The sequence below is a fragment of the Pseudomonas sp. NFACC41-3 genome (genome assembly GCF_900109505.1).
In the GTDB taxonomy this organism is placed as follows: domain Bacteria; phylum Pseudomonadota; class Gammaproteobacteria; order Pseudomonadales; family Pseudomonadaceae; genus Aquipseudomonas; species Aquipseudomonas chlororaphis.
In genome coordinates this window covers 55,854-110,295 of the sequence record NZ_FOAE01000003.1, presented here as the reverse complement: position 1 = coordinate 110,295, position 54,442 = coordinate 55,854, and the positions used below count along the sequence as shown (strand labels likewise).

The 54,442-nt window shown below is 63.8% G+C and carries 58 protein-coding genes (2 of these 58 only partly in view); 32 read left to right on the top strand and 26 right to left on the bottom strand.

What is annotated here, in order from left to right; translation table 11 throughout:
- Window positions 1-681, top strand: the end of a protein-coding gene (locus tag BMY68_RS14735; protein ID WP_009041471.1) for a CHASE2 domain-containing protein. It extends 1,635 nt beyond the left edge of the window; the window shows 681 of its 2,316 coding nt (coding positions 1,636-2,316); its start codon lies beyond the left edge, outside the window; its stop codon occupies window positions 679-681.
- A 170-nt stretch (window positions 682-851) separates the two neighbouring features.
- Here BMY68_RS14735 and BMY68_RS14730 read toward each other — a convergent pair whose 3' ends face one another.
- The 4 genes from BMY68_RS14730 to glyQ all read right to left on the bottom strand — a co-directional run bounded on the left by BMY68_RS14730 (window position 852) and on the right by glyQ (window position 5,251).
- The gene (locus BMY68_RS14730) at window positions 852-1,622 is read right to left on the bottom strand and encodes a lysophospholipid acyltransferase family protein (protein ID WP_009041472.1); all 771 of its coding nucleotides are present in this window, start codon (window positions 1,620-1,622) and stop codon (window positions 852-854) included.
- An 83-nt stretch (window positions 1,623-1,705) separates the two neighbouring features.
- Window positions 1,706-2,239, bottom strand: a complete 534-nt coding sequence (gene gmhB, locus BMY68_RS14725; protein ID WP_009041473.1) for a D-glycero-beta-D-manno-heptose 1,7-bisphosphate 7-phosphatase — start codon at window positions 2,237-2,239, stop codon at window positions 1,706-1,708.
- Window positions 2,240-2,246: 7 nt separating this feature from the next.
- Window positions 2,247-4,301 carry a glycine--tRNA ligase subunit beta gene (glyS, locus tag BMY68_RS14720; protein WP_062824137.1) on the bottom strand — a complete coding sequence of 685 codons (2,055 nt, stop codon included), beginning with the start codon at window positions 4,299-4,301 and terminating at the stop codon, window positions 2,247-2,249.
- Window positions 4,298-5,251: a glycine--tRNA ligase subunit alpha gene (gene glyQ / locus BMY68_RS14715; RefSeq protein ID WP_003177094.1), complete on the bottom strand. Its 954-nt coding sequence runs from the start codon at window positions 5,249-5,251 to the stop codon at window positions 4,298-4,300. Before glyQ ends, glyS begins: the two co-directional genes overlap by 4 nt.
- Window positions 5,252-5,332: 81 nt before the next feature.
- Here glyQ and tag point away from each other — a divergent pair, with 81 nt between their 5' ends.
- From tag to BMY68_RS14700, 3 genes are all read left to right on the top strand, one after another.
- Window positions 5,333-5,893 (top strand): DNA-3-methyladenine glycosylase I, encoded by a 561-nt coding sequence (gene tag, locus BMY68_RS14710; RefSeq protein ID WP_085532626.1) that lies wholly within the window; start codon window positions 5,333-5,335, stop codon window positions 5,891-5,893.
- A gap of 191 nt (window positions 5,894-6,084) precedes the next feature.
- Window positions 6,085-6,972 (top strand): lysophospholipid acyltransferase, encoded by an 888-nt coding sequence (locus BMY68_RS14705; protein WP_009041476.1) that lies wholly within the window; start codon window positions 6,085-6,087, stop codon window positions 6,970-6,972.
- A gap of 70 nt (window positions 6,973-7,042) precedes the next feature.
- Window positions 7,043-7,282, top strand: coding sequence for a pilus protein PilZ (locus BMY68_RS14700; protein WP_009041477.1), 240 nt, complete (start codon window positions 7,043-7,045; stop codon window positions 7,280-7,282).
- A 165-nt stretch (window positions 7,283-7,447) separates the two neighbouring features.
- On the opposite strand, the gene BMY68_RS14695 is transcribed toward BMY68_RS14700, so the two are convergent.
- The 5 genes from BMY68_RS14695 to def form a co-directional block, all read right to left on the bottom strand.
- A complete protein-coding gene (locus BMY68_RS14695) occupies window positions 7,448-7,771 on the bottom strand; it encodes a tetratricopeptide repeat protein (protein ID WP_009041478.1) in 324 nt (107 codons plus the stop codon).
- 139 nt (window positions 7,772-7,910) lie between these two features.
- The gene (gene trkA / locus BMY68_RS14690; RefSeq protein ID WP_009041479.1) at window positions 7,911-9,284 is read right to left on the bottom strand and encodes a Trk system potassium transporter TrkA; all 1,374 of its coding nucleotides are present in this window, start codon (window positions 9,282-9,284) and stop codon (window positions 7,911-7,913) included.
- 24 nt (window positions 9,285-9,308) lie between these two features.
- Complete coding sequence (gene rsmB, locus BMY68_RS14685; protein ID WP_085532624.1) at window positions 9,309-10,634, bottom strand: 16S rRNA (cytosine(967)-C(5))-methyltransferase RsmB; 1,326 nt, start codon at window positions 10,632-10,634, stop codon at window positions 9,309-9,311.
- Window positions 10,631-11,590: a methionyl-tRNA formyltransferase gene (gene fmt / locus BMY68_RS14680; RefSeq protein ID WP_085532622.1), complete on the bottom strand. Its 960-nt coding sequence runs from the start codon at window positions 11,588-11,590 to the stop codon at window positions 10,631-10,633. Before fmt ends, rsmB begins: the two co-directional genes overlap by 4 nt.
- Before the next feature lie 69 nt (window positions 11,591-11,659).
- Window positions 11,660-12,166, bottom strand: a complete 507-nt coding sequence (gene def, locus BMY68_RS14675; protein ID WP_009041482.1) for a peptide deformylase — start codon at window positions 12,164-12,166, stop codon at window positions 11,660-11,662.
- 152 nt (window positions 12,167-12,318) lie between these two features.
- Here def and BMY68_RS14670 point away from each other — a divergent pair, with 152 nt between their 5' ends.
- The 3 genes from BMY68_RS14670 to BMY68_RS14660 all read left to right on the top strand — a co-directional run bounded on the left by BMY68_RS14670 (window position 12,319) and on the right by BMY68_RS14660 (window position 15,290).
- Entirely contained in the window at window positions 12,319-13,344 is a 1,026-nt protein-coding gene (locus BMY68_RS14670) for a LysM peptidoglycan-binding domain-containing protein (protein WP_009041483.1), read from the top strand.
- An 81-nt stretch (window positions 13,345-13,425) separates the two neighbouring features.
- Window positions 13,426-14,535 carry a DNA-processing protein DprA gene (gene dprA, locus BMY68_RS14665; RefSeq protein ID WP_085532620.1) on the top strand — a complete coding sequence of 370 codons (1,110 nt, stop codon included), beginning with the start codon at window positions 13,426-13,428 and terminating at the stop codon, window positions 14,533-14,535.
- A 197-nt stretch (window positions 14,536-14,732) separates the two neighbouring features.
- Complete coding sequence (locus BMY68_RS14660) at window positions 14,733-15,290, top strand: L-threonylcarbamoyladenylate synthase type 1 TsaC (protein WP_007926207.1); 558 nt, start codon at window positions 14,733-14,735, stop codon at window positions 15,288-15,290.
- Between the two features lie 52 nt (window positions 15,291-15,342).
- Here BMY68_RS14660 and BMY68_RS14655 read toward each other — a convergent pair whose 3' ends face one another.
- Window positions 15,343-16,320, bottom strand: a complete 978-nt coding sequence (locus tag BMY68_RS14655) for an NADPH:quinone reductase (RefSeq protein ID WP_085532618.1) — start codon at window positions 16,318-16,320, stop codon at window positions 15,343-15,345.
- Between the two features lie 168 nt (window positions 16,321-16,488).
- Between BMY68_RS14655 and hemF the strand changes: the two genes are divergently transcribed.
- Both hemF and aroE read left to right on the top strand, forming a co-directional pair.
- Window positions 16,489-17,406 carry an oxygen-dependent coproporphyrinogen oxidase gene (gene hemF, locus BMY68_RS14650; protein ID WP_009041486.1) on the top strand — a complete coding sequence of 306 codons (918 nt, stop codon included), beginning with the start codon at window positions 16,489-16,491 and terminating at the stop codon, window positions 17,404-17,406.
- Window positions 17,407-17,521: 115 nt separating this feature from the next.
- A complete protein-coding gene (aroE, locus tag BMY68_RS14645) occupies window positions 17,522-18,343 on the top strand; it encodes a shikimate dehydrogenase (RefSeq protein WP_085532616.1) in 822 nt (273 codons plus the stop codon).
- A 132-nt stretch (window positions 18,344-18,475) separates the two neighbouring features.
- Here the strand turns inward: aroE and BMY68_RS14640 are convergent, their stop codons facing one another.
- From BMY68_RS14640 to betC, 3 genes are all read right to left on the bottom strand, one after another.
- Entirely contained in the window at window positions 18,476-20,044 is a 1,569-nt protein-coding gene (locus BMY68_RS14640; protein ID WP_085532614.1) for a SulP family inorganic anion transporter, read from the bottom strand.
- A 187-nt stretch (window positions 20,045-20,231) separates the two neighbouring features.
- Window positions 20,232-21,164 carry a choline ABC transporter substrate-binding protein gene (gene choX / locus BMY68_RS14635; RefSeq protein WP_085532612.1) on the bottom strand — a complete coding sequence of 311 codons (933 nt, stop codon included), beginning with the start codon at window positions 21,162-21,164 and terminating at the stop codon, window positions 20,232-20,234.
- 15 nt (window positions 21,165-21,179) lie between these two features.
- Window positions 21,180-22,694 carry a choline-sulfatase gene (gene betC / locus BMY68_RS14630; protein WP_085532610.1) on the bottom strand — a complete coding sequence of 505 codons (1,515 nt, stop codon included), beginning with the start codon at window positions 22,692-22,694 and terminating at the stop codon, window positions 21,180-21,182.
- A gap of 114 nt (window positions 22,695-22,808) precedes the next feature.
- Here betC and BMY68_RS14625 point away from each other — a divergent pair, with 114 nt between their 5' ends.
- On the top strand, window positions 22,809-23,759 hold the full coding sequence (locus BMY68_RS14625; RefSeq protein WP_085532608.1) for a choline sulfate utilization transcriptional regulator: 951 nt from the start codon (window positions 22,809-22,811) through the stop codon (window positions 23,757-23,759).
- Between the two features lie 95 nt (window positions 23,760-23,854).
- On the opposite strand, the gene BMY68_RS14620 is transcribed toward BMY68_RS14625, so the two are convergent.
- On the bottom strand, window positions 23,855-24,505 hold the full coding sequence (locus BMY68_RS14620) for an NAD(P)-dependent oxidoreductase (RefSeq protein ID WP_085532606.1): 651 nt from the start codon (window positions 24,503-24,505) through the stop codon (window positions 23,855-23,857).
- An 80-nt stretch (window positions 24,506-24,585) separates the two neighbouring features.
- Between BMY68_RS14620 and BMY68_RS14615 the strand changes: the two genes are divergently transcribed.
- Complete coding sequence (locus tag BMY68_RS14615) at window positions 24,586-24,912, top strand: DOPA 4,5-dioxygenase family protein (protein WP_085532604.1); 327 nt, start codon at window positions 24,586-24,588, stop codon at window positions 24,910-24,912.
- Window positions 24,913-25,009: 97 nt separating this feature from the next.
- Here BMY68_RS14615 and BMY68_RS14610 read toward each other — a convergent pair whose 3' ends face one another.
- The 3 genes from BMY68_RS14610 to trpB all read right to left on the bottom strand — a co-directional run bounded on the left by BMY68_RS14610 (window position 25,010) and on the right by trpB (window position 27,645).
- Complete coding sequence (locus tag BMY68_RS14610) at window positions 25,010-25,477, bottom strand: anti-virulence regulator CigR family protein (RefSeq protein WP_085532602.1); 468 nt, start codon at window positions 25,475-25,477, stop codon at window positions 25,010-25,012.
- Between the two features lie 114 nt (window positions 25,478-25,591).
- On the bottom strand, window positions 25,592-26,410 hold the full coding sequence (trpA, locus tag BMY68_RS14605) for a tryptophan synthase subunit alpha (RefSeq protein WP_085532600.1): 819 nt from the start codon (window positions 26,408-26,410) through the stop codon (window positions 25,592-25,594).
- A complete protein-coding gene (gene trpB, locus BMY68_RS14600; protein ID WP_009041495.1) occupies window positions 26,410-27,645 on the bottom strand; it encodes a tryptophan synthase subunit beta in 1,236 nt (411 codons plus the stop codon). Before trpB ends, trpA begins: the two co-directional genes overlap by 1 nt.
- A gap of 127 nt (window positions 27,646-27,772) precedes the next feature.
- Here trpB and BMY68_RS14595 point away from each other — a divergent pair, with 127 nt between their 5' ends.
- Window positions 27,773-28,666 carry a LysR family transcriptional regulator gene (locus BMY68_RS14595; protein ID WP_085532598.1) on the top strand — a complete coding sequence of 298 codons (894 nt, stop codon included), beginning with the start codon at window positions 27,773-27,775 and terminating at the stop codon, window positions 28,664-28,666.
- Here BMY68_RS14595 and BMY68_RS14590 read toward each other — a convergent pair.
- Window positions 28,663-28,989 (bottom strand): ElaB/YgaM/YqjD family protein, encoded by a 327-nt coding sequence (locus tag BMY68_RS14590; protein WP_007926179.1) that lies wholly within the window; start codon window positions 28,987-28,989, stop codon window positions 28,663-28,665. The genes BMY68_RS14595 and BMY68_RS14590 overlap by 4 nt on opposite strands.
- 156 nt (window positions 28,990-29,145) lie before the next feature.
- Here BMY68_RS14590 and BMY68_RS14585 point away from each other — a divergent pair, with 156 nt between their 5' ends.
- Both BMY68_RS14585 and BMY68_RS14580 read left to right on the top strand, forming a co-directional pair.
- Window positions 29,146-29,361, top strand: a complete 216-nt coding sequence (locus BMY68_RS14585; RefSeq protein ID WP_009041497.1) for a dodecin — start codon at window positions 29,146-29,148, stop codon at window positions 29,359-29,361.
- 129 nt (window positions 29,362-29,490) lie between these two features.
- Window positions 29,491-29,715 (top strand): DUF1161 domain-containing protein, encoded by a 225-nt coding sequence (locus BMY68_RS14580; RefSeq protein WP_085532596.1) that lies wholly within the window; start codon window positions 29,491-29,493, stop codon window positions 29,713-29,715.
- A gap of 163 nt (window positions 29,716-29,878) precedes the next feature.
- Here BMY68_RS14580 and BMY68_RS14575 read toward each other — a convergent pair whose 3' ends face one another.
- Window positions 29,879-30,880 (bottom strand): LLM class flavin-dependent oxidoreductase, encoded by a 1,002-nt coding sequence (locus BMY68_RS14575; RefSeq protein WP_009041499.1) that lies wholly within the window; start codon window positions 30,878-30,880, stop codon window positions 29,879-29,881.
- Between the two features lie 242 nt (window positions 30,881-31,122).
- On the opposite strand from BMY68_RS14575, the gene BMY68_RS14570 reads away from it, so the two are divergent.
- Together BMY68_RS14570 and BMY68_RS14565 are read left to right on the top strand one after the other, a co-directional pair.
- Window positions 31,123-31,554, top strand: coding sequence for an OsmC family protein (locus tag BMY68_RS14570; protein WP_009041500.1), 432 nt, complete (start codon window positions 31,123-31,125; stop codon window positions 31,552-31,554).
- Window positions 31,555-31,764: 210 nt separating this feature from the next.
- Window positions 31,765-32,004 carry a DUF1161 domain-containing protein gene (locus BMY68_RS14565; protein WP_009041501.1) on the top strand — a complete coding sequence of 80 codons (240 nt, stop codon included), beginning with the start codon at window positions 31,765-31,767 and terminating at the stop codon, window positions 32,002-32,004.
- Window positions 32,005-32,008: 4 nt separating this feature from the next.
- On the opposite strand, the gene BMY68_RS14560 is transcribed toward BMY68_RS14565, so the two are convergent.
- Entirely contained in the window at window positions 32,009-32,428 is a 420-nt protein-coding gene (locus tag BMY68_RS14560; protein WP_085532594.1) for a PA0061/PA0062 family lipoprotein, read from the bottom strand.
- Window positions 32,429-32,470: 42 nt separating this feature from the next.
- Window positions 32,471-32,884, bottom strand: a complete 414-nt coding sequence (locus BMY68_RS14555; protein WP_007926170.1) for a PA0061/PA0062 family lipoprotein — start codon at window positions 32,882-32,884, stop codon at window positions 32,471-32,473.
- A gap of 59 nt (window positions 32,885-32,943) precedes the next feature.
- Between BMY68_RS14555 and BMY68_RS14550 the strand changes: the two genes are divergently transcribed.
- Window positions 32,944-34,023 carry an aminopeptidase gene (locus BMY68_RS14550; RefSeq protein ID WP_085532592.1) on the top strand — a complete coding sequence of 360 codons (1,080 nt, stop codon included), beginning with the start codon at window positions 32,944-32,946 and terminating at the stop codon, window positions 34,021-34,023.
- 57 nt (window positions 34,024-34,080) lie between these two features.
- On the opposite strand, the gene BMY68_RS14545 is transcribed toward BMY68_RS14550, so the two are convergent.
- Both BMY68_RS14545 and BMY68_RS14540 read right to left on the bottom strand, forming a co-directional pair.
- Window positions 34,081-34,731: an HAD family hydrolase gene (locus tag BMY68_RS14545; protein ID WP_009041505.1), complete on the bottom strand. Its 651-nt coding sequence runs from the start codon at window positions 34,729-34,731 to the stop codon at window positions 34,081-34,083.
- 27 nt (window positions 34,732-34,758) lie between these two features.
- Window positions 34,759-35,304, bottom strand: a complete 546-nt coding sequence (locus BMY68_RS14540; RefSeq protein WP_025806838.1) for a gamma carbonic anhydrase family protein — start codon at window positions 35,302-35,304, stop codon at window positions 34,759-34,761.
- A gap of 102 nt (window positions 35,305-35,406) precedes the next feature.
- On the opposite strand from BMY68_RS14540, the gene prlC reads away from it, so the two are divergent.
- Both prlC and BMY68_RS14530 read left to right on the top strand, forming a co-directional pair.
- On the top strand, window positions 35,407-37,458 hold the full coding sequence (gene prlC, locus BMY68_RS14535) for an oligopeptidase A (RefSeq protein ID WP_085533168.1): 2,052 nt from the start codon (window positions 35,407-35,409) through the stop codon (window positions 37,456-37,458).
- Entirely contained in the window at window positions 37,455-37,742 is a 288-nt protein-coding gene (locus tag BMY68_RS14530) for a YheV family putative zinc ribbon protein (protein ID WP_007926162.1), read from the top strand. Before prlC ends, BMY68_RS14530 begins: the two co-directional genes overlap by 4 nt.
- 105 nt (window positions 37,743-37,847) lie before the next feature.
- Here BMY68_RS14530 and BMY68_RS14525 read toward each other — a convergent pair whose 3' ends face one another.
- Entirely contained in the window at window positions 37,848-38,504 is a 657-nt protein-coding gene (locus tag BMY68_RS14525) for a phosphatase domain-containing protein (RefSeq protein ID WP_085532590.1), read from the bottom strand.
- 296 nt (window positions 38,505-38,800) lie between these two features.
- On the opposite strand from BMY68_RS14525, the gene BMY68_RS14520 reads away from it, so the two are divergent.
- From BMY68_RS14520 to BMY68_RS14495, 6 genes are all read left to right on the top strand, one after another.
- Complete coding sequence (locus BMY68_RS14520; protein WP_009041509.1) at window positions 38,801-39,544, top strand: gluconate 2-dehydrogenase subunit 3 family protein; 744 nt, start codon at window positions 38,801-38,803, stop codon at window positions 39,542-39,544.
- A gap of 2 nt (window positions 39,545-39,546) precedes the next feature.
- Window positions 39,547-41,331, top strand: coding sequence for a GMC family oxidoreductase (locus tag BMY68_RS14515; RefSeq protein ID WP_085532588.1), 1,785 nt, complete (start codon window positions 39,547-39,549; stop codon window positions 41,329-41,331).
- 12 nt (window positions 41,332-41,343) lie between these two features.
- Window positions 41,344-42,669, top strand: coding sequence for a cytochrome c (locus tag BMY68_RS14510; protein ID WP_009041510.1), 1,326 nt, complete (start codon window positions 41,344-41,346; stop codon window positions 42,667-42,669).
- 185 nt (window positions 42,670-42,854) lie between these two features.
- On the top strand, window positions 42,855-43,913 hold the full coding sequence (locus BMY68_RS14505) for a PA0069 family radical SAM protein (protein WP_085532586.1): 1,059 nt from the start codon (window positions 42,855-42,857) through the stop codon (window positions 43,911-43,913).
- A gap of 244 nt (window positions 43,914-44,157) precedes the next feature.
- The gene (locus tag BMY68_RS14500; protein ID WP_007924326.1) at window positions 44,158-44,892 is read left to right on the top strand and encodes a carbonic anhydrase; all 735 of its coding nucleotides are present in this window, start codon (window positions 44,158-44,160) and stop codon (window positions 44,890-44,892) included.
- 90 nt (window positions 44,893-44,982) lie between these two features.
- Window positions 44,983-46,551 carry a SulP family inorganic anion transporter gene (locus BMY68_RS14495; protein WP_009041512.1) on the top strand — a complete coding sequence of 523 codons (1,569 nt, stop codon included), beginning with the start codon at window positions 44,983-44,985 and terminating at the stop codon, window positions 46,549-46,551.
- A gap of 132 nt (window positions 46,552-46,683) precedes the next feature.
- Here the strand turns inward: BMY68_RS14495 and BMY68_RS14490 are convergent, their stop codons facing one another.
- Window positions 46,684-47,334, bottom strand: a complete 651-nt coding sequence (locus BMY68_RS14490) for a hypothetical protein (RefSeq protein ID WP_007924324.1) — start codon at window positions 47,332-47,334, stop codon at window positions 46,684-46,686.
- Window positions 47,335-47,706: 372 nt separating this feature from the next.
- Between BMY68_RS14490 and coxB the strand changes: the two genes are divergently transcribed.
- From coxB to BMY68_RS14470, 4 genes are all read left to right on the top strand, one after another.
- Window positions 47,707-48,834, top strand: coding sequence for a cytochrome c oxidase subunit II (gene coxB, locus BMY68_RS14485; protein WP_009041513.1), 1,128 nt, complete (start codon window positions 47,707-47,709; stop codon window positions 48,832-48,834).
- Window positions 48,835-48,916: 82 nt separating this feature from the next.
- Window positions 48,917-50,518 carry a cytochrome c oxidase subunit I gene (ctaD, locus tag BMY68_RS14480; RefSeq protein ID WP_009041514.1) on the top strand — a complete coding sequence of 534 codons (1,602 nt, stop codon included), beginning with the start codon at window positions 48,917-48,919 and terminating at the stop codon, window positions 50,516-50,518.
- A gap of 49 nt (window positions 50,519-50,567) precedes the next feature.
- On the top strand, window positions 50,568-51,122 hold the full coding sequence (locus BMY68_RS14475; RefSeq protein WP_007924321.1) for a cytochrome c oxidase assembly protein: 555 nt from the start codon (window positions 50,568-50,570) through the stop codon (window positions 51,120-51,122).
- A gap of 27 nt (window positions 51,123-51,149) precedes the next feature.
- Window positions 51,150-52,037 carry a cytochrome c oxidase subunit 3 gene (locus BMY68_RS14470; protein ID WP_085532584.1) on the top strand — a complete coding sequence of 296 codons (888 nt, stop codon included), beginning with the start codon at window positions 51,150-51,152 and terminating at the stop codon, window positions 52,035-52,037.
- 8 nt (window positions 52,038-52,045) lie between these two features.
- On the opposite strand, the gene BMY68_RS14465 is transcribed toward BMY68_RS14470, so the two are convergent.
- Complete coding sequence (locus tag BMY68_RS14465) at window positions 52,046-52,249, bottom strand: twin transmembrane helix small protein (RefSeq protein WP_007924318.1); 204 nt, start codon at window positions 52,247-52,249, stop codon at window positions 52,046-52,048.
- 69 nt (window positions 52,250-52,318) lie between these two features.
- On the opposite strand from BMY68_RS14465, the gene BMY68_RS14460 reads away from it, so the two are divergent.
- The 3 genes in view from BMY68_RS14460 to BMY68_RS14450 are tightly spaced (at most 10 nt apart) and all read left to right on the top strand, a layout consistent with a single transcriptional unit that may run on beyond the window.
- Window positions 52,319-53,059, top strand: coding sequence for an SURF1 family protein (locus tag BMY68_RS14460; RefSeq protein WP_085532582.1), 741 nt, complete (start codon window positions 52,319-52,321; stop codon window positions 53,057-53,059).
- Complete coding sequence (locus BMY68_RS14455) at window positions 53,025-53,618, top strand: hypothetical protein (RefSeq protein WP_085532580.1); 594 nt, start codon at window positions 53,025-53,027, stop codon at window positions 53,616-53,618. The genes BMY68_RS14460 and BMY68_RS14455 overlap by 35 nt, the downstream gene beginning before the upstream one ends.
- 10 nt (window positions 53,619-53,628) lie before the next feature.
- Window positions 53,629-54,442, top strand: the 5' portion of a protein-coding gene (locus tag BMY68_RS14450; RefSeq protein ID WP_085532578.1) for a COX15/CtaA family protein. 266 nt of this gene lie beyond the right edge of the window; only the first 814 of its 1,080 coding nucleotides appear in the window; the start codon lies at window positions 53,629-53,631; its stop codon lies off the right edge, out of view.

Below are 54,442 nucleotides of genomic sequence, written 5' to 3'. Positions count from 1 at the left end.
GAACGGGACGCCGAACAGCAGCGAGCCACCCTGTTGCGCTTCCTGTCCCATGACCTGCGCGCGCCTCATTCGGCGATCCTGGCCTTGCTCGATGTACAGCGGCACCAGGGCTCGGGCGACACGCGGATCTACAGTCAGATCGAACTCCAGGTGCGTCGCGCCCTGGGGCTCACCGAAGCCTTTGTGCAACTGGCGAAGGCCGAGTCCGAGGCCTATCAGTTCCAGCCGAGCATGTTCGCCATGCTGGTGCTGGATGCGTTCGACCAGGCCATGACCATCGCCCAGCTGAAAAACATCCAGCTGGTGCATGACCTCGACGACGATGCCGAAGGCATGGTGCTGGCCGATCAGTCCCTGCTGACCAGGGCCTTGTTCAACCTGCTGGAAAACGCCATCAAGTACAGCCCGTCGGGCTCGACTGTCCGGGTGCAAATCGCGTGTACGGAGGGTTGGCTGACCTGCGATATCACCGACCAGGGCAAAGGCATTGCGGCCGATGAACTGCCGCAGTTGTTCGTGCAGTACCAGCGCTTCGCCTCGGCCCAGGGCAGCGAAGGCCTGGGGCTGGGGTTGTCGATGGTCAAGGCGGTGGTCGACCGGCATGAAGGGCGGATTGTCTGCCGTAGCGTGGTCGGCGAGGGGACGACCTTCAGCCTGCAATTACCTCTGCTCACGGACTGAATATCGATAGGCGAAAAAAAACCGGCTCCAGGCCGGTTTTTTCGTATCCAGAAAACTTATGCACGTTTTCCGGTGTTTTATGGGTTTAGGAAATATGTATATAAATCATCTATTTACGGATTTTATATAGCGATTTCCAATAAAACGGTACACAGGTTATCCACAGAAACTCAGATGGCCATTTTGTCCGGAGCCGCGGCTACCGGAGGCAGCGAACCCATGTCCCGCTGCGCCTGCTCATTCCAGGCCGCGACCCGGTCGTTGAGCTCGGCGATGGCCCGTGGTCCGGAGCCTTCGGCGTACATCGGTGCACCGATCACCACGGTGATGGTGCCGGGGTGCCTGACCCAGCCGGTCTTCGGCCAGTATTTGCCGGCGTTGTGCGCTACCGGCAGCACCGGCAAGTCGGCATTGACCGCCAGGGCGCTGCCGCTGCGGGAGAACTTGCCCATCTGGCCGTAAGGCACCCGGGTGCCTTCCGGGAAGATCAGTACCCAGACATTGTCCTTGAGCAGCTCGTCGCCCTTGCTGGCGACCTGCTTGAGCGCGGCCTTGGGATTGTCGCGGTCGATGGCGATCGGACGCAGCATGGCCATGGCCCAGCCGAAGAACGGCACATACAGCAGCTCCCGCTTGAGCACCTGGCTCAGCGGTTCGAAATAGGCCGAGAGAAAGAACGTCTCCCAGGTGCTCTGGTGGTTCGAGACGATCACGCAAGGGCGCTCGGGGATGTTTTCCGCACCCTTCACTTCCACGTTGATCTTGAGAAACACCTTGGTCAGCCACAATGCGCAGCGGCACCAATAGACGTTGATAAAGCGATAGCGCGCCTTGAACGGCAGGAAGGGCGCGATAAAAAAGCTCAGGGAGCACCACAGCAACGAACTGGTGCCCAGCAGCAGGTAAAAGAAGAAGGTTCTGATTGCCTGCAGGATCGACATAGCGGCGTTTACCGTTGCGGGCATTGCCCGCCTCTAAAAAAGCGCACTCCCGAACAATCCTTGGTCAGGATCTCAGAAGGACTCTAATTGTGGATAAGTTCAGCGGCAACTGCCGCCAGGTCGTCAAAAATCAAGGTGCCTACCGGTAGGGTTTTCCCCAGGGTCTTTTCGCCCTTCCCGGTCTTTACCAAAACTGGCTGAGAGTCGACGGCTTTTGCGGCTTCCAGGTCACCGAGACTGTCGCCCACAAACCATAGACCAGCCAGATCCACTGCGTAGTGCCGGGCAATGGTCTGCAACATGCCGGGCTTGGGTTTGCGGCAGGCGCAACCTTCGTCCGGGCCATGGGGGCAGTACACGATGAGGCCGAGTTCGCCGCCCTGCTCGGCCACCAGAGCGCGCAGGCGCTCGTGCATGGCGTCGAGGGTGGCGACATCGTAGTAACCGCGAGCGATGCCCGACTGGTTGGTAGCGACCGCTACCGTCCAGCCGGCCTTGCTCAACTGCGCGATGGCTTCGACCGAGCCGGGGAGCGGAATCCACTCCTCCACCGATTTGATGTAAGCGTCGGAGTCGTAATTGATCACTCCGTCCCGATCGAGAATCAGCAGTTTCACGTACGCCTTACCCCAGCAACGAGATGTCGGCGACACCGAGGAACAGACCTCGCAGACGTGCCAGCAGCGCGTAGCGGTTGGCCCGCACGTTGGCGTCTTCGGCGTTGACCATCACCTTCTCGAAGAAGGCGTCGACCGGCTCGCGCAGGGCGGCCAGGCGGGCCAGGGTCTCGCTGTACTGGCGCGCCGCGGCCATTGGCTGCACGGCCTGGTCCGCTTGCTGGATCGCCGAGTACAGGGAGAACTCGTTGGCGTTGTCGAAGTACTTGGCTTCCACGGTGGTCGGCACGCTGCCTTCGACCTTGCTCAGCAGGTTCGAGACGCGCTTGTTCACCGCGGCCAATGCGGCGGCTTCCGGCAGTTTGCGGAAGGCCTGCACGGCCTGCACGCGCTGGTCGAAGTCCAGGGCCGAACCCGGCTTCAGGGCACGGACCGACAGGTAGGTGGCGACATCCACGCCTTCGTCTTCGTAACGCGCACGCAGACGGTCGAAGATGAACTCCAGGACCTGATCGGCCAGGCCGGCGCTCTTGACCTTGCTGCCGAACGCGCTGACGGCGAACGCCACGGCTTCGGTCAGGTCCAGGTCGAGCTTCTTGTCGATCAGGATGCGCAGCACGCCCAGAGCGGCACGACGCAGCGCGTACGGGTCCTTGCTGCCGGTTGGCAGCATGCCGATGCCGAAGATGCCGACCAGGGTGTCGAGCTTGTCGGCGATGGCCACGGCGGCACCGGTGACGGTGCTTGGCAGTTCGGCGCCGGCGCCACGCGGCATGTATTGCTCGTTCAGCGCCAGGGCGACGTCTTCCGGCTCGCCGTCATTGAGGGCGTAGTAGTAACCGGCGATGCCTTGCATTTCCGGGAACTCGCCGACCATTTCGGTGGCCAGGTCGCACTTCGACAGCAGGCCCGCGCGCGCGGCACGCTGGGCGTCGCCGCCGATGCGCGGGGCGATGAACGCGGCCAGTTTCGAGACGCGCTCGGCCTTGTCGTAGACGCTGCCCAGCTTCTCCTGGAACACCACGTTCTGCAGGCGCTGGTTGAAGTCTTCGAGCTTCTGTTTCTTGTCCTGCTTGAAGAAGAACTCGGCGTCGGTCAGGCGTGGGCGAACGACTTTCTCGTTGCCCTCGATGATCTGGCGCGGGTCCTTGCTTTCGATGTTGGCCACGGTGATGAAACGCGGCAGCAGCTTGCCGTCGACGTCCAGCAGGCAGAAGTATTTCTGGTTGTCCTGCATGGTGGTGATCAGGGCTTCCTGCGGCACTTCGAGGAAACGCTCCTCGAACGAGCACACCAGCGGCACCGGCCATTCCACCAGGGCGGTCACTTCGTCCAGCAGATCAGCTGGAACGATGGCGGTGCCTTCCTGCAGGCGCGCCAGTTCTTCGGTGCGCTTGCTGATCAGCTCGCGACGCTCGTTGGCGTCGGCCAGCACGTAGGCGGCGCGCAGGTCGTCCAGATAGTTGGCCGGCGAGGTGATGCGCACGCTTTGCGGGTGATGGAAGCGGTGACCACGGGAGTCGCGACCGGCTTTCTGAGCGAGGATGGTGCAGTCGATGACCTGGTCACCCAGCAGCATTACCAGCCATTGGGTCGGACGCACGAACTCTTCCTTGCGCGCAGCCCAACGCATGCGTTTCGGAATCGGCAGGTCGTTCAGCGAGTCTTCGACGATGGTCGGCAGCAGGCTGGCGGTCGGCTTGCCCTTGATGCTTTGGCTGTAGCGCAGCTTCGGCCCGCTCTGGTCGATTTCGCTCAGCTCCACGCCACATTTCTTGGCGAAGCCCAGGGCGGCCTGGGTCGGGTTGCCTTCGGCGTCGAAGGCGGCCTGGCGCGGTGGGCCGTCGAGGTTGATGCTGCGATCCGGCTGCTGGGTGGCCAGGCCGCTGATCAGCACCGCCAGGCGGCGCGGCGCGGCGTAGACGTGCTTGGTCTCGAAGTTCAGGCCGGCGGCCTGCAGGCCTTTTTCGATACCGCCCAGGAAGGCTTCGGCCAGGGTGTTCAGGGCTTTGGGTGGCAGTTCTTCAGTGCCCAGTTCAACCAGAAAATCTTGCGCACTCATTGTGCCGCCTCCAACTTAGCCAACACTTCATCACGCAGGTCCGGGGTTGCCATCGGGAAGCCCAGCTTGGCGCGGGCCAGCAGGTAGGCTTGCGCAACGGAACGCGCCAGGGTGCGCACACGCAGGATGTACTGCTGGCGTGCGGTCACGGAGATCGCGCGACGGGCATCCAGCAGGTTGAAGGTGTGCGAGGCCTTGAGGACCATTTCATAGCTCGGCAACGGCAGCGGCTGATCCAGCTCGATCAGGCGCTTGGCTTCGCTTTCATAGAAATCGAACAGTTCGAACAGCTTCTCGACGTTGGCGTGTTCGAAGTTGTAGGTCGACTGCTCCACTTCGTTCTGGTGGAACACGTCGCCGTAGGTCACCTTGCCGAACGGACCGTCGGCCCAGACCAGGTCGTAGACCGAATCCACGCCCTGCAGGTACATGGCCAGGCGTTCCAGGCCGTAGGTGATCTCGCCGGTCACCGGGTAGCACTCGATGCCACCGGCTTGCTGGAAGTAGGTGAACTGGGTCACTTCCATGCCGTTGAGCCAGACTTCCCAGCCCAGGCCCCAGGCGCCGAGGGTCGGCGATTCCCAGTTGTCTTCGACGAAACGGATGTCGTGCACCAGCGGGTCGAGGCCGACGTGCTTGAGCGAGCCCAGGTACAGCTCCTGGAAGTTTTCCGGGTTCGGCTTCAAGACCACCTGGAACTGGTAGTAGTGCTGCAGACGGTTCGGGTTTTCGCCGTAGCGGCCGTCAGTCGGGCGACGACTGGGCTGCACATAAGCGGCGTTCCAGGTTTCCGGGCCGATGGCGCGCAGGAACGTGGCGGTATGGAAAGTGCCGGCGCCTACTTCCATATCGTAGGGCTGAAGTACCACACAACCTTGCTCGGCCCAGTATTGCTGGAGGGCGAGGATCAAGTCTTGGAAGGTACGCACGGCTGGCGTAGGCTGGCTCACGAAATTCACCTGTTACTTGGGCTGCGATTTAAAGAGCGGGAGTATACCCGATTCAGTTGTGCGCACGCCCACTGGAGCCTTATGCCACGCTGCTTTTGGTGCAACGAAGATCCCCTGTACATGGCGTACCACGATCAGGAGTGGGGCGTGCCGCTACGCGACGCGCAGCGTTTGTTCGAGTTGTTATTGCTCGAAGGGTTCCAGGCCGGCCTGTCCTGGATCACCGTCCTGAAGAAGCGCGAGCGTTATCGCCAGGTGCTGTTCGGCTTCGATGTGCAGCGCGTGGCGCAGATGAGCGATGCACAAATCGATGAGTTGATGCTCGATCCCGGGATCATCCGCAACCGTCTCAAACTCTCTGCCGCCCGGCGCAACGCCCAGGCCTGGATGGAGCTGGAAGACCCGGTGGAATTCCTCTGGTCGTTCGTCGGCGGGGTGCCCAGGGTCAATCATTTCAAGGATCGCAGCGAGGTCCCGGCGGTGACTCCAGAGGCCGAGGCGATGAGCCGCGGCTTGAAAAAGGCCGGCTTCACCTTTGTCGGGCCGACCATTTGTTATGCGCTGATGCAGGCTTCGGGCATGGTCATGGATCACACCCGCGACTGCGATCGCTACGCCATCCTCGCTCCACAGGCTGTGTGAAAACTGCTGCGTTCGGCAATACGGCGTTAAAAACAGGCTCGGAATGCTCATTTAGGGCCCCTAAACTCCGCTTCCTCGCCTGTTTTTGCCTTGTCTTGCCTTCACTCGCGACGTTTTCACACAGCCTGTGATGGCCGGTTAGAATAACCGGCTTGCGACAAGGTTCATGACCCGGATATCAGGAGTCACCTGTGGATAAGTTTAAAGGCGCCCTGCTGGTAGGCGCTCTGCGATTGTTTGCCCTGCTGCCCTGGCGCGCGGTGCAGGCGGTCGGTTCGGCCATCGGCTGGATCATGTGGAAGACCCCCAACCGTTCCCGCGATGTGGTGCGGATCAACCTGGCCAAGTGCTTTCCGCAGATGGACGCCGCCGAGCGCGAGCGTTTAGTGGGACAGAGCCTGAAAGACATCGGCAAGTCCCTGACTGAAAGCGCCTGCGCCTGGATCTGGCCGGCCGAGCGCTCGATCGCCCTGGTGCGTGAAGTCGAGGGCCTCGAGGTGCTGCAAGAAGCGCTGGCGTCGGGCAAGGGCGTGGTCGGCATCACCAGCCACCTGGGCAACTGGGAAGTGCTCAACCACTTCTATTGCAGCCAGTGCAAACCGATCATTTTCTACCGCCCGCCGAAGCTCAAGGCGGTGGACGAACTGCTGCGCAAGCAGCGGGTCCAGCTGGGCAACCGGGTGGCGGCCTCGACCAAGGAAGGCATCCTCAGCGTCATCAAGGAAGTGCGCAAAGGGGGGGCGGTGGGCATTCCCGCCGACCCGGAACCGGCCGAATCCGCCGGGATCTTCGTGCCCTTCTTCGCCACCCAGGCGCTGACCAGCAAGTTCGTGCCGAACATGCTCGCCGGCGGCAAGGCGGTCGGGGTGTTCCTGCATGCGCTGCGCCTGCCCGACGGTTCGGGCTACAAGGTGATCCTCGAAGCCGCGCCGGACGCGATGTACAGCACCGACACCGAAACCTCCTGCGCGGCGATGAGCCAGGTGGTCGAGCGCTATGTGCGGGCTTATCCGAGCCAGTACATGTGGAGCATGAAGCGTTTCAAGAAACGTCCGCCTGGCGAAGAACGCTGGTACTGACCGCCTGGCACGATCTGTGGATAACCTTTCGCCCAAGGTTATCCACAAAGGCTGAAGCAGAGCACAGCATATGCCCGATTCGCGCAAATCCCTGAGGATCAAGATCCAACACGAAAGTTTCGGCGAGTGCCTGGGCCAGACGCGCAACCTGTCCGCCAGCGGGGTGTACGTCAAGCACCCGGCATTGGCGGCGCTGCCCAAGGGCGCGGTGGTCTACGGCCAGGTGCAAGGCCTGCCGATGAACGCGCCGCGGGTGAAGATGGAGGTGGTGCTGGTGGACGCCGAGGGTATCGGCCTGCGTTACCTGTGAAGCATTCGGACATCGCCTCTGTAGCCGCTGCCGAGCTTGCGAGGCTGCGATCGGCCGCGAAGCGGTCGCAAGACCAGGCGCTGCGATTCGTCTGACAATCCCGGTGTTCAGGTTTAGCGAGGACTACGTCCTCGTACGCAGCCTCGCAAGCTCGGCAGCGGCTACCTACAGTCCGCCTTTGCCCTGGCGCTCGAGCTTCTTGAGGAACACCGTCATTTCCTTTTCTGCCTGCTTGTCGCCATGCCCGCGGGCTGCTTCCAGGCCCTGCTCCCAGGCCTGGCGCGCCGCCGGATAGTCCTCCAGGCCTTGATAGGCCTTGCCCAGCAGCTTCCACGCCGCCGAATACTTGGGGTCGAAACCGACGCAGCGTTGCAGGTGTTCGGCGGCCTTGGCGTATTCGTGCAGATCCAGATAACCCTTGCCCAGGCCGAAGCGCAGCAGCGAGTTATCCATGCCCTTGGCGAGCATTTTTTCCAGGGATTCGAGCATGGGGAGGGTTCCTTCGACGGTTATGTGGCGTATTCGAGACAGCTATCGCGAGCAAGCTCGCTCCTACAGGGATGTACGTCTCTCATTGTAGGAGCGAGCTTGCTCGCGATTGGCCGGTCCTGACAGCGCAGGTCCCGGATCAGAAAAAGCTCAAGCCCACGTGGAACAGCTTCTCCACATCGCGGATATGTTTTTTATCCACAAGGAACAGAATCACGTGGTCGCCGGCCTCGATCACCGTGTCGTCGTGGGCGATCAGCACTTCCTCGTCGCGGATGATCGCGCCGATGGTGGTGCCTGGCGGCAGCGCAATGTCCTCGATGGCGCGGCCGATCACCTTGCTCGATTTGGCATCGCCATGGGCGATCGCCTCGATGGCTTCCGCCGCGCCACGGCGCAGCGAGTGCACGCTGACGATATCGCCACGGCGCACGTGGGCCAGCAGGGTTCCAATGGTGGCCAGCTGCGGGCTGATGGCGATATCGATATCGCCGCCCTGGATCAGGTCGACATAGGCCGGGTTGTTGATGATGGTCATCACCTTCTTCGCCCCCAGGCGCTTGGCCAGGAGCGAGGACATGATGTTGGCCTCGTCGTCGTTGGTCAGGGCCAGGAAGATATCGGCGTCGGCGATGTTCTCTTCCATCAGCAGGTCGCGGTCCGAGGCGCTGCCTTGCAGGACCACGGTGCTGTCGAGGTTGTCCGAGAGGTAGCGGCAACGCGCCGGGTTCATCTCGATGATCTTCACCTGGTAACGGCTTTCGATGGCTTCGGCCAGGCGTTCGCCGATCTGCCCGCCGCCGGCGATGACGATGCGTTTGTAGGATTCGTCGAGGCGGCGCATCTCGCTCATCACCGCGCGGATGTTGGCCTTGGCGGCGATGAAGAACACTTCGTCGTCGGCCTCGATCACCGTATCGCCCTGGGGCAGGATCGGCCGGTCACGGCGGAAGATCGCCGCCACGCGGGTGTCGACGTTGGGCATGTGCTCGCGCAGCTGGCGCAGTTGCTGCCCCACCAGCGGCCCGCCGTAATAGGCCCGGACCGCCACCAATTGGGCCTTGCCTTCGGCGAAGTCGATCACCTGCAGGGCGCCGGGGTGTTCGATCAGGCGCTTGATGTAATTGGTCACCACCTGTTCCGGGCTGATCAGCACGTCGACCGGAATCGCCTCGTTGTCGAACAGGCCGGCGCGGGTCAGGTAGGCCGCTTCGCGGACCCGGGCGATCTTGGTCGGGGTGTGGAACAGGGTATGGGCGACCTGGCAGGCGACCATGTTGGTTTCGTCGCTGTTGGTCACCGCGACCAGCATGTCGGCATCGTCGGCGCCGGCCTGGCGCAGCACCGTGGGGAACGAACCGCGGCCCTGTACAGTGCGGATGTCCAGGCGGTCGCCGAGATCGCGCAGGCGATCGCCGTCGGTGTCGACCACCGTGATGTCGTTGGCTTCGCTGGCCAGATGTTCCGCCAGGGAACCGCCCACCTGCCCTGCTCCGAGGATGATGATCTTCATCCAGTCACTCCCTTCGAACCTTTCTTAACCGCGCGCGGCGGCAATCTTGATCAGCTTGGCGTAGTAGAACCCGTCGTGGCCGCCCTCTTGCGCCAGCAGCTGGCGACCGTGGGGTTGCTTCAGGCCGGCCGGAGGCTGACCCAGTTGCCCGGCGATGTCCAGTTCGCGAGCACCCGGGGTACGGGCCAGGAACGCCTCGATGACCTCGGTGTTTTCGGTCGGCAAGGTCGAGCAGGTGGCGTACAGCAGGATGCCGCCGACTTCCAGGGTCGACCACATGGCATCCAGTAGTTCGCCTTGCAGGCTGGCTAGGGCGGCGATGTCGTCGGCCTGACGGGTGAGCTTGATATCCGGGTGGCGGCGGATCACCCCGGTGGCCGAGCACGGCGCATCCAGCAGGATGCGCTGGAACGGCTTGCCGTCCCACCATTTGGCGGTGTCGCGGCCGTCGGCGGCGATCAGCTCGGCGTTCACCCCCAGGCGGTCGAGGTTCTCCTGGACGCGCACCAGGCGCTTGGCTTCCAGGTCCACCGCGACCACGCCGGCCAGCGCGGGCTCGACTTCGAGGATGTGGCAGGTCTTGCCGCCGGGCGCGCAGCAGGCGTCCAGTACCCGCTGTCCCGGCGCCAGTTCCAGCAGCTCGGCGGCCAGTTGTGCGGCCTCGTCCTGCACGCTGATCCAGCCTTCGGCGAAGCCCGGCAGGCTGCGCACGTCGGCGGCTTCATCGAGGACGATGCCGTCCTGGCTGTAGACGCAAGGCTTGGCGGCAACGCCGGCCTCGCTCAGCAGCTGGAGGTAGGCCGCGCGGGAATGATGGCGACGGTTGACCCGCAGGATCATCGGCGGATGGGCGTTGTTGGCGGCGCAGATGGCTTCCCACTGCTCGGGCCAGAACGCCTTGAGAGATTTTTGCAGCCAGCGCGGATGGGCGGTACGCACCACCGGGTCGCGTTCCAGCTCGGCGAACAGCGCTTCGCTCTCGCGTTGGGCGCGGCGCAGCACCGCGTTGATCAGCGCTTTGGCCCAGGGCTTTTTCAGCTTGTCGGCGCAGCCCACGGTTTCGCCGATGGCGGCGTGCGCCGGGACGCGGGTATAGAGCAACTGATAGAGGCCCACCAGCAGCAGCGCCTCGACGTCGGCATCGGCCGCCTTGAACGGCTTCTGCAACAGCTTGGCGGCCAGCGCCGCCAGCCGTGGCTGCCAGCGCGCGGTGCCGAAAGCCAGGTCCTGGGTGAAGCCGCGATCGCGCGCTTCGACCTTGTCCAGCAGGGTTGGCAGCGAGCTGTTGAGCGAGGCTTTGCCGTTGAGGACCGAAGTCAGGGCCTTGGCGGCGGCCAGACGCGGGTTCATTGGGCGTCCGCCGTTTGTCCGAGCACGGTGCCGGTGGCGAATTTCTCGCGACGGCTGTTGAACAGGTCGCTGAAGTTCAGCGCCTTGCCGCCGGGCAATTGCAGGCGGGTCAGGCACAGCGCCTGCTCACCGCAGGCGACGAGCAGGCCGTCCTTGCTGGCGCCGAGGATGGTGCCCGGTGCGCCCTTGCCTTCGGCGAGGCTGGCGGCCAGCACCTTCAGCGCTTCGCCGTTCAGCGTGCTGTGGCAGATCGGCCAGGGGTTGAAGGCTCGCACCAGGCGCTCCAGCTCCAGCGCCGGGCGGCTCCAGTCGATCCGCGCTTCGTCCTTGTTCAATTTATGGGCGTAGGTGGCCAGGCTGTCGTCCTGCACTTCGCCTTGCAGGGTTGCGGCGGCGAGGCCGGCGATGGCTTGCACCACGGCGGGCGGGCCCATTTCGGCGAGACGGTCATGCAGGCTGCCGCCGGTGTCGGTGGCGCTGATCGGGGTGCTGACCTTGAGCAGCATCGGCCCGGTGTCCAGGCCGGCTTCCATGCGCATCACGGTCACGCCGCTCTCGGCGTCGCCGGCTTCCACGGCGCGCTGGATCGGCGCCGCCCCGCGCCAGCGTGGCAGCAGCGAGGCGTGGCTGTTGATGCAGCCCAGGCGCGGAATATCCAGCACCGTCTGCGGCAGGATCAGGCCGTAGGCGACCACCACCATCAGGTCCGGCGCGAGGGCCGCCAGTTCGGCCTGGGCCTGCGGGTCGCGCAGGGTCGGCGGTTGCAGCACGGGGATGTCGTGCTCCAGCGCCAGCTGCTTGACCGGGCTCGGCATCAGCTTTTGCCCGCGCCCGGCCGGGCGGTCCGGCTGGGTGTAGACCGCGACGATCTCGTAAGGGCTGTCGAGCAGGGCCTTGAGGTGTTCGGCGGCAAATTCCGGGGTGCCGGCAAAGACGATGCGCAGTGGCTCAGTCATGGGAGTTCTCGGTAATAAACACGCGGAAAAGAAAAAGGCTTGCCGCTGCAAGCCTTTGGAAGAAGGGAATCAAGCTTGCTGACGATGCTGCTTTTCCAGCTTCTTCTTGATCCGGTCGCGTTTGAGCGTGGACAGGTAATCGACGAACAATTTGCCGTTGAGGTGGTCGCATTCGTGCTGGATGCACACCGCGAGCAGGCCTTCGGCGATCAGTTCGTAAGGTTGGCCGTCACGGTCCAGGGCCTTGATTTTCACGCGTTGCGGACGATCGACATTCTCGTAGAAGCCCGGTACCGACAGGCAGCCTTCCTGGTACTGGCCCATTTCGTCGGTGAGCGCTTCGAACTCGGGGTTGATGAACACCCGCGGCTCGCTGCGGTCTTCGGACAGGTCCATGACCACGATGCGCTTGTGCACGTTGACCTGGGTAGCGGCCAGGCCGATGCCGGGCGCCTCATACATTGTTTCAAACATGTCGTCGACCAACTGACGCACTTCGTCGTCCACTACGGCCACTGGTTTGGCGATAGTGCGCAGGCGCGAGTCGGGGAATTCGAGGATGTTTAAAATGGCCATAAGCGTAATTGCTACACGTGTGAAGTAAGTTCGGAGTCGGAGGCCTTGCGGGTTCTGGAAGGGCAACCGTTGTAAAACGTGCTCGGTCAGGAGCAGGGAGCGCACAGGCGCTGGCGTTTCACGCGAATACACATAATAAAGGGATTCACCGCATGAGGAAATCACTACTCGCCTTGCTGCTCGTGGGCTGGGCCGGTTTCGGCCAGGCGCAGGTGCCGCTCCGGGAGGGTTATCCACAGCGCTACACCGTAGTGGCGGGCGATACCTTGTGGAGCATCGCCAGCCGCTTCCTGCGCGATCCCTGGCAATGGCCGGCGCTCTGGCAGGCCAATTCCAGCCTCGCCGACCCCGACCTGATCTACCCCGGCGACTCCCTGGCGCTGGTCCGGGTCGATGGCGAACCACGCCTGACCCTGGAGCGCGGCGCTTCCCGGGGCACCGTCAAGCTCTCGCCCCAGGTGCGCCGCACGCCACTGGTCGAGGCGATCCCGAGCATTCCACTGCAGGCCATCGACAGCTTTCTGCTGAGCAACCGCATCCTCGACCGGGCCGACGCCTTCGACAGCGCCCCCTACATAGTCGCCGGCGATGCCGAACGGGTACTCAGCGGCACTGGCGACCGGATCTTCGCGCGCGGCCGCTTCGACCCGGAGCAATCGGCCTACGGCATCTTCCGCCAGGGCAAGACCTACACCGACCCGCAGAGCGGCGAACTGCTGGGAATCAATGCCGACGAAATCGGCGGCGGCGAGGTGGTCGCGGTCGAGGGCGATATCGCCACCCTGCAACTGCAGCGCACCACCCAGGAAGTGCGCCTGGGCGACCGCCTGTTCGGCGGCGAGCCGCGGGTCATCAACTCGACCTTTGTCCCCAGTGCGCCGAGCCGGGCGGTCGAGGGCCTGATCATCGACGTGCCACGGGGTGTCACCCAGATCGGTGCGCTGGATGTGGTGACGTTGAACAAGGGACGGCGCGATGGCCTGGCTGAAGGCAACGTGCTGGCGGTAATGAAAACCGGCGAAACCGTGCGCGACCGGGTAGCCGGTGGACAAGTGAAGATGCCGGATGAGCGGGCCGGTCTGCTGATGGTTTTCCGCACCTACGACAAGCTCAGTTACGGCCTGGTGCTCAACGCTTCCCGTTCCCTGGCGATCATGGACAAAGTCCGTAACCCGTAAAAACCCTCAACAAGTTACCAACAGAGTTATCCACAGCTTATTCCTGCTGCGACCGGGCTTATAACGATCAAGGATGATCCCATGTCACTGTCTGCCCAGGCTCCGGTTTCCCCCGCGGAACTGGAAGCCCGTCTACGTTTGCACCGCTTGCCGGACCTCGGCCCGAAGCGTTTTCAGCTGCTGCTCGAAGCCTTCGGTTCGGCCTCCAAGGCCATCAGCGCACCGGCCAGCGCCTGGCGCGCGCTGGGCCTGCCGGCGAGCGCGGCCGAGGCCCGGCGCAACGCCGAAGTGCGTGATGGCGCCAGCCATGCATTGGCCTGGCTGGAGCGTCCGGGCCAGCATTTACTGATGTGGGACCAGCCGGACTACCCGCCGCTGTTGAATGAAATCGCCGATGCGCCACCGCTGCTGTTTGTCGCCGGCGACCCACGCATCCTGGAAAAACCGCAGTTGGCGGTGGTCGGCAGTCGTCGCGCTTCGCGGCCCGGGATGGACACCGCCGCGGCCTTTTCCCGCAGCCTGGCCGCGGCCGGTTTTGTCATCACCAGCGGCTTGGCGCTGGGGATCGATGGCGCGGCGCACCAGGCTGCGCTGGAGGTCGGCGGACAGACTGTCGGCGTGCTGGGCACCGGCCTGGAAAAACTTTATCCACAGCGCAACCGGCGCCTGGCCGACGCCATGATCGCCCAGGGCAGCGCGCTGGTTTCCGAGTTCCCGCTGGAGACCGGGCCCCACGCCAGCCACTTTCCCCGGCGCAACCGGATCATCAGCGGCCTGTCCCTTGGCGTGCTGGTGGTGGAGGCCAGCGTCGCCAGTGGTTCGCTGATCACCGCCCGGCTCGCCGCCGAGCAAGGCCGCGAGGTGTATGCGATACCCGGGTCGATCCATCACCCCGGGGCCCGGGGCTGTCATCAGCTGATTCGCGATGGCGCGGTGCTGGTGGAAACCATCGAACATATCCTCGAAGCCCTGCGTGGCTGGCAACGGCTGCCGTTATCCACGGCCCCGCCAACAGCTGCGCCCGCTCACCCGTTGCTGGCGCTGTTGCATGCCGCGCCGCAGACCGGCGAGGGCCTGGTGCAGGCCAGTGGCTGGAGCCTGCCCAGGGTGCTGGCGGCGCTCACCGAACTGGAGCTGGAGGGCCATGCGACGTGCGAAGGCGGTTGCTGGTTTGCCCGGGCAAAAGGCTAAGGCTCTGTACGAAAAGTGGCTGCGCTCGGCCATGCTGCGTTAAAAACAGGCTCGGAATGCTCATTTAGGCCCCTAAACTCCGCTTCCTCGCCTGTTTTTGCCTTGCCTGGCCTTCGCTCGCCGACTTTTCGTACAGACCCTAGGCTTTATAGGCAGGATCGGTAAACTGCGCACAGCCTTAATCCGGAGAGTCAGCAATGGTCAGCAGTTGGCGTGTGCAACAAGCCGCACGAGAAATTCGCGCAGGGGCGGTGATTGCCTATCCAACCGAAGCAGTCTGGGGGTTGGGTTGCGACCCGTGGAACGAAGAGGCGGTGGACCGGTTGCTGGCCATCAAGTCGCGCTCCGTGGACAAGGGCCTGATCCTGATCGCCGACAACATCCGCCAGTTCGATTTTCTCTTCGAGGATTTTCCCCAGGAATGGCTCGATCGCATGGCCAGCACTTGGCCGGGCCCGAACACCTGGCTGGTACCCCATCAGAATCTGTTGCCGGAATGGGTCACCGGGGTCCACGACACCGTGGCCCTGCGAGTCAGCGATCATCCACTGGTGCGTGAGTTGTGCGCCTTGGTGGGGCCGCTGATTTCCACCTCGGCCAACCCTCAGGGACGCCCTGCGGCCCGCACGCGGATTCGCGTCGAGCAGTATTTCCGCGGGCAGTTGGACATGGTCCTGGGCGGCAGCCTGGGCGGGCGCAAGAACCCGAGCCTGATCCGCGACCTGGTGACTGGCAAGATCGTGCGTCCGGCCTGACACCGCGTCGTCGTTTATCGCGGGCAAGCCGGATCGCCGCCCGCGATGCATTTCAAGGCAACAGAATGGTCGAACCCGTGGTGCGCCGCGCCGCCAGTTCGGTCTGCGCCTTCGCCGCTTCCGCCAGCGGGTAACGCTGGCCGATCTCGATCTTCAGCTTGCCGCTGGCGATCATGGCGAACAGATCGTCGGCCATGGCCTGCAGGTTCTCGGCGTTGTTGGCGTAGGTGCCCAGGGTCGGACGGGTGACGTACAGCGAGCCCTTGGCCGCCAGGATGCCCAGGTTGACCCCCTCCACCGCGCCCGAGGCGTTGCCGAAGCTGACCATCAGGCCCCGCGCTTGCAGGCAGTCCAGCGAGGTCAGCCAGGTGTCCTTGCCCACGCCGTCGTAGACCACCGGGCATTTCTTGCCGTCGGTCAGCTCCAGCACGCGCTTGGCCACGTCTTCATGGCTGTAGTCGATGGTTTCCCAGGCACCAAGGGATTTCGCCAGCGCGGCTTTTTGCGGCGAGCTGACGGTGCCGATCAGCTTCACCCCCAGGGCCTTGGCCCACTGGCAGGCGAGCAGCCCGACCCCGCCGGCGGCGGCGTGGAACAGCACGATCTCGCCGCCCTTGAGCTCGTAGGTCTGGCGCAGCAGGTACTGCACGGTCAGGCCCTTGAGCATCACCCCGGCCGCCTGTTCGAAGCTGATGCTGTCCGGCAGGTGCACCAAATTGTCCGCGGGCAGCACATGCACTTCGCTGTAGGCGCCCAGCGGGCCGCTGCCATAGGCCACGCGATCGCCGACCTTGAAGCGGGTCACGGCGCTGCCCACCGCCTCGACCACCCCGGCCCCTTCGGCGCCCAGGCCCGATGGCAAGGCCGGTGGCGCGTAGAGGCCGCTGCGGTAGTAGGTGTCGATGAAGTTCAGGCCGATGGCCTTGTTGCTCACGCGGACCTGTTGCGGGCCCGGTTCGGCGGGTTGGTAATCCACATACTCGAGCACTTCCGGGCCGCCATGGGCACGGAACTGGATACGTTTGGCCATCTGCACTCTCTCCTCGGTCGTGTCGCGAAAGTGCCTTATCGGACTCCTATGCTTGACCGCCGTCAACTGCGACCGGCCCCCGCGCAGTGTTATGCTACGCGCCCATTTGCGCAGGCCCCCCGCTGTATCCCTGGCGCCGCGTAGCTTTGCCCGATTCAAGGTGATGCCATGACTACCCGCACCGAGGCCGTAAAAGCCTACCTGCTCGACCTGCAAGACCGTATTTGCGCCGCCCTGGAAGCCGAAGACGGCGGTACGCGCTTCGTCGAAGACGCCTGGACCCGGCCGGCCGGCGGTGGCGGGCGCACCCGGGTGATTGCCGACGGTACGGTGATCGAGAAAGGCGGCGTCAACTTCTCCCACGTGTTCGGCAGCGGCTTGCCGCCGTCCGCCAGCGCCCACCGGCCGGAACTGGCCGGCCGTGGTTTCGAGGCGCTGGGCGTGTCGCTGGTGATCCACCCGCACAACCCGCATGTGCCGACTTCCCACGCCAACGTACGGTTCTTCATCGCCGAAAAGGCAGGCGAAGAGCCGGTCTGGTGGTTCGGTGGCGGTTTCGACCTCACCCCCTACTACGCCAACGAGGAAGACTGCGTGCACTGGCACCGCGTCGCACAAAAGGCCTGCGCGCCCTTCGGCCCGGACGTCTACCCGCGCTACAAGGCCTGGTGCGACAGCTACTTCCATATCAAGCATCGCAATGAACCGCGCGGCATCGGTGGCCTGTTCTTCGACGACCTCAACGAGTGGGACTTCGACACCAGCTTCGCCTTCATGCGCGCCATCGGCGACGCCTACCTCGAGGCCTACCTGCCGATCGTCCAGCGCCGCAAGGCCCTGGGCTATACCGAGAAGCAGCGCGAGTTCCAGGAATACCGTCGCGGCCGTTATGTCGAGTTCAACCTGGTCTACGATCGAGGCACCCTGTTCGGCCTGCAATCGGGCGGGCGCACCGAGTCGATCCTCATGTCCCTGCCGCCGCAGGTGCGCTGGGGCTACGACTGGAAAGCCGAGCCGGGCAGCGAAGAAGCGCGCCTGACCGAATATTTCCTGCAGGACCGCGACTGGCTGGCGGGCTCTGCGTAAAGCGTTGCAGCCGGCCGGCCGGCGCTGGACGATAATGCGATTGAACAGAACAGCGCAGCGTCCCTGTCGCCAGCAAGCTGGTTCCTTACAGGGATGTGCATGAGGGTTTTATTGGATGGATCAGTATGTCGTTTTTGGTAACCCGATCGGCCACAGCAAGTCGCCACTGATTCATCGGCTGTTCGCCGAGCAGACGGCGCAGCGGCTGGTCTACACCACTCTGCTGGCGCCCCTCGACGATTTCGCCGGTTGTGCCCGCGGATTCTTCGTGGATGGGCGTGGCGCCAATGTCACGGTGCCGTTCAAGGAGGAGGCCTACCGCCTGGCCGACAGCCTGACCGCCCGCGCCCAGCGCGCCGGCGCGGTGAACACCTTGAGCAAACTCGCCGATGGCAGCCTGCTGGGCGACAACACCGACGGCGCCGGCCTGGTGCGCGACCTGACGGTCAACGCCGGCTTCAGCCTCAAGGGCAAGCGCATTCTGCTGCTGGGCGCCGGCGGCGCGGTGCGTGGCGCGCTGGAGCCGCTGCTGGCGGAGCAGCCGGCGTCGCTGATCATCGCCAACCGCACAGTGGAAAAGGCCGAGCTGCTGGCGGAGCTGTTCAGCGACCTGGGGCCGGTGTCGGCCAGTGGTTTCGACTGGCTGCGCGAGCCGGTGGACCTGATCATCAACGCCACCTCGGCCAGCCTCACCGGCGACGTGCCGCCGATCGCCGCCAGCCTGATCGAGCCGGGCCAGACGTTGTGCTACGACATGATGTATGGCAAGGAGCCGACCGCCTTCTGTCGCTGGGCCAGCCAGTATGGCGCGGCGATTTCCATGGATGGCCTGGGCATGCTCGCCGAACAGGCAGCGGAAGCCTTCTTCCTGTGGCGCGGTGTGCGTCCGGACACCGCGCCGGTGCTGGCGGAGCTGCGGCGCCAGCTGGCGCTCTGACACTGCTTCCTTCTTTCTATTGTAGGAGCGAGCTTGCTCGCGATAGCCGCGAAGCGGTGGTGTGACAGCCACAGCGCATCATTGTTGAGGTTCATCGCGAGCAAGCTCACTTCTACATAATCTTCGCCCGGCTCAATCCTCAAACCGGATCGGGCATTGCTCCGCGCCTTCGAGCTTTCTCAACTCTTCGATCACCGAGGCCCGCGCGCGACGCAGGGTCAGGCTGCGGTTCTGCCGCAGCAGGCGGCGGGCTTCCTGGTGCAGCATGGCCACCCCGGAATAGTCGATGAAGTTGATCTGCCGGGCGTCGATCACCAGGCGCGGCGCATGGCAGCGCTGCATGCGCACTTGCAGGTAATGGCTGGCGCCGAAAAAGATCGAGCCACCGACCCGCAGGATGTCCTCGTCGCCTTCGCGCCCATGCTGCACGCGCGGTTGCGAGGTGCGCTTGAGGTAGAAGAACAGCGACGCCAGGACCCCGGCATAGATCGCCGTCTGCAATTCCAGGAGCAAGGTGGCGACACAGGTCAGGCCCATCACCACGAACTCGGCGCGGCTGACCCGGAACAGCGCGCGAATGCCGCGGTGGTCCACCAGGCCCCAGCAGAGCAGCAGGATGCTCCCGGCCATGGCCGGGATCGGGATATGCGCGATCAGCGCCGCGCCGGCCACGGCGAACAGGGCCACCCACAACGCCGAGAACACTCCGGCCAGCGGCGAACAGGCACCGGCCTCGTAGCTCAGGCCGGAGCGGGTAAAAGAGCCGGACGACAGATAGCCGGAGAAAAACGCGCCAACGATATTCGACAGGCCCTGGGCGCGGACTTCCTGGTTGGCATCGAGCAACTGTTCGGAGCGTGCCGACAGCGAGCGGGCGATCGACAGGCTGGTCACCAACCCCAGCATGCCCACCGCCACGGCGCTGGGCAGCAGGCGCAGGATCATGTCCAGGTCCAGCGGCAGCGGGCTGAACGGCGGCAGCCGGCCGGTAAAGGCGCTGACCAGTTTTACCTGGCCGAACAGCGCCGGCCACAGCCACACCACCAGAGCGCTGAGGATCAGGCTGATCAGCAGCGAGGGCCAGCGCGGCACCAGCAACTTCAGGGCCAGGCCGACGACCAGCGTGCCCAGGCCGAGGATCAGCGAGGGGTTATCCACGGCATCGAGATGGGAGAACAGCGAGGTCAGGCTGTTCAGCGCGGTGGCTTCGCTCGGCAAGTCCAGGCCCAGCAGGTTGGGCAGCTGCCCCAGGGCGATCACCACCGCGGCGCCGAGGGTGAAGCCGAGCACCACCGAATGGGACACGAAGTTCACCAGCGCGCCGAAGCGCAACAGCCCCAGCAGCCACTGGAACAGGCCGGCGAGCAGGGTCAGCAGCAGGATCAGGGTGATGTAGTCCTGGGACGCCGGCACCGCCAGGGGGCTGACGCTGGCGTAGAGGACGATGGAAATCGCCGCGGTCGGGCCACAGATCAGGTGCCAGGAAGAACCCCAGAGGCAGGCGATCAGCACCGGGACGACGGCGGCATACAGGCCGTATTCCGGTGGCAGGCCGGCGATCAGGGCATAGGCGATCGATTGCGGCAGGGCGAGGATGGCGCCGCTCAGGCCCACCAGCAGGTCGCGCCCGACGCTGGCGCGGGTCTGCCGGGGCAGCCAGCTCAGGAAGGGCAAGAGTGAATGGCGATTGGGCCAGGCCATGGGTCCTCGCGGTCGGGATGGGGCGAAAGGCGTCAGGGTGGAGTGTCAGGTCGGAGCGTGCAAGGCCCGTCAGTGACGGTTGTAGTCGCTGCCGCAGGCTGCGATAGGTCCGGCAGGACCTCAACGGGCTCGAAAACCCTGCGCCCCTTCGGGTCTATCGCGGCCAGCGGCAGCGGCTACAGGTGGATTACAGCTTGGCCTGCACCGCCGGCAGCGCCTCCTTGCCGTCGAGGGTCTTCACCCCGTCCAGCCACTTGCCCAGCACTGCCGGGTTGGCCTTGATCCAGGCCTTGGCTGCGTCAAAGTTGCTGACCTTCTTGTTGGCCACCTCGGCCATGATGCTGTTCTCCATTTCCTGGGTGAAGCTCAGGTTGCCCAGCAGCTTGCCGACATTCGGGCAGGCCTGTGCATACCCCTTGCGGGTCAGGGTGTAGACGCTGCCGGTGTCGCCGAAGTACTTCTCGCCGCCCTTGAGGTAGCGCATGTTCAGCTGCACGTTCATCGGGTGCGGGGTCCAGCCGAGGAAGGTGACGAACTTCTGCCGTTTCACCGCCCGCGAGACTTCGGCGAGCATCGCCTGTTCGCTGGACTCGATCAGCTTCCACTGGCCGAGGTTGAAGTCGTTCTTCTTGATGATCTCCTGCAACGACAAGTTGGCCGGGGCCCCGGAGCCGATGCCGTAGAGCTTCTTATCGAACTTGTCTGCGTACTTATTCAGGTCGTTGAAGTCATGCACGCCGGCGTCCCAGACGTAATCCGGCACCGCCAGGGTGAACTCGGTGCCGTCCAGGTTCTTCGCCAGCTGGGTGACATCGCCATTGGCCACGAACTTGTCGTAGAAGCCCTGCTGCGCCGGCATCCAGTTGCCCAGGAACACATCCACCTGGCCGTCCTTGAGCCCGCCGAAGGTGATCGGCACCGCCAGGGTGTCGATCTTGGCCTTGTAGCCCATGCTGTCCAGCAGGAAACCGGCGATGGCGTTGGTGGCGGCGATGTCGCTCCAGCCCGGGTCGGCCATCTTCACCGTCTCGCAACCCTGTTCGGCCCAGGCCAGGGCCGGGATCGAAACACTGCCCAGCGCCAGAAGCGTGGCCGTCACTGTTGTGGATAACCTTTGCATGCTCTTCCCCTTACGTTATTGGTTTTGGCAGGGTTGTGGATAACGAGCCTTGCGCTCCAGATCGTCGAGGTCGATGTGGTTGCGCATGTATTGCGCACTGGCGTCGACCAGTGGCTGGTGGTCCCAGCTCTTCAGTTTGCCCAGGCTCAAGGCGCCTGCGACGAAGCGACGGCGGCGCTGGCTGGCGAGTACCTGTTGGTGGATGGCCGGGATATCCCACTTGGCCCGCGCCTCGCGGAGAAAATCCTCGAATAGAGGGCGATGTTGCGGCGATTGGCTGAGTTCTTCCTGCTCGCGCGGGTCGTTGGCCACATCGAACAGCAGGCACGGGTCGTCTTCGCTGTAGATGAACTTGTAGCGGCCGCGGCGAATCATCATCAGCGGGCTGATGGTGCCTTCGGCCATGTATTCGCCGAAGACTTCGTCATGCCCGCCCTGCCCTTGCAGGTGCGGTACCAGGGAGCGGCCATCCAGCGCCAGGCCCGGTTGCAGCTGGCCTCCGGCCAGTTCCACCAGGGTCGGCAGCAGGTCGGCGGTCGAGACCGCCTGGCTTACCCGGCCGGCGGTGAACTGCCCCGGCGCGCTGATCAGCAGCGGCACCCGCGCGGCCATTTCGAACCAGTGCATTTTGTACCAGAGGCCGCGCTCGCCGAGCATGTCGCCGTGGTCGCCGGAGAAAACAATGATGGTGTCGTCGATCAGCCCGGTTTCCTCCAGGGTTTCCAGGAGTTTGCCGACGTTGCTGTCGATATAGCTGCATGCACCGAAATAGGCGCGACGCGCGTCGCGAATCTTATCCACAGGCAGTGGCTTGTCCCACAGGTCGTAAACCTTGAGCAGGCGTTGGGAATGCGGGTCGAGCTCGGTCTGGGCCGGGGTCTGCGGCAGCGGAATATCCTCGTCGCGGTACAGGTCCCAGAAGGCCTTGGGAATGGTGTACGGGTCGTGCGGGTGGGTCATCGACACGGTCAGGCAGAACGGCTGGTCGCCGTCTTCGCGAACGTGATCGAACAGATACTGGCGGGCCTTGAACACCACCTCTTCGTCGAAATCCAGCTGGTTGGTGCGCACGCATGGCCCGGCCTGCAGCACCGAAGACATGTTGTGGTACCAGCTCGGGCGCACGTCCGGTTCGTCCCAGTTCACCGCCCAGCCATAGTCGGCCGGGTAGATATCGCTGGTCAGGCGTTCTTCGTAACCGTGCATCTGGTCCGGGCCGCAGAAATGCATCTTGCCCGACAGCGCCGTGCGGTAGCCCTGGCGGCGCAGGTAATGGGCGTAGGTCGGGACATCGGCGGGGAAGTCGGCGGCGTTGTCATAGGCGCCGATCTTGCTCGGCAACTGGCCGCTGACCAGGGTGAAACGCGAGGGCGCGCACAGCGGGCTGTTGCAGTAGGCGGCGTCGAACACCACGCCTTGGGCGGCGAGACGGCTCAGATGCGGCAGCTTGATGGGCGATGGACCGTAGAACGGCAACATTGGCGCGGCCATCTGATCGGCCATGATGAAAAGAATGTTCTTGCGCTTCATGTATTCGCGGCATTCCATAGTGGGCAGTTATGCGAAAGTGCTGCGATCGAGCATGTAACCCAAGGCTTTTACGGTAAAGCCCACGTACGGCAATGACTAGGATAAGCACAGCTTATGTATGAAGCGCTCGGCGACCTGTCCCTGGACCTGTTCCGCGTATTCGAGGCGGCGGCGCGCCAACGCAGCTTTACCGCCGCGGCGGTGGAACTGGGCACCACCCAGCCGGCCATCAGCCAGCAGATCAAGCGGCTGGAGGAGCAGCTCGGCACCCGGCTGTTCGACCGCATTTACCGTGGCATCGAACTGACCGAGGCCGGCAGCCAGTTGTTCGAACAGGTGCAGGCCGGCTTGCAGAGCATCGACAGCGGCCTGAGCGCCATCACCGCCCAGCATCAGCATGAGGTGCTGCAGGTGGCCACCGACTTCGCCTTCGCCGCCTACTGGCTGATGCCGCGCCTGCACCGCTTCCACGCCGCCAATCCGCAGGTGGATGTGAGTCTGGTCACCAGCGAGCGCAGCCACAACATGCTGCGCACCGATATCGACGTGGCGGTGCTGTTTGGCGATGGGCGTTTCAAGCAGGGTGAAAGCCACTGGCTGTTCAACGAGGAAGTGTTTCCGGTGTGCAGCCCGTTGCTGCTCAAGGAGCGGCCGCTGCCCCTGGGCGCCCAGTCGCTGCTGGAGTTTCCGCTGCTGCATTTGAAGGGGGAAAACAGCAGCCACTGGTTCGACTGGAGCGGCGTGTTCCGCGAGTTGGGGATCGCCACCCCGCCGGCGCCGGGGCAGCTGCGTTTCGACAACTACACCCTGCTGATCCAGGCGGCGATCGGTGGCCAGGGCGTGGGTATTGGCTGGCGCCACCTTGTGGATAACTTGCTGGCGCAAGGTCTGTTGTGCCGGCCGATCAGCGAAACGCTGATTTCCCGCTACGGCTATTACGTGGTCCTGCCCCAGCGCAAACGCCGGGGGGCGCTGATCCAGCGGTTTTTCGACTGGCTGATGGCCGAGCAGGCCGACAGCGCGCAATCTTTGACCGGGCTGGGCCTGCCGTCGATTGCCATCTGAGGTTTGGGGTTGGCGTGGAAGCCATCGCGAGCAAGCTCGCTCCTACATGGGATCGCATAACCTTCTGTAGGAGCGAGCTTGCTCGCGATAAGGATTCAGCACACGAAGTTCACATGTTCGCCCACATGCAGGTTCAACTGCTGTTCATCGGCGATGCCGGCAGCTACCCGTGCCAGTCGCTGCACCGGCTCGACCCGCTCGGGTGCAAGGCTGTCGATGGGGTGGCTGAAGTGTTCCAGGGTCAGCCCGGGTACGCTTTGCGGCGCATTCACCAGGGTCCAGCGCAAGCTGCTGCCTTGCAGCGCGTCGAGGATGGCTTCGGCCGTCTGGCGGTGTGGGTAGCCTTCCATCTCCGGCTGGTCCAGCACCTCGAAATGCCCCACCAGGAACAGGCGCCGGACGCCCGCGGCCTGCATGCCAGCGATCAGCGCATCGACCGCGCGAAGTTGTTCCCGGGGTTCGAGCAGCAGGTTTTCCTGCTGTTCGAGGCCCATGGGCAGCCCCGGGGCATCCAGCAGGCAGACCACCACGTCGCCTCCGGCCACGCTTTGCCTGACCCGCGCGGCATCGAACAGGTCACCGCATTTGGTGCGCAAGCCGGGAAGGGGGGCGAGGGCCGTCAGGTCGTCGAGAATGGCGATGACTTCATGCTGGCGCCGCAGGAATTCCGCCATCAGCGCGCTGCCCAGGCTGCTCATGGCACCGTAGAGCACCAGCTTGACCACCGGGGTTTCGGCATTTTTCATGGCGCGGCCCGTTTCTTTACACTGCTAAGGTTATGACCTGTGGGCTGTCGCCAGGGTTCGACTTTGTCATGAGAGGTTCCATGCAACGCATCAAGGGCTATCACGCCCATGTCTATTTCGACGCCAGCACCATCGACCAGGCGCGGGCGCTGTGCGAGCAGGCGGCGCAATTGTTTCCATTGAAGATGGGGCGGGTGCATGAACGGCCGGTCGGCCCGCACCCGGACTGGAGCTGCCAGCTGGCGTTCGAGCCGCAGTACCTGGGCGAGGTGTTGCCGTGGCTGGCGCTCAATCGCAGCGGGCTGGTGGTATTCCTGCACCCGGATACCGGGGACGACCTGAAGGATCACACGGAGCATGCGGTCTGGATGGGGGCGATCCGGCCGCTGGACCTATCGATTTTTTAAGGTTTTTCGCGAGCACGCTCGCTCCTACAAGGTCAGGCGCTTTCTGTAGGAGCGAGCTTGCTCGCGATGGCATCCTTTCAAGCGCCATCAGCCCCGATCAATACAACACGCCATCGAGGATCTCGTAGACGATCCCCGTGCCCACTGCGATCAGCACGATATCGGCGCCCATGCGCCGCCATTCATAACCCGGGTAGTACGGCAGGTGCGCCAGGGCGCGGTTGTCCAGGCGTTCGCCGTAGTAGCCGCGGGGCAGCGGCTGGCCGCGCAGCAGATGGATGCCGTGGGGCGGCGGCGCGCCGCGTACGAAGTAGGTGTGGTTGTCGCGAATGGTCTCGCGCACCGGGCCGAAATCCCGGGGTGGGCCACCACGGCGGTCGGCCTGCGGGCCGCGATGTTCATCGCCCCGATTATCCCCGCGATTGTCTCCTCGATTGTCGTAGCGACCCGGTTGCGGGCCGCCGCGGTCGTGGTCGTCACGTGGGTCCGCGACCGCATGCAGCAGCGGGCTGGCGCTGAGCATCAGCACACCGAGACCGGCAATCAGGCGTTTGGGCATTTTCATCGGGTCTTCCTCAGAGCACGAACAACAAAAAGGGGCTCAGAACCTGGTTCTGAACCCCTTGGTCTTGCTGGTTAGTCTGTGGACTCTGAGGCGAATTCCTCTGTATCAGGAACTTTACCCTTGGCTGACACGGGCTTGACGCACCCCTTCGGCGAGGGAGGCGCACAGGCTCAGCACACCATCCACCGCTTGCTCGGAACTGCTGGCATTGGCGATCTGGTCGATCAGCGCCGAACCCACCACCACGCCGTCGGCGAGGCGGGCGATGGCCGCGGCCTGCTCCGGCGTACGGATGCCGAAACCGATGCTGATCGGCAGGTCGGTGTGGCGACGCAGACGGGTCACCGCCTCTTCCACGTGCTCCAGGGTGGCGGAACCGGCACCGGTCACACCGGCCACGGAGACGTAGTAGACGAAGCCCGAGCTGCCGTTCAGCACCTTCGGCAGGCGCGCGTCGTCGGTGGTCGGCGTGGTCAGGCGGATGAAGTCGATGCCGGCGGCCTGGGACGGGTCGCACAGCTCGGCGTTGTGCTCGGGCGGCATGTCGACCACGATCAGGCCGTCGACCCCGGCTTCCTTGGCTTCGGCGATGAAGCGCGGTACGCCGTAGTGGTGGATCGGGTTGAAGTACCCCATCAGCACCAGCGGCGTGTCGTTGTTGCCGACACGGAACTCGCGAACCATTTGCAGGGTTTTCGCCAGGTTTTGCTTGGCCTCCAGGGCGCGGATGTTGGCCAGCTGGATCGCTGGGCCGTCGGCCATCGGATCGGTGAAGGGCATGCCCAGTTCGATCACGTCGGCGCCGGCGGCCGGCAAGCCCTTGAGGATCGCCAGGGAAGCGTCGTAGCCCGGGTCGCCGGCGGTGACGAAGGTCACCAGGGCAGCGCGGTTCTGTTGCTTAAGCTGGGCAAAGCGCGTTTGCAGGCGGCTCATCAGTGTTTCTCCTGCTGGGATTGCTCTTGTTGAGAGTGTTCCATGTGGTGCATCACGGTTTGCATGTCTTTGTCGCCGCGGCCCGAGAGGTTGACCACCATCAGGTGATCCTTGGGCAGGTTCGGCGCGCGCTTGAACACTTCGGCCAGGGCGTGGGCGCTTTCCAGGGCCGGGATGATGCCTTCCAGGCGGCAGCACTGGTGGAACGCGGCCAGGGCTTCGTCGTCGGTCACCGAGGTGTATTCGACGCGGCCGATATCGTGCAGCCAGGCGTGTTCAGGGCCGATGCCCGGGTAGTCGAGGCCGGCGGAAATCGAGTGGGCGTCGATGATCTGGCCATCCTCGTCCTGCAGCAGGAAGGTGCGGTTGCCATGCAGCACGCCAGGCAGGCCGCCGTTCAGGCTGGCCGCGTGCTTGCCGGTCTCGATGCCGTAGCCGGCGGCTTCGACGCCGATGATCTGCACGCTCTTGTCGTCGAGGAACGGATGGAACAGGCCCATGGCGTTGGAACCGCCGCCGATGCACGCCACCAGGCTGTCCGGCAGGCGGCCTTCCTGGGCTTGCAACTGCTCGCGGGTTTCCTTGCCGATCACCGCCTGGAAGTCGCGGACCATGGCGGGATAAGGGTGCGGACCGGCCACGGTGCCGATCAGGTAGAAGGTGCTGTCGACGTTGGTCACCCAGTCACGCAGGGCTTCGTTCATCGCGTCCTTCAGGGTGCCGGTGCCGGCGACCACCGGGATCACTTCGGCGCCCAGCAGCTTCATGCGGAACACGTTGGCCTGCTGGCGCTCGATGTCGGTGGTGCCCATGTAGATCACGCAGTCCAGGCCGAAACGGGCCGCCACGGTGGCGGTGGCCACGCCGTGCATGCCGGCGCCGGTCTCGGCGATGATGCGTTTCTTGCCCATGCGCCGCGCCAGGAGGATCTGGCCGATGCAGTTGTTGATCTTGTGCGCACCGGTGTGGTTCAGCTCTTCGCGCTTGAGGTAGATCTTGGCGCCGCCGCAGTGCTCGGTCAGGCGCTCGGCGAAATACAGCGGGCTTGGACGGCCGACGTAGTCGCGCTGGAAGTAGGCCAGTTCCTTGAGGAACTCCGGATCTTCCTTGGCCGCTTCGTATTCGCGGGCCAGGTCGAGGATCAGCGGCATCAGGGTTTCGGCGACGTAACGGCCGCCGAACGCGCCGAACAGGCCGTTGGCATCAGGACCGTTGCGCAGGTTGGTCTGGTTCATGGGGCGCTCCCGGTGATTCGTCAAAAGGGTGAATGCTGGAAAGACAATGGCGTTCACTCTACCCCTGACGCCCCAGGCTGAAAACCGATAAGATCGCCACAACCTGTCAGGAAAACTCACATATCCCATGAGCCACGACCTGCCCCCGCTGAACGCCCTCCGGGCCTTCGAAGCCACCGCTCGCCTGAACAGTGTCAGTCAGGCAGCCGAACAGCTGCACGTCACCCATGGCGCGGTCAGCCGCCAGTTGAAGGTGCTCGAAGAGCATCTTGGGGTGAGCCTGTTCGTCAAGGAAGGGCGCGGCCTTAAACTCACAGATGCCGGTGTGCGCCTGCGCGATGCCAGCAGCGATGCCTTCGAGCGCCTGCGCACGGTCTGCGCCGAGCTGACCCAGAGCACCGTCGATGCGCCCTTCGTACTCGGCTGCTCCGGCAGCCTGCTGGCGCGCTGGTTCATTCCGCGCCTGGGGCGGCTGAATGCCGACCTGCCGGACCTGCGCCTGCACCTGTCGGCCGGTGAAGGCGATCTCGACCCGCGCCGGCCGGGGCTGGATGCCTTGCTGGTATTCGCCGAACCGCCGTGGCCGGCGGACATGCAGGTCTTTGAGCTGGCCAGCGAGCGCATCGGCCCGGTGCTCAGCCCGCGCTACAGCCGTTACGAGCAACTGCGCGAGGCGCCGGCCAGTGCGCTACTCAACGAGACGTTGCTACAGACCACCTCGCGCCCGCAGGCCTGGCCCAGCTGGGCACGGCAGAACGGCATCGACGCCGGGGCGCTGCAGTTCGGCCAGGGTTTCGAGCATTTGTATTATTTGCTGGAGGCCGCGGTGGCCGGGCTGGGCGTGGCGATCGCGCCGCAGCCGCTGGTGGCCGAGGACCTGCGTGCCGGACGCCTGGTTGCCCCGTGGGGCTTCTGTGAAACCCCGGGGCAACTGGCGTTGTGGCTACCCAAGCGCGCCGCCGACGGGCGCGCCCGGCAACTGGCGCAGTGGCTCAGCAACGAGCTGCGCCAGACGCCTTAATTGCCGCGCTTGCACAGCAGGTAAGCGGCCAGCAGGCCCAGCGCGCCCACGGCGACGCCGGCGGTGGTCCAGGGGTGCTGCTGGGCGTAGTCGCGGGTGGCGATCCCGGTTTCACGGGTTTTCACTTTGACTTCTTCATAGGCATCGCTGAGCAGGCTGCGCGAATGTCTCAGCGCGCTCTCGGCGTTGCTTTTCAGCGCTTTGAGGGTTTTGCGCGATTCGTCCGAAGCGTCGTCCTTGAGGCTCTCCAGGGACTTGAGCAGACTTTCGATCTCGGCTTCCATGCTTTCCAATGAGGCTTTGCGTAACGAAGTGTTGGCCATGGTGGCTCTCCTGCATTGTTGATTGAGGGTCTGTAGGGTCCGACTGCGCGGCCTGGCGAAAGTGCATTAAATCTGAACTTCGATGGGCCGGGGCTCACTCAAGTGTTGCCGCTAATCGCTGCTAGGCTTTGATCTACCTCATAAGGAGAGCGCGCCATGTCTGATCATCACACCTACAAGAAAGTCGAACTGGTCGGTTCGTCCCCTAGCAGCATCGAAGACGCCATCAACAATGCGCTGGCCGAAGCCAGCAAAAGCATCCAGCACCTGGAGTGGTTCGAGGTCACGGAAACCCGTGGGCATATCAAGGATGGCAAGGCTGCGCATTTCCAGGTCACGCTCAAAGTCGGTTTCCGCATTGCCAACAGCTGAACCTGGGCTAGGCTGTTGAACTTGTGCGCTGGCCGATTGCCATAGGGAATGGCAAAGCGCTATATCTGCCTCGATGCCGAACAGGCCGGGGCTTGACGCTTATTTTGATTCGACCAGGGAATGTGACCGATGAAAAAACTGGTAATGGCTTTAGCGTTGTTGAGTGTCGCGGGAACAGCCCTTGCTGCCGGCAAATCATGCGAAGAGCTGAAAAGCGAAATCGCCGCGAAGATCGATGCCAAAGGGGTGTCGGGTTATTCGCTGGAAATTGTCGAAAAAGGCAGCGCGACTGACGGCAAAGTGGTCGGTACCTGCGAAGGCGGTACCAAGGAAATCGTCTACAAGCGCGGCTGAGCCCTTGTAGCAATGAACAAAGCCGACGCAATGCGTCGGCTTTTTTGTGCCCGGTTATTACTCAGGCCAGGCATGCCCCTGTAGCCGCTGCCGCAGGCTGCGATCGCGACCGAAGGGCGCGCAGGGCCTCTGGATCACCCAGTCCTTCGGCCCGATTGCAGACTCAACCCTTCATCACTTGCGCCAGCAGTTCGTAGGAATGCAGGCGGTCGGCGTGCTCGTACAGGTCGCAGGTAAAGATCAGCTCATCGGCGCCGGTCTGTTCGATCAGCACTTCGAGTTTGGCGCGGATCTTCGCCGGGCTGCCGATCATGGCCAGGCCGAGGAAGCTGCCCACGGCCTCTTTTTCATGGGGCAGCCACAGGCCGTCCATGCTCTTCACCGGTTTGCGCTGCACCAGGCTCTGGCCGCGCATCAACGCGAGGATCCGCTGGTACACCGAGGTCGCCAGATAGTCGGCCTGTTCGTCGGTATCGGCGGCCACCAGCGGCACGCCGAGCATCACATAAGGCTTGTCGAGCACGGCCGAAGGCTTGAAGTGATTGCGGTACACACGAATCGCCTCGTGCATGTAGCGCGGCGCGAAATGCGAGGCGAAGGCGTAAGGCAAGCCGCGTTCGCCGGCCAGTTGCGCACTGAACAGGCTCGAGCCCAGCAACCACACCGGCACCTGGGTACCTGTTCCCGGCACCGCGATCACCCGTTGTTCCGGGGTGCGTGGGCCGAGGTAGGCCATCAACTCGGCCACGTCTTCAGGGAAGTCGTCGGCGCTGCCGGACCGTTCGCGGCGCAGGGCGCGTGCGGTCATCTGGTCTGACCCCGGCGCGCGGCCCAGGCCCAGGTCGATGCGCCCCGGGTACAGGCTTTCCAGGGTGCCGAACTGCTCGGCGATCACCAGCGGCGCATGGTTGGGCAGCATCACGCCGCCGGAGCCGACGCGAATGCTTGAGGTGCCGCCGGCCAGGTAGCCCAGCAGCACCGAGGTCGCGGAGCTGGCGATACCGTCCATGTTGTGGTGTTCGGCGACCCAGAAGCGGGTGTAGCCGAATTTCTCTACATGGCGGGCCAGGTCCAGGGAATTGCGCAGCGATTGCGCCGGGCTGCCGTCCTCGCGCACGGGGACCAGGTCGAGGGTGGAAAACTTAACGTCGGACAGTGGTTTCATGAACCTGCTTCTCCTTTGGTGTGCAGGCCTTTGTCATGAGCCAAAACCTGCCGAATGCTGTAAGCCTGTTTCATGCAATGTGGGCATATACCCGAGTTTCAATAGCCAGGCTGAATTTGCTGTCCGGATAAACGGCGGATTCAGACAGGATGAACTTCGCCGGGCCTTCTATCCTCTAGAACCCTGAGTAGCAGAAAACCACAAGGGCGCGGTCTTTCGCGCCCGTTCTCGAGGAGATAGACATGAGCATCATCAAGAAAGCTTCGGCTCACTGGGAAGGCGACCTGAAAACCGGCATTGGCTCGATTTCCACGGAAACCGGGGTACTGCGCGATGCACCTTACGGCTTCAAGGCGCGTTTCGAGGGCGGCAAGGGCACCAACCCGGAAGAACTGATCGGCGCCGCGCACGCGGGGTGTTTTTCCATGGCCTTCTCGATGATTCTCGGCGAGGCCGGGCTCAAGGCCGACAGCATCGACACCAACGCCGAAGTGACGCTGGACCAGGTCGATGGCGGTTTTGCGATCACCGCGGTGCACCTGATCCTCAAGGCGAAGATTCCCGGCGCCAGCCAGCAACAGTTCGATGAGCTGAGCAAGAAGGCCAAGGAAGGTTGCCCGGTGTCCAAGGTGCTGAATGCCAGGATCAGCCTGGATGCGACGCTGGTCAGCTGACGGTGTTTTAACCTGCCCTATCGCTTCGCGAGCCAGCTCGCTCACGCCTTCGAACCCGTAGGCGCGAACTGGCTCGCGATTGCGATCCTGCCGAAACTCCCGCGCCCGATATGCGCGGCGTCAGAACTCGCTTCATGAAAATGTGGTCGAATAGCCGACTGCAGGCTCAGCCCATGACCATGGGCGCTGCATCAAAGGGAGCTCCACATCATGAAACGTTTTGCCCTGGCAGTTGTTTGTTGCGCGCTGGCCACCTCGGCCCTGGCGGCTCCGAAGGATTGCGAAGAACTCAAGAAAGAGATTGAAATCAAGATCCAGGCCAACGCCGTGCCCTCCTACACCCTGGAGATTGTCAGCAAGGAGGAGGCCGAAAAGCACGACGTGGCCATGGTGGTTGGTACTTGTGAAAACGGCACCAAGGCAATCATCTATCAGCGCAACGACAGCTGATCGTTCAGATCACGCAGTTGACCCTATGGTCTTCGGCCAGCAGCTCACGCTTGGCGTTGTACAGCCGGGCACTGGGAGTGAAACCCAGCGAGCGGGCTTCCAGCAGGTAACGCTGGCCGGCTTCGAAATGGTCGTAGCGCACGCTCAGGTAGCACAGGCGCTCCGCCGGATCGTTCAGCAGGCCGAGGCGCCCGCTGAACACCTCGAAATCGAAACGCACCATCAACTCATGACTGCCCGGGGTGACCTGGAAATAGCGGCCGTCGGTCAGGCGCTGGTTGTCCAGGCGCTCGGCCATCAGCAGCTTGCCGCCCGGCGTCGGGGTGGCGAAATCGACCCAGGCCTGCTGCGGATCCACCGCCGGCAGGGGGCTGGAGCAGGCAACGAGGCCGGTCAGGGCAAGCAGCAGCAAAGGTTGGCGCATGAGGTCGGGCCGTCCGGGGAAAGGCCTCAAGCATAGCGCCGATCAGGTGCGCTGGCAGCCCGCCGGTTGGCCGGTACCCACCAGATTGCGCTGCTGGTCATAGAGTTTGGCCCAGGGCCGGAAGCCGATATTGCCGGTCTGCAACTGATAGCGCTGGCCGGCGTTGAAGTCCTTGTATTTCACATTCAGCTGGCAGTCGCGCCACAGCGGTTCGCTGTCCGGGCCGATATTGGTGGGCTCCACGGCGAACTGGTAGCGCACCTTCAGCTCATGGTTGCCGGGCTGTACCTCGAAATATCGGCGGTCCACCCAGGCCTTTTCGTCGACCTCCAGCGCCTGCAGGGCGGTGTCCTGGTGGGTGTCGAGGTCGATCCAGGCTTGCGTCGGATCGGGGGCGGGCAATCCGGCACAGCCGCTCAAGGTCAAGAGTCCGGTGGTCAGCAGCAACACGCGCATAGCGAAACTCCAGGCAGGCGAGATAGTCTTGGGGGCAGACTCTCGAAGGATGATTCGATTTGATTAGGCCGCGTTCAAGCCATGGGTTACTTGATCATCTTTTGCGCTTTTTGTTTCCGGGCTTGCTGCTTTTGTTGCTCAACGGTTGTTCCAGCGTGGGTTACTACGGCCAGCTGGCCAGTGGCCAATGGCAGCTGTTGCAGGCCCGCACGCCGGTCGAGCAGGTCATCGCCGACCCGGCTCGCGACCCGTTATTGCGCGCCCATCTGGCCCAGTCGCAGAAAGCCCGGCTTTTTGCCAGCCAGCACCTGCACCTGCCGGACAACCAGAGCTACCGCCTCTACGCCGACATCGGCCGGCCCTACGTGGTGTGGAATGTATTCAGCACCCCTGAGTTTTCCCTGAGCCCCAAGACCCACTGCTTTCCGATTGCCGGCTGCGTGGCCTATCGCGGCTACTACAGCCAGGGCGCGGCCCGCGGCGAGGCGGCCTTGCAGAAACAGCAGGGCATGGATGTGGCCATTGGTGGGGTGGAGGCCTATTCGACCCTGGGCTGGTTCAACGACCCGATCCTCAGTTCGATGCTGCATTGGGGCGACGAGCGCCTGGCGACCCTGATCTTCCACGAGCTGGCCCATCAGCGCTTCTATGTGAAGGACGACACCGAGTTCAACGAGTCCTTCGCCACCTTCGTCGAGCAGGAAGGCACCCGGCAATGGCGCGCGGCCCGCGGCCTGGCGCCGGCTAGCGATGCCCTGGTCAAGCAGAAGGACCAGTTTATCCAGCTGATCCTCGATACCCGCCAGCGCCTGGAACGCCTGTATGCCCTGCCACTGCCAGCCGAGCAGATGCGCCAGCGCAAGGCAGCCGAATTCGAACAGCTGCGCCGGGACTACCGGCAGCTGAAGGACAGCCAATGGCATGGCGACGCGCGCTACGACTTCTGGATCAACACCCCGCTGAACAATGCCAGGCTGCTGCCTTTTGGCCTGTACGACCAGTGGGTGCCGGCATTCGCCGCCTTGTTCAAGCAGGTGAACGGGGATTGGCCGGCCTTTTACCAGGCCGTGGAGAAGCTCGGCGCGCTGCCAGCTGAAAAGCGCAAGGCGGCGCTGCAAGCACTGATGAACGCCGCCTGAAAAGGACGCCATCGCGGGCAAGCGAGCGTCGAGCAGAAGCCCGCGATGGCCGGTGGCTCAGCGCTGCAGGAACGCCTGATGCAGCTCATCCAGGGTCTGGAAGTGGTAGGCCGGCGCCTCGGCGCTCAGTTCTTCGTGGCTGCCGAAGCCATAACCCACCGCCGCCGCATCCAGCCCGTTACGGCGGGCGCCGATCAGGTCGTGCTTGCGGTCGCCGATCATCAGGGTATCGCTGGGGTCCAGACCTTCTTCGCTGACCAGATGGCGGATCAGCTCGACCTTGTCGGTGCGGGTGCCGTCCAGTTCGCTGCCGTAGATCACCTTGAAGTGCCGGGCGAAATCGAAGTGCCGGGCGATCTCGCGGGCGAACACCCATGGCTTGGAGGTCGCGATGTACAGCTGGCGGCCTTGCCCGCCGAGGGTTTCCAGCAGGGGCGTGACGCCGTCGAACACGCGGTTCTCATACAGGCCGGTGACCTTGAAACGCTCGCGGTAGAAATTCACCGCCTCCCAGGCCCTGGCTTCGTCGAAGCCGTAGAACTGCATGAACGCCTGCAACAGCGGCGGACCGATGAAGTGTTCCAGCTTGCTCAGGTCGGGTTCGTCGATGCCCAGCTTGCCGAGGGCGAACTGGATCGAGCGGGTGATGCCTTCGCGCGGGTCGGTCAGGGTGCCATCGAGGTCGAACAGAACGGTTTGGTAATGCATGGGAATTCCTGGGCAGTGGGTCGGGGCTCAAGCCTGGTCGTAGCCTTCGGCCAGGTGCAGGTCCTTGAGCTTCACGTAGTTGGCGGCGCTGTAGGTGAAGAAGGCGCGTTCCTTGTCGGTCAGCGGGCGGGCCTGTTTCACCGGGCTGCCCACATAGAGGAAGCCGCTTTCCAGGCGTTTGCCCGGCGGCACCAGGCTGCCGGCGCCGACGATCACATCGTCTTCCACCACCGCGCCGTCCATGACGATGCTGCCCATGCCGATCAGCACCCGGCTGCCGACGCTGCAACCGTGCAGCATCACCTTGTGGGCGATGGTCACGTCGTCGCCGATCAGCAGCGGGAAGCCGTCCGGGTTGAAGGGGCCGGCGTGGGTGATGTGCAGCACGCTGCCGTCCTGCACGCTGGTGCGGGCGCCGATGCGGATGCGGTGCATGTCGCCGCGGATCACCGTGAGTGGCCAGACCGAACTGTCGGCACCGATTTCGACGTCGCCGATCACCACCGCCGAGCTGTCGACGAAGGCCCGCGGGCCAAGGATGGGCGTGTGGTTCTGATAGCTGCGAATGGCCAAGTTGGATACCTGCTCTGACATTTATTAATGGGGTCGATAGCTGCGGTGGGCGTCGATTGTAATTAAGATGGCCCAATGTTTCTTCCAGCCAAGGTGCCAACCGTGAGTGTGAACAACCCTCTTCTGCAGCCCTACGACCTGCCGCCGTTTTCGGCGATCCGCGCCGAGCATGTACAGCCGGCCATCGAACAGATCCTGGCTGACAACCGCGCCGCCATCGCTGAAATCCTCAAGAACCAGGGCGCGCAACCGACCTGGGCCGGCCTGGTATTGGCCATGGACGAACTCAACGACCGCCTGGGCGCGGCCTGGAGTCCGGTCAGCCACCTCAATGCCGTGTGCAACAGCGCCGAATTGCGCGAGGCCTATGAGTCCTGCCTGCCGGCCCTGAGCGCCTACGCTACCGAGCTGGGGCAGAACCGCGAGCTGTTCCAGGCCTTCGAAGCCCTGGCGGGCAGCCCGCAAGCCGCCGGTTTCGACGTGGCGCAGAAAACCATCCTGGAACACTCCCTGCGTGACTTCCGCCTGTCGGGTATCGACCTGCCGCCAGAGCAGCAGAAGCGTTACGCCGAAGTGCAGAGCAAGCTCTCCGAGCTGGGCAGCCGCTTCTCCAACCAGCTGCTCGACGCCACCCAGGCCTGGACCAAGCACGTCACCGACGAAGCGGCCCTGGCCGGCTTGACTGCGTCGGCCAAGGCGCAGATGGCTGCCGCGGCCCAGGCCAAGGACCTGCAAGGCTGGCTGATCACCCTGGAATTCCCCAGCTACTACGCGGTAATGACCTACACCGAAGACCGCGCGTTGCGCGAAGAAGTCTACGCCGCCTACTGCACCCGCGCGTCGGACCAGGGCCCGAACGCCGGCCAGAACGACAATGGCCCGGTCATGCAGGAAATCCTCGACCTGCGCCAGGAACTGGCCCAACTGCTGGGCTACGCCAACTTCGCCGAGCTGAGCCTGGCCACCAAGATGGCCGAGTCCAGCGATCAGGTGCTGAGTTTCCTGCGGGACCTGGCCAAGCGCAGCAAGCCGTTCGCCGCCCAGGACCTGCAACAGCTCAAGGCCTACGCCGCCGAGCAAGGCTGCCCGGACCTGCAAAGCTGGGACAGCGGTTTCTACGGCGAGAAGCTGCGCGAGCAGCGCTACAGCGTGGCCCAGGAAACCCTGCGCGCCTACTTCCCGATCGACAAGGTACTCGGCGGCCTGTTCGCCATCGTCCAGCGCCTGTACGGCATCGAGATCGCCGAACTGAAAGGCTTCGACAGCTGGCACCCGGATGTGCGCCTGTTCGAGATCAAGGAAAACGGCCAGCACGTGGGGCGTTTCTTCTTCGACCTGTATGCCCGCGCCAACAAGCGCGGCGGTGCCTGGATGGACGGCGCCCGCGACCGTCGCCGCACCATTGACGGAGTACTGCAAAGCCCGGTGGCCAACCTGGTGTGCAACTTCACCCCGGCCGACAGCGGCAAGCCTGCCCTGCTGACCCACGATGAAGTCACCACCCTGTTCCACGAGTTCGGCCATGGCCTGCACCACCTGCTGACCCGCGTCGAACATGCCGGTGTTTCCGGCATCAACGGCGTGGCCTGGGACGCGGTGGAGCTGCCGAGCCAGTTCATGGAGAACTGGTGCTGGGAGCCGGAAGGCCTGGCGCTGATCTCCGGTCACTATGAAACCGGCGAGCCGCTGCCCCAGGACCTGCTGGAAAAAATGCTCGCGGCGAAGAACTTCCAGTCCGGCCTGATGATGGTGCGCCAGCTGGAATTCTCGCTGTTCGACTTCGAACTGCATGCCACCCATGGCGACGGCCGTAGCGTGCTGCAAGTGCTCGAAGGCGTGCGCGACGAGGTCTCGGTGATGCGTCCGCCGGCCTACAACCGCTTCCCCAACAGCTTCGCGCACATCTTCGCCGGCGGTTACGCGGCGGGTTACTACAGCTACAAGTGGGCCGAAGTGCTGTCGGCCGATGCGTTCTCGAAGTTCGAGGAAGAAGGCGTGCTGAATGCCGAGACCGGTCGCGCGTTCCGCGAGGCGATCCTGGCCCGTGGCGGTTCCCAGGAGCCGATGGTGCTGTTCGTCGACTTCCGCGGACGCGCACCGTCGATTGACGCACTCTTGCGCCACAGCGGCCTCACCGAGGACGCAGCGGCATGAGCGAGGGGCCAGTGAAGACGAAAAAACGCTTTATCGCCGGGGCGGTCTGCCCGGCGTGCAGCGAACAGGACAAGTTGATGATGTGGAGCGAAGACGACGTTCCCCATCGCGAGTGCGTGGCCTGCGGTTATTCCGACACCCTGAATGAGCAGGGGCTGTCGGTGCCCAAGGAACTGGGCACGCGGGTCAACACCACGGCCCTCAAGGCGCCGGATGCCAAGGTCCAGTCGGTGCAGTTTTTCCCCAACCCCAAGTTGAAGAAAAAGACCGACGAACCCAAGTAGCTCTGTAGGTGTAGGAGCGAGCTTGCTCGCGATAGCGGCGTATCAGACACACTGCTATCGCGAGCAAGCTCGCTCCTACAGTGACCGCATCGCCCTTTCCCTTGCTCAATTCGCCGGCTTGCTGAAGCTCACTGTCTCGAACCAGCTTTTCACCGAACAGGTGGCGAACACGCTGGTGCTGCAATCGCCATTGGCCAGGGCGGTGCGCAACTTGTCGACATCGGCCTGCATCATGTAGCGAATGCCGTCCTTGAAGTGGGAACTGTCGCCAAACCCGCCTCCGGTCATTTCATTCAGCGCCTCCTCCTTGCTCCAGCCTTGAATCACCACCCGGTACATCGCCGACATCAGCCCGGTGCGATCCGAGCCGTGCTTGCAGTGCATCAGCACCGGGCCCTCGCTTTCGGCGTTCTGGATCGCGCGTAAGGCCGCCAGCACATCGGCGTCGTCCACGTGATTGGTCCGGTAAGGCAATTGCACCTGCTTGATTGCCGGGGCCTGCAGCCAACTGGCGTCGGACTCCGGCAGGAAGTTGATCACCGTGCCCACCTTGAGCTTTTCCAGCAAAGGCACGGCGCCGCTGTCCGGCAAGGCGCTGCGGTAGAGCGTCGGCGACATCTGGTACAGGTTGTAGTGGGTTTCCACCGGCTGGGCCCACTGGGCCGGGCGGGTCGCGCCGGTTTCGGCGGCCTGGGTCTGGGGCCAGGCAAGCAGCGTCAGCAGGAACAGGCAGAAGGCGGGAAGGGTAGGAAAGTTGTGCATGCGCAAGGCCGTGACCGGAAATGGGGATGGATGGAGCCTAGCTTCCATCCGGGCCGGTCAACGCCCTGTGAGGCGCTCGTCAAAGAAACGTGAAGCCGCTGCGATAGAGGTTTTTTCTCGGCAATCGCGACTTTTTTCGTGCGCAAACGATTTATTCGAATGCTTAGCCTGCTACCATTTGTAACCAAAGTTTGCTGAACTGTGTTTCCCCGGCGCTCCCAATCGCCGCCAGAACGACAAGCCACGCCATGACGCGGCTGCCCAACCCGTGAATGCCTAGTGTGAGGTGCACCCCCATGTCTGATCACGATCAAGACAACCCGCGGCGTGAGTTTCTGCGCAAATCCCTGACCTTGATCCCGGTGGTCACGGTCGCCAGTACCGGTCTTGGCAGCTCGATGCTGATGGCCGCCCCCGAAGCGCCCAAGCCGGTGGAACCGGCCCGAACCCCGGTCAGCACCGAGGCTTATCAGCCGACCTATTTCACCGCCGAAGAGTGGGCCTTTGTCCAGGCCGCGGTAGAGCGCCTGATCCCGGCCGACGAACAAGGCCCGGGCGCCCTGGAAGCCGGTGTGCCGGAATACATCGACCGACAGATGAACACCCCCTACGCCGCGGGTGCCCTGTGGTACATGCAAGGTCCGTTCAACGCCGACGCCGCGCCGGAGATGGGCTGGCAGAGCAAACTGGTGCCCAAGGAGATCTATCGCCTGGGCATTGCCGCGACGGATGCATGGTCGAAAGCCTTCAACGGTAAAACATTTGCTGCGCAAGACAGCGCTACCCGAGACGATTTGCTCAAGCAGCTCGAAGCGGGAAAACCCCCATTCGACAGCGTTCCACCGAAGATTTTCTTCAACCTTTTGCTGCAAAACACCAAGGAAGGGTTCTTCTGCGACCCGATCCACGGCGGCAATAAAGGCATGGTCGGCTGGACCTTGATCGGCTTCCCCGGCGCTCGCGCCGATTTCATGGACTGGGTGGAACGCAACGAGCAATACCCTTTCCCGGCAGTGTCGATTCGCGGCGAGAGGGCTTGAGCATGGCAACGGTAATGAAGAAGGTCGACGCGGTGATCGTCGGGTTTGGCTGGACCGGCGCGATCATGGCCAAGGAGCTGACCGAGGCCGGCCTCAACGTGCTGGCGCTGGAGCGCGGGCCGATGCAGGACACCTACCCGGACGGCAACTACCCGCAGGTGATCGACGAACTCACCTACAGCGTGCGCAAGAAGCTCTTCCAGGACATCTCCCGGGAGACGGTGACCATTCGCCACAGCGTCAACGACGTGGCCCTGCCGAATCGCCAGCTGGGCGCGTTCCTGCCGGGCAACGGCGTCGGCGGCGCCGGCCTGCACTGGTCCGGCGTGCATTTTCGCGCCGACCCGATCGAGCTGCGCATGCGCAGCCACTATGAAGAACGCTACGGCAAGCACTTCATCCCCAAGGACATGACCATCCAGGACTTCGGCGTCACCTACGAAGAACTGGAGCCGTTCTTCGACTACGCGGAAAAAGTCTTCGGCACCTCGGGCCAGGCCTGGACCGTGAAAGGCCAGCTGGTCGGCGAAGGCAAGGGCGGTAACCCTTACGCGCCGGACCGTTCAGAGCATTTCCCGCTGGAGTCGCAGAAGAACACCTACTCCGCCCAGCTGTTCCAGAAAGCCGCCGGCGAAGTCGGCTACAAGCCCTACAACCTGCCGTCGGCCAACACCTCGGGGCCGTACACCAACCCCTATGGCGCGCAAATGGGGCCGTGCAACTTCTGCGGGTTCTGCAGCGGCTACGTCTGCTACATGTACTCCAAGGCTTCGCCGAACGTGAACATCCTGCCGGCCCTCAAGCCGCTGCCGAATTTCGAGCTGCGCCCCAACTCCCACGTGCTCAAGGTCAACCTCGACAGCACCAAGACTCGCGCGACCGGCGTTACCTACGTCGATGGCCAGGGCCGGGAGATCGAGCAGCCGGCGGACCTGGTGATCCTCGGCGCCTTCCAGTTCCATAACGTGCGCCTGATGCTGTTGTCCGGCATCGGCAAGCCGTACGACCCGATCACCGGCGAAGGCGTGGTGGGCAAGAACTTCGCCTACCAGAACATGGCCACCATCAAGGCCTACTTCGACAAGGACGTGCACACCAATAACTTCATCGGCGCCGGCGGCAATGGCGTGGCGGTGGACGACTTCAACGCCGACAACTTCGACCACGGCCCCCACGGCTTCGTCGGTGGCTCGCCGTTCTGGGTCAACCAGGCCGGCAGCCGGCCGATCGCTGGCACCTCCAACCCGCCGGGCACCCCGGCCTGGGGCAGCGCCTGGAAGAAGGCCACCGCCGACTACTACACCCACCAGGTGTCGATGGACGCCCACGGTGCCCACCAGTCCTATCGTGGCAACTACCTCGATCTCGACCCGGTGTACCGCGACGCCTACGGCCTGCCGCTGCTGCGCATGACCTTCGACTGGCAGGAAAACGACATCAAGATGAACCGCTTCATGGTCGAGAAGATGGGCAAGATCGCCGAGGCGATGAACCCCAAGGCCATCGCGGTGCTGGGCAAGAAGGTCGGCGAGCACTTCAACACCGCGTCCTACCAGACCACCCACCTCAACGGTGGCGCGATCATGGGCACCGATCCGAAAACCAGTGCCTTGAACCGTTACCTGCAGAGCTGGGACGTGCACAACGTGTTCGTCCCGGGCGCTTCGGCCTTCCCCCAGGGCCTGGGCTACAACCCGACCGGCCTGGTGGCCGCGTTGACCTACTGGTCGGCCCGCGCGATCCGCGAGCAGTACCTGAAGAACCCCGGCCCGCTGGTCCAGGCATAAGGAGCGATGACCATGAAAACCCTCGTTATCGCGACCCTGGCGCTGCTCGGCAGCGCTTCCCTCTGCGCCGCCGAAACCGATCGGCAAGCCTTGATCAAGCAGGGCGAATACCTGGCCCGCGCCGGTGACTGCGTGGCCTGCCATACCGCCAAGGACGGCAAGCCGTTCGCCGGTGGCCTGCCGATGGAAACCCCGATCGGCACGATCTATTCCACCAACATCACCCCGGACAAGACCGGCATCGGCGAGTACAGCTTCGAGGACTTCGACAAGGCCGTGCGCCATGGCGTGGCCAAGAACGGCAGCAGCCTGTACCCGGCCATGCCCTACCCGTCCTATGCGCGGGTCAGCGACGCCGACATGCAGGCGCTGTATGCCTACTTCATGCAAGGCGTGGCGCCGGTGGTCCAGGAGAACCGCGACAGCGACATCCCCTGGCCGCTGAGCATGCGCTGGCCGCTGGCGGGCTGGCGCTGGATGTTCGCGCCGAGCGTGGCGGGCGCGCAAGGCAGCGGCCAGGCGCAGGCTGCGCAAGACCCGGTGGTCAGCCGCGGTGCCTACCTGGTGGAAGGCCTCGGCCACTGTGGCGCCTGTCATACGCCGCGCGCCTTGACCATGCAGGAGAAAGCCCTGAGCGCCAGCGAAGGCAGCGACTTCCTGGCCGGCAGTGCGCCGCTGGAAGGATGGATCGCCAAGAGCCTGCGCGGTGACCACAAGGACGGCCTCGGCAGCTGGAGCGAAGAGCAGCTGGTGCAGTTCCTCAAGACCGGTCGCAGCGACCGCGGCGCGGTGTTCGGCGGCATGAGCGACGTAGTGGTGCACAGCATGCAGTACATGTCCGCGGACGACCTGACGGCCATCGCCCGTTACCTCAAGTCGCTGCCGGCGGTGGATGCCAACGACCAGCCGCACCAGTACGACAAGGCGGTGGCCGAGGCGTTGTGGAAAGGTGACGACAGCAAGCCGGGGGCGGCGGTGTACATCGACAACTGCGCGGCGTGCCACCGTACCGACGGCCATGGCTATACCCGGGTGTTCCCGGCGCTGGCGGGCAACCCGGTGCTGCAAAGCGCCGATGCCACGTCCTTGATCCACATCGTGCTCAAGGGCGGTACCTTGCCGGCGACCCATACCGCGCCATCGACCTTCACCATGCCGGCCTTCGCCTGGCGCCTGTCGGACCAGGAGGTGGCCGATGTGGTCAACTTCATCCGCACCAGCTGGGGTAACCAGGGTTCCGAGGTGAAGGCCGCGGATGTGGCGGGACTGCGCAAGGGCGACCTGCAAAGCACCTCGAACGACGATCTGGGGCAGGTGACGAAGCACAGCGGCGGTTGATCGACCGCTATCGCGAGCAAGCTCGCTACAGGGGGCGCGTCGATCATCAATGAATGGCGCGCCAGAAAAGCTGTAGGAGCGAGCTTGCTCGCGATCAGCGCCAACGGCGTGCTCCGCCCGACGGCGCTTTGCAACAGCTCAAACCTCCATTACTGTATATAAATACAGTAATGGAGTGCCTGCCCATGTCCAGCCCCCTGCCCCCACGCGGCCGTGGCACCGCGACCAACCCGCACAACCGTTTTGCGCCCCAGCGCTCGGTGGCCTTCGACGACGGCTGGTACCAGGAAGCCCCGCTGACCCAGGGCACCGAGGTGCGCCTTGAGACGGCGAAATCCATCATCACCCGCAACAGCTCGCCGGACCTGCCCTTCGACCGCTCCATCAACCCCTATCGCGGTTGCGAGCATGGCTGCATCTACTGTTATGCGCGGCCCAGCCACGCCTATTGGGACCTGTCGCCGGGGCTGGACTTCGAGACCAAGCTGATCGCCAAGACCAATGCCGCGGCGATGCTCGAACAACAATTGTCCAAGCCCGGCTACCAGTGCGCGCCGATCAACCTGGGGTCCAACACCGACCCCTACCAGCCCATCGAACGCGAACACCAGCTGACCCGGCGGACCCTGGAGGTGCTGCTGCGCTACCGGCATCCGGTGACCATCGTCACCAAGGGCTCGCTGATCCTGCGCGACCTCGACCTGTTGGTCGAACTGGCCGAGCAGCGGCTGGTGGCGGTGATGATCAGCCTGACCACCCTGGACGACGAGCTCAAGCGCATCCTCGAACCCCGGGCGGCGGCGCCCAAGGCGCGGTTGCGGGCGATCCGGGTGATGCGCGAGGCGGGGATTCGCGTGGGCGTGCTGTGTTCGCCGATGATTCCGATGATCAACGACAGCGAGCTGGAAAGCCTGCTCGCCGAGGCCCATGCCGCGGGCGCGCAAAGCGCCGCCTACATGATGCTGCGCCTGCCCCTGGAAGTGGCGCCGCTGTTCGAGGAATGGCTCAACGCCCACTATCCGCAGCGGGCGGCCCATGTCCTGAGCCTGATCCGCCAGTGTCGCGGCGGCGAGCTGTACGACAGCCGTTTTGGCGCACGGATGCGCGGCGAAGGCCCCTTCGCGGCCCTGCTGGCGCAGCGTTTCGCCAAGGCCAGCAAACGCCTGGGGCTCGATCGGCGCGAAGGCTACAACCTCGACTGCACGGCGTTCTGTCCGCCGGGTGGGCAGATGTCGTTGCTCTAGGATGTATTGGCCTATGGTGGAGTAGTACCGATGCACCGCCGTCTCTACGCTGGTCACCTTTTTGCATCGCCAATAGTGGCGTTTTAGAGCGGCCGGTTCAGTTTGAGTTAAGTTTGGAAGGCTACCTTGTTCACCAAGTGACCGATGGGTCGCTGTCAGCGGTCTGGTTGTTTTTTAATCAATCGCTGGCGTCGTGCCGGATAAAACTGGAAAATTCACCTAATCCGTCAAAAGAGGATGAATCATGAGTGACAAGGATAAACAGCCGTTGGCTGCGTCGGCTTCAGCGTCCCCGGAGGTCGCCGAAAGCGCCGATGCAGCGCTGCAGATAATCGTTGACGGCTTTTTGCATTTTCATCACGAGGTCTTCCCACAGCAGGAAGAACTGTTCAAGAAACTCGCCACGGCCCAGCGGCCGCGGGCGATGTTCATTGCCTGCGCGGATTCGCGCATCGTCCCCGAACTGATTACCCAGAGCGCCCCGGGCGACCTGTTCGTGACCCGCAACGTCGGTAACGTGGTACCACCTTACGGGCAGATGAACGGCGGTGTGTCCACGGCCATCGAATACGCGGTCATGGCCCTGGGTGTGCACCACATCATCGTTTGCGGCCATTCCGACTGCGGCGCCATGCGCGCGGTGCTCAACCCGCAGAGCCTGGAAAAGATGCCGACGGTCAAAGCCTGGCTGCGCCACGCCGAAGTGGCCAAGACCATGGTCCAGGAGAACTGCGACTGCGCCGACGAGAACGCCAGCATGCATGTGCTGACCGAAGAGAACGTCATCGCCCAGTTGCAGCATTTGCGCACCCACCCTTCGGTGGCTTCGCGCATGGCCAACGGCCAGTTGTTCATCCATGGCTGGGTGTACAACATCGAAACCAGCGAAATCAAAGCCTACGACGCGGATCAAGGGTGTTTCCTGCCGTTGGACGGACGCCATCCGATCCCGGTTGCGACGCCTAAAGCGCGCTTCTAAATCCTCCTAAATCCCAGTGGGGTTCAGCCATGACTGCCGTCTGCGCGGTCAGGCTTTGCCACGCCTGAAGAAAGCTTCGGGAGAATCATCATGCGTGCAGCACAATTGAAAGCTGTTTTGCCACGGGAGCTGCTCGCTTCCGTGGTGGTGTTTCTGGTGGCCCTGCCCTTGTGCATGGGTATCGCCATCGCTTCCGGCATGCCGCCGGCCAAGGGGTTGATCACCGGGATCATCGGTGGCCTGGTGGTGGGCTGGCTGGCCGGCTCGCCTTTGCAGGTCAGCGGTCCGGCCGCGGGGCTGGCGGTCCTGGTGTTCGAGCTGGTACGCCAGCACGGTATCGCCATGCTCGGGCCGATCCTGCTGCTGGCGGGTTTCCTGCAACTGGTGGCCGGGCGCCTGCGCCTGGGTTGCTGGTTTCGGGTCACCGCGCCGGCGGTGGTCTACGGCATGCTTGCCGGGATCGGGGTGTTGATCGTGCTCTCCCAGGTGCACGTGATGCTCGACGCCCAGCCCCAGGCGTCCGGCCTGGATAACCTCGCGGGCTTCCCCGAGGCGGTGGCCCAGGCCTTGCCCAGCCTGGGCGGTGGCTTTGGCTGGCAGGCCGGGCTGCTCGGCCTGTCGACCATGGCGGTGATGTTCCTGTGGGAAAAACTGCGCCCGCATTCGCTGCGCTTCATCCCCGGTGCCCTGCTGGGCGTCGGCCTGGCGACCTTTGCCAGCCTGGCCCTGGCGCTGCAGGTCAAGCGGGTCGAGGTGCCGGAAAACCTTGCCGAGGCGATCGACTGGCTGCGGCCGGCCGACCTGCTCAACCTGGCGGACCCGACACTGCTGATCGCGGCCTTTGCCGTGGCCTTTATCGCCAGCGCCGAAACCCTGCTGTCCGCCGCCGCGGTGGATCGCATGCACAGCGGTACGCGCTCGGATTTCGACCGTGAACTGTCGGCGCAAGGGATCGGCAACATGCTCTGCGGGTTGCTCGGCGCCCTGCCGATGACCGGGGTGATCGTGCGCAGCTCGGCCAACGTCCAGGCGGGCGCGACCACGCGGCTGTCGGCGATCTTCCACGGTTTGTGGCTGCTGGCGTTCGTGCTGTTGCTGTCCAGCGTGCTGCAAAGCATTCCGGTGGCCAGCCTGGCGGGCGTGCTGGTGTACACCGGGTTCAAGCTGGTGGACCTCAAGTCGTTCCGCAAGCTGGGTCGTTATGGGCCGATGCCGATGCTGACCTACGGCGTGACCGCGCTGGCGATTGTCTTCACCGACCTGCTGACCGGTGTACTGATCGGTTTTGGCCTGACCCTGGTGAAGCTGGCCTGGGGCGCTTCGCGGCTGAAGATCAGCCTGGTGGACCTGCCGGCCGAAGGCGAAATGGAGCTGCGCCTGGTGGGCGCCGCGACCTTCCTCAAGGTGCCGGCCCTGACCCAGGCGCTGGGCAGCATCCCAGCGGGCACCACCGTGCATGTGCCGCTCAATAACCTGGGCTACATCGACCATGCCTGCCTGGAGCTGCTCGAGGAGTGGGGACGGGCCAATGCGGCCAAGGGTTCGAAGCTGGTGATCGAGTCGCGCGGGTTGAAGCGCCGCCTGGAGGGGCGCTTGCACACCAACGTCGGCGTGAGCCCGGCCTCGAAGCTGGAGGCCAAAGGTCTGAGCCGGGCGTAAGTCTGTAGCCCTGTAGCCGCTGCCGAAGGCTGCGATAAGGTCCGAAGGGCCTTCAGCGTCGGTGATATCGCTGCGACCGTGCCGGTCGATAGCAGTCTGCGGCAGCGGCTACAGGGCCGCCACCTGCAATCATCAGGCAGCCGGCTGGTCGAGTTCCAGTTCCACGCCCAGTTGGCGCGACAGGCACGGCCAGCGTTTCCAGGCGGCATCGGTGTCGGGGCTGTTGAGCTTTTCCCGGTAGGCCTCGACCGACTCCAGGGCGAAGCTCTCTTCGTCGAGCATCGCGTCGACCGCATGGTGCACCGCTTCGTCCAGCTGGTTGGCGAAGGTTTCGCCGATCAACTGGTGGGCGATCAGGTTGGCCACCGTGGTGTCCAGGGGAATCAGCGGCTGGCCGAAATGCGTGATGTACAGGTCGTTGACCTCCTCCACCAGGCGATGGGCCAGATAGGCTTCGTCCAGCAGACTGTCCAGGCCTTCGTGGCCGGCCATGATGGCGGGCGGCTGGAGGAAGAACTGCTCGGCGATCTTCAGCACCGGCTTGATCTGCGACTCGATACCGGCTTCGCGCGCGACTTCGTTGGCGGCGTCCAGCAGGTCGGGAACCTGATCGATATAAGCGGCGACAAAACGGGTCATCACCCCCTGGGCGTCCACTTCGGGGAGCTGGATGGCGGGGTGCAGGTGTGGCAATTGGGTTTCCAGCTGGCGGCGCAATTGCCCGGTGCCGGACTCATGTTGATGGGCTCGTTGGATCTGCTCGCGCAATGCGGCGGTGTTCATGAATACTCCAGGAAACAAGGGCAATTAATTAGGGAAGACATAAGTTAGCCTGCTCACGAAATCGCTTAAGACGTATTTTTCATAATTATTTCATGGTTAGTCATCTGGGTTATATCGCTTCGCCATCATTGATCCCCTATCCCTTTCCAACCGTGGCCTATAAGGCAGCGGCAAACTGTTTCAGTGGATTTACGGCACCGCGTTGCGAGGTCGAGGTCGCTGTCTATACTCGGGTCTGAATGAAGTTAGCTGATGACGCCCGACTGCATGCGCAGCGAAGGCTCGGCGGTTTAAGTTCGTAGTCTAGGCAGCCGCTCCCTTGGCCGCAGGTGCAAGCCGGCGGGATAACAAGAACGATAAGGGGAACCCGCAATGATGCGACATCCACAAGTCTGGATGGGCCTCCTGTTGTGGTCGGTATTCAGCCAGGCGCATGGCGCCTGGACCGTGAATATGGCGCCTGGAGCGACTGATATAAGTCACGCGGTATTCGACCTGCACATGACCATCTTCTGGATCTGTGTGGTGATCGGCGTCATTGTCTTTGGCGCCATGTTCTGGTCGATGATCCTGCACCGCCGCTCCACCGGCCAGGTGGCCGCCAAGTTCCACGAAAGCACGACGGTGGAAATCCTCTGGACCGTGGTGCCGCTGCTGATCCTGGTGGCCATGGCCGTTCCCGCCACCGCGACCCTGATCAAGATGTACGACGCCAGCGAACCGGATGTGGACATCCAGATCACCGGCTATCAGTGGAAGTGGCACTACAAATACCTGGGCCAGGACGTCGAGTTCTTCAGCAACCTGACCACTCCCGCCGACCAGATTCATAACCAGAGCGCCAAGGGCGAGCATTATCTGCTGGAAGTCGATCAGCCGCTGGTGCTGCCGATCGGCGCCAAGGTGCGCTTTCTGGTGACCTCCGCCGACGTCATCCATTCCTGGTGGGTCCCGGCCTTTGCGGTCAAGCGCGATGCGATCCCCGGTTTCGTCAACGAAGCCTGGACCCGGGTCGACAAGCCCGGCCTATATCGCGGCCAGTGCGCCGAACTGTGCGGCAAGGACCATGGCTTTATGCCGATCGTGGTCGACGTGAAGACCCAGGCCGACTACGACACTTGGCTGGGCGAACGCAAGGCCGAAGCCCTCAAGCTCAAGGAACTGACCAGCAAGGAATGGACCCTCGAAGAGCTGGTGGCCCGTGGCGACAAGGTTTACCACACCACCTGCGTGGCCTGTCACCAGGCCGAAGGCCAGGGCCTGCCGCCGATGTTCCCGGCGCTCAAGGGCTCGAAGATCGCCACCGGGCCGGTGGCGGATCACTTGAACATCGTCTTCCACGGCAAGCCCGGCACCGCCATGGCGGCGTTCGGCAAGCAGTTGTCGGAAGTCGACCTGGCAGCGGTGGTCACCTACGAACGTAACGCCTGGGGCAACAACAAGGGCGACATGGTGACGCCCAAGGATGTCCTGGCTCTGAAACAGGCGCAAAGCAAATGACCCGGTCCATTGCGTGTTCCCGCAGCCGATCAGGGCGTGCCGCCCTCGATCGTCCAGCCCACCCGTTTACAGGAGACAGGCCATGAACGCTGTGAGCGACGAACAGGGTCATGCCATCGTTGGCGATCACGACCACACCCACGGCCCCGCCAAGGGCCTGATGCGCTGGGTGCTGACCACCAACCACAAGGACATCGGCACCCTGTACCTGTGGTTCGCCTTCTCCATGTTCCTGCTCGGCGGCTCGTTCGCCATGGTGATCCGCGCCGAGCTGTTCCAGCCCGGCCTGCAGATCGTGCAGCCGGAATTCTTCAACCAGATGACCACCATGCATGGCCTGGTGATGGTCTTCGGCGCGGTGATGCCGGCCTTCGTCGGCCTGGCCAACTGGATGATCCCGCTGATGGTCGGCGCGCCGGACATGGCCCTGCCACGGATGAACAACTTCAGTTTCTGGTTGCTGCCGGCGGCGTTCCTGCTGCTGGTCTCGACCCTGTTCATGCCCGGTGGCGGACCCAACTTCGGCTGGACCTTCTACGCCCCGCTGTCCACCACCTACGCGCCGGAAAGCGTGACCTTCTTCATTTTCGCCATCCACCTGATGGGCATCAGCTCGATCATGGGCGCGATCAACGTGATCGCCACTATCCTCAACCTGCGTGCTCCCGGCATGACCCTGATGAAGATGCCGCTGTTCGTCTGGACCTGGCTGATCACCGCGTTCCTGCTGATCGCGGTGATGCCGGTACTGGCCGGCTGCGTGACCATGATGCTGATGGACATCCACTTCGGCACCAGCTTCTTCAGCGCCGCCGGTGGCGGCGATCCGGTGCTGTTCCAGCATGTGTTCTGGTTTTTCGGTCACCCCGAGGTGTACATCATGATCCTGCCGGCCTTCGGTGCCGTCAGCGCGATCATCCCGGCCTTTTCGCGCAAGCCGCTGTTCGGCTACACCTCGATGGTCTACGCCACGGCGAGTATCGCCTTCCTGTCGTTCATCGTCTGGGCGCACCACATGTTCGTGGTCGGCATTCCGCTGGTGGGCGAGCTGTTCTTCATGTACGCCACGATGCTTATCGCGGTGCCGACCGGGGTCAAGGTCTTCAACTGGGTCAGCACCATGTGGCAGGGCTCGCTGACCTTCGAGACGCCGATGCTGTTCGCCGTGGCCTTCGTGATCCTGTTCACCATCGGCGGCTTCTCCGGGCTGATGCTGGCCATCGCCCCGGCGGACTTCCAGTACCAGGACACCTATTTCGTGGTCGCGCACTTCCACTATGTGCTGGTGCCGGGCGCGATCTTCGGCATCTTCGCCTCGGCTTATTACTGGCTGCCGAAGTGGACCGGGCACATGTACGACGAAACCCTGGGCAAGCTGCACTTCTGGCTGTCCTTCATCGGCATGAACATGGCGTTCTTCCCGATGCATTTCGTTGGCCTGGCGGGGATGCCGCGGCGGATCCCGGACTACAACCTGCAGTTCGCCGATTTCAACATGGTGTCGTCCATCGGCGCGTTCACCTTCGGCGCGACGCAGATCTTCTTCCTGTTCATTGTCATCAAGTGCATCCGTGGCGGCCAACCCGCGCCGGCCAAGCCCTGGGATGGTGCCGAAGGGCTGGAGTGGAGCGTGCCGTCGCCGGCGCCGTACCACACCTTCACCACGCCACCGGAAGTGAAATGAACAGCTTGGTGCGCTGCCCGCTCGCCGCTGAAACAGCTGGGGGTTGCTGATGGCCGAGGTTTCGATGAAGAAGCTGGTCACTCGCCTGTTGCTGGTGGTGGCGGCGATGTTCGTCTTCGGTTTTGCCCTGGTGCCGATCTACGACGTGATGTGCAAGGCGCTGGGCATCAACGGCAAGACCGGCGGGCAGTATTCCGGCGAGCAGCAAGTGGATGTCTCGCGCCAGGTGCGCGTGCAGTTCCTGTCGACCAACGCGATCGACATGGTCTGGGACTTCTATCCCAAGGCCGACGACATCGTGGTTCATCCTGGCGCGGTGAACGAGATGATCTTCATCGCCCGCAACCCCAGCGACCGTCCGATGAGCGCCCAGGCGATCCCGAGCATTTCGCCGAGCAGCGCCGCGATGTATTTCCACAAGACCGAATGCTTCTGTTTCACCCAGCAAGTGCTGCAGCCCGGTCAGCAGATCGAGATGCCGGTACGTTTCATCGTTGACCGCGACATGCCCAAGGATGTGAAGCACCTGACGCTGGCTTACACGCTGTTCGATATCACCGCGCGTCATCCACCGGTGGCCGTGAGCACCAACACCGGCGGTTAAGACGGTGCCCGATAAGGAGAACAATAAATGGCAACTCATGAGCATTATTACGTTCCCGCCCAGAGCAAGTGGCCGATCATCGCCACGGTGGGCATGTTCGTTACGGTGTTCGGCCTGGCCACCTGGTTCAACGACCTCAAGGCCGCGCGCCCGGAATCCCATGGCCCGCTGATTTTCTTCGTCGGGAGCCTGTTGCTGGCCTACATGCTGTTCGGCTGGTTCGGCGCGGTGATCAAGGAAAGTCGCGCCGGCCTGTACAGCGCCCAGCTGGATCGCTCGTTCCGCTGGGGCATGAGCTGGTTCATCTTTTCCGAAGTGATGTTCTTCGTCGCCTTCTTCGGCGCGCTGTTCTACGTGCGCCAGATCACCGGCCCGGCCCTGGGCGGCGAAGGCAGCAAGGGCATCGCGCACATGCTTTGGCCGAACTTCGAGTTCGTCTGGCCATTGCTCGAAAACCCCGATTCCAAGCTGTTCCCGCCGCCCAAGGAAGTCATCAGCCCCTGGGGCCTGCCGCTGCTCAACACCGTGCTGCTGGTGAGTTCCAGCGTCACCGTGACCATCGCTCACCACGCCCTGAAGAACGGCCATCGCGGTGCGCTGAAGATCTGGCTGGCGATCACCGTGCTGCTGGGCTGTGCGTTTCTCGGCTTCCAGGCCGAGGAATACCTGCACGCCTACCACGAGCTGGGGCTGACCCTGGGGTCGGGCATCTACGGCGCCACCTTTTTCATGCTCACCGGCTTTCACGGTGCCCACGTGACCATCGGCACGGTGATTTTGTTCGTGATGCTGATGCGCATCATGAAGGGGCACTTCGACGCCGAGCATCAGTTCGGTTTCGAGGCGGCCAGTTGGTATTGGCACTTTGTCGATGTGGTGTGGATCGGCTTGTTTGTCTTCGTCTACGTGCTCTGAGCGCGGCGTTACCAGGGCGCGTGCGATACCAACTGGCCGCTGAAGAAACCCCAGGCGATCAAGCCGACGGTGAGCGCGGCCAGGCACACACGCACGGTCAGCGACCTGAGCAGGCGATGGGAGCTGCTGTCGTCCTTGACCAGAAAGAACAGGCCGCTGAACAGGCTAATGAGCGTGGCGATCAGCAACAGGACGATGGCCGCTTTAAGCATGGTGGGCTCCGGGAGAAACGCGATGCGCTTGAGTATAGCCAGTCGATCTCGCCACTTTCTGGCACGGCCATGAACGGTTTTCGTCCGGGCGTGCTGCCGACCCTGGTGGTGTTGGTGTTGCTGCCGGTGTTGGTGACGCTCGGGTTCTGGCAACTGGGCCGGGGCGAACAGAAGCGCGAGCTGCTGGCCAGCTACGCCGAACGGCGCGTGGCCGAGCCTTTGACCGTGGATGAGCTGCAGGCTGCCAGCGATCCAGCTTTCCGCCGGGTGCAATTGCATGGCCGCTTCGATGCGGCCCACAGCCTGCTGCTGGATAACCGCATGCATGAAGGCAAGGTCGGGGTCGAGCTGCTGCAACCCTTTCTCGACCAGGCCAGCGGTCAATGGCTGCTGCTCAACCGTGGCTGGCTGCCCTGGCCGGACCGGCGCACGCCACCCGCATTCAGCACCCCGGAACAGTCCCTGAGCCTCGATGCCTGGGTCTATGTCGCCCCCGGCGCGACCTTTCAACTGCACGCCGACCCACTGAATGCCCAGTGGCCGCGGCTGGTGACGACGATCGATCCGGCCAGGCTCTGGAGCGAACTGGGACGCAGCGGTTTTGCCTACGAGCTGCGCCAGGAGGCCGGCCCGGGCGCCTACCTGACCGAATGGCCGGTAGTGGCCATGGGGCCGGAAAAACACCTGGGCTACGCCGTGCAGTGGTTCGCCATGGCGCTGGCCCTGTGCGCTTTGTACCTCTATCTCGGATGGCATAACGCAAGGGAGAAACACCATGGGAGCGGCCATGAATCCACCCAACATTTCTGAGGCCCAGGTGCCCCACAACCGGCGCCGCGGACGCTGGCAGCTGCTGCTGATCGTGGCCATGGTGATCGGCCCGATGATCCTCGCCACCGGCATGTACAAGTTGCAGTTCTGGGTACCGGAAAGCCGCAGCTACCACGGCGAGCTGATCGGCAACGGCCAGAGCCGCGCCGACATCGGGGTCCAGGCCGACGAGACGCGCTGGCAGATCCTGGTCACCGCGCCCAGGGACTGCGCCGTGGATTGCCAGCAACTGGTGTACCTGGCGCGGCAGATCCAGATCTCCCTCGGCCGCGACGCCTCCCGGGCCAGCCACGCCCTGGCCGCCGCCCAGCCGCTGGACACCGACTACCAGGCCAAGCTGCAACGCGAATATCCGCAACTGCAACGCTACCCACTGGACCTGCCGATCTTCACCAAGGGCGCCAGCAACCAGGGCGCGCCGCTGCTGTGGATCGTCGACCCGCACGGCAACCTGGTCCTGCGCTACGACGCCCGGGTCAAGGGCAAGGACCTGCTCAACGACCTGCGTCATCTGCTGAAACTGTCGAACATCGGATAAGGGCATCGTCATGGCCAAACCTGGATTTCGCCTCGCCTTGTTTGCCACCTTGCTGGCACTGATCGTGGTGCTGCTCGGTGCCTACACCCGGCTGACCCACGCCGGCCTCGGCTGCCCGGACTGGCCGGGTTGCTACGGTTTCATCAGCGTGCCGAAAAGCGAAGCCCAGCTGGCCCATGCCGAACTGCATTTTCCCGACACCCCGGTGGAAGCCCACAAGGGCTGGAACGAGATGATCCACCGCTATTTCGCCGGCACCCTGGGCCTGTTGATCGTGCTGCTGGCGGCACGCTCCTGGACCCACCGGCATCATCCCGGGCAACCGCTGAAGTTGCCGCTGTTCCTGCTCTCGGTGGTGTTCGCCCAGGCCTTGTTCGGCATGTGGACGGTGACCCTCAAGCTGTGGCCGCAAGTCGTCACCGCGCACCTGCTGGGCGGCTTCGCCACCCTGAGCCTGCTGTTCTTGCTGACGCTACGGCTGTCCGGGGTGCTGCCGGCGCTGATCGTGCCCAGGCGCCTGCAATACTGGGCCACGGCCGGGCTGGTGCTGGTGATCGGGCAGATCGCCCTGGGCGGCTGGGTCAGCTCCAACTATGCGGCGGTGGCCTGCATCGACTTGCCGACCTGTCACGGCCAGTGGTGGCCGGCGGTGGATTTCGCCAATGGCTTTCACCTGACCCAGCACATCGGCCCCAACTACCTGGGCGGGCAGCTCGACAGTGACGCGCGCACGGCCATCCACCTGACCCATCGCATCGGCGCGCTGCTGGTGACCCTGGTGTTGCTCGGCCTGGCCTGGCAACTCAAGCATGTGGGCATGACCC

Coding starts and splice junctions, on each gene's coding strand:
- dprA (WP_085532620.1), top strand. CDS start 13,426: ATGTCACTGTCTGCCCAGGCTCCGGTTTCCCCCGCGGAACTGGAAGCC.
- choX (WP_085532612.1), bottom strand. CDS start 21,164: ATGCAAAGGTTATCCACAACAGTGACGGCCACGCTTCTGGCGCTGGGC.
- BMY68_RS14730 (WP_009041472.1), bottom strand. CDS start 1,622: ATGTCGATCCTGCAGGCAATCAGAACCTTCTTCTTTTACCTGCTGCTG.
- BMY68_RS14595 (WP_085532598.1), top strand. CDS start 27,773: ATGAGCCACGACCTGCCCCCGCTGAACGCCCTCCGGGCCTTCGAAGCC.
- BMY68_RS14610 (WP_085532602.1), bottom strand. CDS start 25,477: ATGAAAATGCCCAAACGCCTGATTGCCGGTCTCGGTGTGCTGATGCTC.
- BMY68_RS14555 (WP_007926170.1), bottom strand. CDS start 32,884: ATGCGCGTGTTGCTGCTGACCACCGGACTCTTGACCTTGAGCGGCTGT.
- aroE (WP_085532616.1), top strand. CDS start 17,522: ATGGATCAGTATGTCGTTTTTGGTAACCCGATCGGCCACAGCAAGTCG.
- BMY68_RS14560 (WP_085532594.1), bottom strand. CDS start 32,428: ATGCGCCAACCTTTGCTGCTGCTTGCCCTGACCGGCCTCGTTGCCTGC.
- def (WP_009041482.1), bottom strand. CDS start 12,166: ATGGCCATTTTAAACATCCTCGAATTCCCCGACTCGCGCCTGCGCACT.
- BMY68_RS14505 (WP_085532586.1), top strand. CDS start 42,855: ATGTCCAGCCCCCTGCCCCCACGCGGCCGTGGCACCGCGACCAACCCG.
- BMY68_RS14575 (WP_009041499.1), bottom strand. CDS start 30,880: ATGAAACCACTGTCCGACGTTAAGTTTTCCACCCTCGACCTGGTCCCC.
- fmt (WP_085532622.1), bottom strand. CDS start 11,590: ATGACTGAGCCACTGCGCATCGTCTTTGCCGGCACCCCGGAATTTGCC.
- BMY68_RS14520 (WP_009041509.1), top strand. CDS start 38,801: ATGTCTGATCACGATCAAGACAACCCGCGGCGTGAGTTTCTGCGCAAA.
- BMY68_RS14655 (WP_085532618.1), bottom strand. CDS start 16,320: ATGGCCAAACGTATCCAGTTCCGTGCCCATGGCGGCCCGGAAGTGCTC.
- tag (WP_085532626.1), top strand. CDS start 5,333: ATGCCACGCTGCTTTTGGTGCAACGAAGATCCCCTGTACATGGCGTAC.
- trkA (WP_009041479.1), bottom strand. CDS start 9,284: ATGAAGATCATCATCCTCGGAGCAGGGCAGGTGGGCGGTTCCCTGGCG.
- rsmB (WP_085532624.1), bottom strand. CDS start 10,634: ATGAACCCGCGTCTGGCCGCCGCCAAGGCCCTGACTTCGGTCCTCAAC.
- BMY68_RS14620 (WP_085532606.1), bottom strand. CDS start 24,505: ATGAAAAATGCCGAAACCCCGGTGGTCAAGCTGGTGCTCTACGGTGCC.
- BMY68_RS14515 (WP_085532588.1), top strand. CDS start 39,547: ATGGCAACGGTAATGAAGAAGGTCGACGCGGTGATCGTCGGGTTTGGC.
- BMY68_RS14525 (WP_085532590.1), bottom strand. CDS start 38,504: ATGCACAACTTTCCTACCCTTCCCGCCTTCTGCCTGTTCCTGCTGACG.
- BMY68_RS14475 (WP_007924321.1), top strand. CDS start 50,568: ATGGCCGAGGTTTCGATGAAGAAGCTGGTCACTCGCCTGTTGCTGGTG.
- BMY68_RS14695 (WP_009041478.1), bottom strand. CDS start 7,771: ATGCTCGAATCCCTGGAAAAAATGCTCGCCAAGGGCATGGATAACTCG.
- BMY68_RS14460 (WP_085532582.1), top strand. CDS start 52,319: ATGAACGGTTTTCGTCCGGGCGTGCTGCCGACCCTGGTGGTGTTGGTG.
- BMY68_RS14530 (WP_007926162.1), top strand. CDS start 37,455: ATGAGCGAGGGGCCAGTGAAGACGAAAAAACGCTTTATCGCCGGGGCG.
- BMY68_RS14570 (WP_009041500.1), top strand. CDS start 31,123: ATGAGCATCATCAAGAAAGCTTCGGCTCACTGGGAAGGCGACCTGAAA.
- BMY68_RS14470 (WP_085532584.1), top strand. CDS start 51,150: ATGGCAACTCATGAGCATTATTACGTTCCCGCCCAGAGCAAGTGGCCG.
- ctaD (WP_009041514.1), top strand. CDS start 48,917: ATGAACGCTGTGAGCGACGAACAGGGTCATGCCATCGTTGGCGATCAC.
- BMY68_RS14585 (WP_009041497.1), top strand. CDS start 29,146: ATGTCTGATCATCACACCTACAAGAAAGTCGAACTGGTCGGTTCGTCC.
- BMY68_RS14640 (WP_085532614.1), bottom strand. CDS start 20,044: ATGGCCTGGCCCAATCGCCATTCACTCTTGCCCTTCCTGAGCTGGCTG.
- trpB (WP_009041495.1), bottom strand. CDS start 27,645: ATGAACCAGACCAACCTGCGCAACGGTCCTGATGCCAACGGCCTGTTC.
- hemF (WP_009041486.1), top strand. CDS start 16,489: ATGACTACCCGCACCGAGGCCGTAAAAGCCTACCTGCTCGACCTGCAA.
- BMY68_RS14670 (WP_009041483.1), top strand. CDS start 12,319: ATGAGGAAATCACTACTCGCCTTGCTGCTCGTGGGCTGGGCCGGTTTC.
- BMY68_RS14490 (WP_007924324.1), bottom strand. CDS start 47,334: ATGAACACCGCCGCATTGCGCGAGCAGATCCAACGAGCCCATCAACAT.
- BMY68_RS14700 (WP_009041477.1), top strand. CDS start 7,043: ATGCCCGATTCGCGCAAATCCCTGAGGATCAAGATCCAACACGAAAGT.
- BMY68_RS14545 (WP_009041505.1), bottom strand. CDS start 34,731: ATGCATTACCAAACCGTTCTGTTCGACCTCGATGGCACCCTGACCGAC.
- coxB (WP_009041513.1), top strand. CDS start 47,707: ATGATGCGACATCCACAAGTCTGGATGGGCCTCCTGTTGTGGTCGGTA.
- BMY68_RS14625 (WP_085532608.1), top strand. CDS start 22,809: ATGTATGAAGCGCTCGGCGACCTGTCCCTGGACCTGTTCCGCGTATTC.
- BMY68_RS14660 (WP_007926207.1), top strand. CDS start 14,733: ATGGTCAGCAGTTGGCGTGTGCAACAAGCCGCACGAGAAATTCGCGCA.
- betC (WP_085532610.1), bottom strand. CDS start 22,694: ATGAAGCGCAAGAACATTCTTTTCATCATGGCCGATCAGATGGCCGCG.
- BMY68_RS14510 (WP_009041510.1), top strand. CDS start 41,344: ATGAAAACCCTCGTTATCGCGACCCTGGCGCTGCTCGGCAGCGCTTCC.
- BMY68_RS14590 (WP_007926179.1), bottom strand. CDS start 28,989: ATGGCCAACACTTCGTTACGCAAAGCCTCATTGGAAAGCATGGAAGCC.
- BMY68_RS14465 (WP_007924318.1), bottom strand. CDS start 52,249: ATGCTTAAAGCGGCCATCGTCCTGTTGCTGATCGCCACGCTCATTAGC.
- BMY68_RS14500 (WP_007924326.1), top strand. CDS start 44,158: ATGAGTGACAAGGATAAACAGCCGTTGGCTGCGTCGGCTTCAGCGTCC.
- BMY68_RS14580 (WP_085532596.1), top strand. CDS start 29,491: ATGAAAAAACTGGTAATGGCTTTAGCGTTGTTGAGTGTCGCGGGAACA.
- BMY68_RS14455 (WP_085532580.1), top strand. CDS start 53,025: ATGGGAGCGGCCATGAATCCACCCAACATTTCTGAGGCCCAGGTGCCC.
- BMY68_RS14495 (WP_009041512.1), top strand. CDS start 44,983: ATGCGTGCAGCACAATTGAAAGCTGTTTTGCCACGGGAGCTGCTCGCT.
- trpA (WP_085532600.1), bottom strand. CDS start 26,410: ATGAGCCGCCTGCAAACGCGCTTTGCCCAGCTTAAGCAACAGAACCGC.
- glyS (WP_062824137.1), bottom strand. CDS start 4,301: ATGAGTGCGCAAGATTTTCTGGTTGAACTGGGCACTGAAGAACTGCCA.
- BMY68_RS14565 (WP_009041501.1), top strand. CDS start 31,765: ATGAAACGTTTTGCCCTGGCAGTTGTTTGTTGCGCGCTGGCCACCTCG.
- BMY68_RS14615 (WP_085532604.1), top strand. CDS start 24,586: ATGCAACGCATCAAGGGCTATCACGCCCATGTCTATTTCGACGCCAGC.